Here is a 57,671-nt window from a genome sequence, read left to right as displayed (position 1 = left end):
ACAATGTCTTCAATTTCTTCCGCAACACGTTCTGGCTCTGCTGCTGGCAGATCAATTTTGTTTAAAATTGGCACAACTTCAAGATCCATTTCAATCGCAGTATAACAGTTTGCTAGGGTTTGAGCTTCAACGCCCTGCCCCGCATCGACAACTAACAAAGCCCCTTCACAAGCGGCAAGAGAGCGAGAAACTTCATAAGAGAAATCCACGTGTCCTGGTGTATCGATAAAGTTTAATTGATATGTTTCACCATCTTGTGCTTTATAGTTCAATGTAACACTTTGGGCTTTAATCGTAATACCACGCTCACGCTCAAGATCCATTGAGTCTAATACTTGAGCCTCCATTTCTCGATCAGATAAACCACCACAGGTTTGAATTAAACGGTCTGACAGCGTTGATTTACCGTGGTCAATGTGTGCAATAATTGAAAAGTTACGAATATTCTGCATTTTCATAAGGGCAGCGAATGTCCTATTTGTTGTAAGTTAAAAGAAAAATAATCGGCAGATTGTACCTGAAATTAGCAAAAAATGTAAAAGGAAAGCGGTGAGTTAGTGTGAAAATTTTGTAATTTGAATCTATTTAATCGCAAAGTATTTATATATCAACCATAATCTGAATATATCCCATTCATAATCCACATTGTTTTGTAAATTTTCTTCTATGGCAAGATATTGATTAGGTACAATTTATCTAGTTCTGATGATAATGAGGATTCTATGGGATTTTTTGATTACAAAAACTTTGATAAAAAAACAGCTACTACCCTAGCAAGCGAAAGCTCTAAATTAGCCATTTATACCAATGCTGCCTATTTTATGGGACTACCAGGTGCCAAACTATTAAATTTTTTAGGTTCAATCAGCGGTAGCTACCATTCAAATAAAGTTAATATCGCCCCACCTAAAAATTGGCGAGAAATTGAACCTCACGAGCTAGGATTACCGCAGTCTAGTAAAGATAAGTTCGGTTATTATACTTTTGAAAGCCCCGTTTGGGGAAAACCGCTTATTACTGGAGGCCCTCAAGCCAAAATTTTTGGTAAAACTGACGCTAATGGCAAAATCACACAAGTGTCTATGGTATGGTGTGGTACTAATGATTTATTAGATATTGCTGATTATTTCCATCTCAATTCGGGTAAAGTCGTTCCACCAATGGAACCTCTGCTCAATACATTAAAAGAGTATGCCATTTCACAAGGGTTAAATGGAGAAGACGTTCTTGTGACCGGTTATAGCTTAGGCGGTGGCTTAACTAACCTAATGGCAAAATATAGAGAAATACTCGCTGACGGTTTCTATAAAGATTCGAACTATTTTGGCTATGCTTCGCCATATATCTATGATAATCCCGATGTTATTTTTAATATGGGATTTGAAAATGATGCAGTGTACCGAATTTTAGGTAATAAAAATACATTCAAAGAGTCTATTCAAGATCTACAAGGCTTTTTTGTCAATCCGGATAAAGCGTTTTCAAGTGGTGCAGATAATGTCGTTTCTTTTAACAATAATTATGCCTCTTTTATCTGGTCTCAAAAACTAGTCTCTATTCTTAATAGAACATTAGGTGGCTGGTCTGCTCACGCAGATGGAGTTAGAAGCGATATGATTGATCGTATCATTAATTCTGAGTTTTACGATTATATGCATAAAGATAGTGCTATTATTATCGACCATCTTTCAGCCTTAAATCGTTGGTACACTTGGGTTAAAGATAAACCACAACAAAAGATGAACGAAGGTCGTTCTACATTCATTATTGGGAATGAATACAATAATTTGCTTGAAGGTGGCAAAGGACACGACTATCTTGAAGCTAGAGGCGGAAATGATAAAATCAAAACAGGCGAAGGATTTGATCGAGTCGATGGCGGAACAGGTATTGACACTATCATTTTAAATGGTTCTAGACTGAATTGGAATTTCTATCGTTTAAAAGATGGAACTCTCTTTGCTAATGCAAATGAAAGAACAGGATTAAAACAGCTTGATAACGTAGAAAAAATTTCATTTTCAAAGGAATTACGCAGTTTAATTAGTGCTTACGACATTAAAGAAGATCATCTACAAGATAATCGTTATCTTATTAAGTCACGCAATCAAAAAATTGGCTATAAATCTCATATAGAAGGAACGGAGAACGATGATTCGTTAACAGGAAGAGTGGTTTTTGGTAAAGCAGGTGACGATCAATTATCTGCTCATCATAAATATGGTAGCTTACTTCACGGTGGTGAAGGAAATGATATTCTTATCGGAAAAAATGGTAGCGATGAAATTTACGGCGCTGAAGGTGGTGATTATATCTTTGCAGGTGCTGGACAAAATCTTGTTTACGGCGGTGTAGGAAATGATATTTTTGCGTTTAGTAGCCAATCTAAAGGAAGAACCATTATCCGAGATTTTAACTCTCATTCGGGAGATAATGATAAACTACTGTTTTCTAAAGAATTATTCTCATCCGCTGATGATGCACTAAGTTCAATGAAACAAACAGGCAAAGATGTTACTTTCACAAGTAAAGGCGTTTCTGTTCTTATTCAGAATACTCTTATCAGTGAGTTAGATTATTCTAACATTGGAATTATATAATTTTAGAAGATAGGTAAAATACCTATCTTCAGACTGATGACAAACCCTAATTTGTTGTATTCAATAAACGGACACACGCAGTGTGTCCCTACACAACAAAATAAAATTTGTTATTTTTCAATCAGTTATAATTTTTCTTGTAGGGACGCACTGAGTGCGTCCGAATGAAAAAAGACTTTGTCAATAATCTGAAGATAGGTAAAATACCTATCTTTTGACATTAAACTCCTAAAAAATTAATCTTTCTTTGCGAAAAATCAGCTTTCGTATAAAGATTATCATTGATGATATTTTAAAACAGGCAAATTTTTGCTATAAAGAGCGGGTTTCAAATTCAATTTACATTCTTAATAGGAGAACTTATGGAATTAGTATTTATTCGTCACGGTTTTAGTGAATGGAATGCTAAAAATTTATTTACAGGCTGGCGTGATGTGAATTTAACGGAACGTGGTGTTGAAGAAGCTAAAGCAGCAGGGAAGAAATTACTTGAAGCAGGCTATGAGTTTGATATCGCTTTCACTTCTGTTTTAACTCGTGCAATCAAAACTTGTAATATTGTGTTAGAAGAATCTAATCAACTATGGATTCCACAAGTAAAAAACTGGCGTTTAAATGAGCGTCACTACGGTGCATTACAAGGCTTAGACAAAAAAGCAACCGCTGAACAATATGGTGATGAGCAAGTTCATATTTGGCGTCGTTCTTATGATATTTCACCACCAGATTTAGATCCACAAGATCCGAATTCAGCACATAACGACCGCCGTTATGCACACTTACCGAAAGATGTTGTTCCAAATGCGGAAAACTTAAAAATTACACTTGAGCGTGTATTACCATTCTGGGAAGATCAAATTGCTCCTGCTCTACTTTCAGGTAAACGTGTTCTTGTGACTGCTCACGGTAACTCACTTCGTGCATTAGCAAAACATATTATCGGTATTTCTGATGAAGAAATTATGGATTTCGAAATCCCAACAGGTCAGCCATTAGTGTTAAAACTAGACGATCAGTTGAATTTTGTTGAGAAGTTCTATTTATAATAAAATGTTTAAGGCTGACGGTATTTCAGCCTTTATTTTTAAATATCGAAAAAAGAAAGATCTATGAAAAAAATTAAGCTACTCCCATTATTTTTCACCCTATCTTTAACCTCCTGTATTGCTCCAACAACAAACTATTATTTTGATTCTACTACACTGTCCTCTAGAATTTACAATAAGTTTTGGGCTATGGAACCTAAAGACGATATTGCTAATATTATGCAAATTAAACCGGACGGTTCAGCGACTTTATATCGCTATAGCTGTGATAAATTCAACAATTATAAAACTAAGAATAAAGGAAACTTAGGACAACTAGTTGAATATATAGCAAATCAGGCAGAGCAAAAACAAAAAGGTTCTGGAGATTTAATTAGAGAGTTTGTCAAAATTGAACGCTATAAATTAGAAACAATAGGAGCAAATGAAATTAAATTACATGCTATTATTGTAGGTGGATTTTCTAGTATAAAATTTAATACAGTGAGTCACAAGCACTTAACTGCCACACAGAATATATTAGGAATAACAAAAAACTTTAAATATACAGCTGTACCAACCGCATACACTCCTAAATGTTCATAACAACTGTAGAAGATCGAACTGGTAGTTTGATCTTCTACAATTTAAGTTCAAATCTTATTCGGTGTAATGGACAAAAACGTGGGATTTTGTCCATTTTCTTTTCAAGTGGACAAAAGTGTGGGATCTCCATTATATTTTTGATCGTTAATTGCTTTTCTTATTCAAAAAATCCTTTATAAACATAATCTTACGCTCTTTGCTTAATCCATTGTGATTATTTAATTTTCGCTTAAGTTCACTAAATAATCCCTCAAGCCTATTTGTCGTTTTTTCTATATTTAATTCAGGGTACTTTTCGAAGGTAAATAAATATTTTTCATCATATCTAAGGCTAGATAAAGCACTTCTTAATCCTTTATGTTTATAAGGAAAATACACTCGAGCTATCCATTATGACCAAAACGCCAAACTCTCGCGCAAAGAAAGTGGTATCCATAATAATATTTAAATGTGTTGAAATAGGCGTTTTTAATGCAGTTTTAGGGGCTTTATCAATATATCGCTGAATAGTTTTAACTGAGCATTTATATTTAATTGAAAGTTCTTTGAATGTCTGTTTTCCTTGCGAATAATCTTGCCAAATATCAGCAGGATTTATTTATGTTGAAAGGTGAATGTTTTATTACAGCAATGACATTTATAACGTTGAGCGTTATTTTGTGTACCGTGCTTCTTTATATTCTGATTTTGGCAAAAAGGACAAGTTTTTTGTTCATTTTCAAAAAAGTGCGTTAAAGCCTTGTACTATAAGGTTTTAGCGATCTCTTTTTCATACTTTTGTACATTGCTCTAGATTTTTTTTGAATAGAAAGAGCTGGTAGTCATTGTCAAATCATAACACCAGCTCTTTTACTTAATAGATGTATAGTCTAAAAAAATCAACTTTTTTATCTACTATACCCTAATTAGCTACATTTACTTAACGTTTCTTCGCTTTTGGATTTGGAAGGTCGGTAATTGAGCCTTCAAATACTTCAGCTGCTAAACCAACTGATTCGTGTAATGTTGGGTGAGCGTGAATGGTTAGTGCAATATCTTCTGCATCACAACCCATTTCGATTGCTAGACCGATTTCACCTAATAATTCACCACCATTTGAACCTACAATAGCACCACCAAGTAAACGATGTGTGTCTTTATCAAAGATAAGTTTGGTCATACCTTCTGAACATTCAGATGCAATTGCACGTCCTGAAGCAGCCCAAGGGAATTTAGCGACTTCATAGTTTAAGCCTTCTTGCTTACACTCTTTCTCTGTTTTACCTACCCAAGCAACTTCTGGCTCAGTATAAGCAATTGATGGGATCACTTTTGGATCAAAATAGTGTTTTTGTCCTGCAATAACTTCCGCTGCAACGTGTCCTTCGTGAACACCTTTGTGTGCTAACATTGGTTGTCCAACAATATCGCCGATAGCAAAAATATGTGGTACGTTGGTACGCATTTGTTTATCAACGTGAATGAAACCACGCTCATCAACTTCAACACCTGCTTTACCTGCATCAAGTAATTTACCATTTGGCACACGACCGATAGCAACTAATACCGCATCATAGCGTTTAGTATCGTTACACGCTTTACCTTCCATTGAAACATAGATACCATCATCTTTAGCTTCTACCGCAGTTACTTTAGTTTCTAGCATTAGTTTGAATTTTTTCTCAATCTGTTTGGTATAAATTGCTACAACATCTTTATCTGCCGCAGGAATTACTTGGTCAAACATTTCAACAACTTCAACTTCTGAACCTAACGCATTGTAAACCGTACCCATTTCTAAACCGATGATACCACCACCCATAATGAGTAATCTTTTTGGTACTTCTTTTAATTTAAGTGCATCTGTTGAATCCCATACACGAGGGTCATCGTGTGGAATAAATGGTAATTGAATTGGACGAGAACCTGCTGCGATGATCGCATTATCAAATTTGATTGTTGTTGGATTACCATCACGATCACGAGCCACTAAAGTATTTGGATCTGCAAATGTTGCTTGACCTTCTACCACTGTTACTTTACGAGCTTTAGCCATACCTGCTAAGCCACCTGTTAATTTAGATACAACGGCTTCTTTACCCGCACGAACTTTATCTAAATCAATAGTTGGTTCACCAAAAGTAATACCGTTATGCTCTGCGTGTTTCGCTTCTTCAATCACTTTTGCTACGTGAAGTAATGCTTTAGAAGGAATACAACCTACGTTTAAACATACCCCACCTAATGTTGAATAACGTTCAACTAATACTGTTTCTAAGCCTAAGTCTGCACAACGGAATGCTGCTGAATAACCAGCAGGACCAGCACCAAGTACTACCACTTGAGTTTTAATTTCTTTGCTCATTTTTACCTCTGAAGTAAATTGTTTCTCTTAACCATACCGCTATTCTAACGGTTTTAACAATTTTGTAACGAGAACAAGATCACAGAATAGAAAATAAGCGGTCAGTTTTTAAAAAATCTTTGCAAATTTTTTTATCAATCTAACCGCTTTCCCTCTATTACATTACTAAACGGCGAATATCCGCTAATACACCATTGATATAACTTAAGAATCTCGCACCATCTGCACCATCAATCACTCGGTGATCGAATGAAAGTGATAATGGGAGCATTAAGCGTGGCGTAAATTCTTTACCATTCCAAACTGGTGCCATTTCAGATTTAGATACACCTAAAATTGCAACTTCTGGTGCATTAACAATCGGTGTGAAGTGAGTTGTACCGATACCACCTAAACTTGAAATAGTGAAACAGCCACCTTGCATATCAGAACCTGACAATTTACCATCACGAGCTTTTTTCGATACTTCCATTAACTCACGAGAAAGCTCGATGATGCCTTTTTTGTTCACGTTTTTAAATACTGGAACAACTAAGCCATTTGGTGTATCTACTGCCACACCAATATTGATATATTTCTTGATTGTTAGTTTTTGACCATCTTCAGAAATTGAGCTATTGAAACGTGGATAGGCTTCTAATGCTTTCGCTACTGCTTTCATAATGAATACCACTGGGGTGATCTTCACATCAAGTTTTTGTTTTTCTGCCAGTTTGTTTTGCTCTTTACGGAAGTTCTCAAGCTCGGTGATGTCTGTACGATCAAAGTGTGTAACGTGTGGAATCATTACCCAGTTACGGTGTAAGTTCGCACCAGAGATCTTATTGATACGGCTTAATTCAACTTCTTCTACTTCACCAAATTTGCTGAAATCAACTTTCGGCCAAGGTAATAGACCTAAACCTGCACCATTTGCAACGCCTGTACCTGCTGGTGCTTTACCTGATTTCACTTCTTCAAATACTTTCACCGCCGTTTTCACATAGGCTTCAATATCTTCTTTAACAATACGACCTTTACGACCTGTACCTTTCACGTTATCTAAATTCACACCAAATTCACGAGCTAAACGGCGAATAACTGGTGTTGCGTGAGCGTAGCCTGCACTTGCAACCACTTGCTCTTGGCTTAAACCTGATACATTACCTGATTGTGCTGGTGCTGCTTGAGGAGCTACCGCTTGTGGTTGAGCTGCTGGTGCTGGAGCTACTTGAACTTGAGCTGGCGCTGCACCTGCCACTTCAAATTTCATAATTAAAGTGCCAGTTGATACTTTATCGCCAACTTTAATTAAGATTTCTTTAACCGTTCCTGCGATTGGTGCTGGCACTTCCATTGATGCTTTGTCGCCTTCTACGTTGATAATTGATTGATCAACGCTTACTACATCGCCTACTTTAACCATAATTTCGGTTACGTTTACTTCATCACCACCGATGTCTGGTACATTTACATCTTGTACTGCTGATGTTACCGCTTGTGGCGCTGGGGCTTCTGCTGATGCAGATGCAACTGGGGCTGCACCTGCAACTTCAAAACGCATTACTAATGAACCTGTTGATACTTTATCGCCAACGTTAATTAAAATTTCTTTAACCGTTCCTGCGATTGGTGCTGGCACTTCCATTGATGCTTTGTCGCCTTCCACGTTGATAATTGATTGATCAACAGTTACAACATCACCCACTTTAACCATAATTTCGGTTACGTTTACTTCATCGCCACCAATATCTGGCACATTTACATCAACAACTGCACTTGCCGTAGGTGCTGATGCAACAGGTGCTGCCGCCGCTTCTGCTGTTTTTGGCTCAGCAGCTGCACCCGCTTCTAATACAAGCATAGGCGAACCTGTTGAGACTTTATCACCTACTTTTACTAATACTTCTTTCACCACGCCTGCTTCTGGTGCTGGAACTTCCATTGATGCTTTATCACCCTCAACGTTGATAATGCTTTGATCAACAGCAATGGTATCCCCTACTTTTACCATTACTTCTGTAACGGTAACTTCATCGCTACCGATATCTGGTACATTGATTTGTTTTGACATTTTATCTTTCTCCAAAAATCAAATTATAGGGCGTTGTAAACGCCCTTAATGATTACGCATATAACGGGTTAATGCGATCCACATTTAGACCGAACTTAGTAATTGCATCAGCAACAACTTTCGCTTCTACCGTACCTTCTTTCGCTAATTGTGATAACGCTGCAACAACAACATAACGTGCATCTACTTCAAAATGTTCACGTAAGTTTTCACGGCTATCTGAACGACCAAAACCATCAGTACCTAACACGTGGTAGTGTTTGCTTGGAACGTATGCACGAATTTGTTCTGCATATAGTTTCATATAGTCTGTTGATGCAACCGTTGGTAAGTCTGCTAAGACTTGAGCAACATACGGTACTCGTGGGGTTTCTGTTGGGTGTAATAAGTTCCAGCGTGCTGCATCTGCACCTTCACGACCTAGCTCATTAAATGATGGAGCACTAAATACGTCTGCAGTTACACCATAATCATTCGCTAAGATTTGAGCCGCTTCACGAACGTGGCGTAAAATTGCACCAGAACCTAATAATTGAACGTGTCCTTTACCTTTACCTTCAACGGTTTCAAATTTATATAGACCTTTACGGATACCTTCTTCTGCACCTGCTGGCATTGCTGGTTGATCATAAATTTCATTTAAGGTTGTGATGTAATAGAACACATCTTCTTGTTTCTCACCATACATACGGTTAATACCATCTTGTACGATAACTGCAACTTCAAATGCAAATGCTGGATCGTATGTTACACAGTTAGGAATAACACCAGCCTGAATATGACTATGACCATCTTCGTGTTGTAAACCTTCACCATTTAAAGTTGTACGACCTGAAGTACCACCGATCATAAAGCCACGTGCTAATTGGTCACCTGCTAACCACATCATATCGCCTACACGTTGGAAACCAAACATTGAGTAGTAGATAAAGAATGGGATCATCGGTAAGTTATTCACTGAGTAAGATGTTGCTGCTGCAACCCAAGATGCTGTTGCACCTAACTCATTGATACCTTCTTGTAATACTTGACCATCTTTTGCTTCACGATAGTAAGCAACTAAATCACGGTCTGATGGTACATAGTTTTGACCAAATGGGTTGTAAATACCGATTTGACGGAATAAACCTTCCATACCGAAAGTACGAGCTTCATCGGCAATAATTGGAACGATTTGCTGACCGATATTTTTATCTTTTAATAAGGTATTTAACACACGAGAGAATGCCATTGTGGTTGAAATACCACGAGGTTGAGCATCAAGTAATGCTTGGAATTCTTCTAGTGCAGGTACTTTGAAATCTACGGTAAATTTCGGCGTACGTTTAGGTGTATAACCATTTAATGCTTGACGTCTTTCGTGTAAGTATTTGTATTCTGGTGAACCTTCTGCAAATTTGATGTATTCTAAATTTTCAACCTGTTCATCAGTTAATGGTAGGTGGAAGTAGTCACGGAAACCTTTAAGGCTTTCGTATGACATTTTTTTCGATTGGTGTGCAGTATTTTTACTTTCTGCTTCAGGAATTTTATAGCCCTTAACCATATGTGATAAAATAACCACTGGTTTATCTGATTTCTGTGCTTTAGCAAATGCTGCAAACATTTTTTCTGAATCGTGGCCACCACGGCGTAAATGCCAAATTTCATCATCGGTCATATCTGCTACTAATGCCGCAGTTTCTGGGTAACGACCGAAGAAGTGTTCACGAACGTAAGCACCATTTTTAGATTTGAAAGTTAAGTAATCGCCATCAACCACTTCCATCATTAACTGTGCAAGTTTACCTGATGTATCTTTAGCGAAGAGTTTATCCCAACCACTTCCCCATAATACTTTGATCACTTCCCAACCTGCACCGCTGAATAAGCCTTCTAATTCTTGAACGATTTTACCGTTACCGTTTACAGGGCCGTCTAAGCGTTGTAAGTTACAGCTAATCACGAAAATTAAGTTGTTTAATTTTTCACGACCTGCAACCGTTAATGCACCTTTAGATTCGATTTCGTCCATCTCACCATCACCAAGGAATGCATATACTTTTTGATCTGATGTATCTTTTAAGCCACGATTTTCTAAGTATTTTAAGAAACGAGCTTGATAAATTGCATTAACAGGACCTAACCCCATAGATACTGTTGAGAATTGCCAAAATTCTGGCATCAATTTCGGGTGTGGATAAGAAGATAAACCATCTACGAAGGCTTCTTGACGGAAATTATCTAATTGTTCTTCTGTTAAACGACCTTCAATAAATGCACGAGCATAAATACCAGGTGCTGCGTGACCTTGAGAGAAAATTAAATCGCCACCGTTTTTATCTGTTGCGGCTTTAAAGAAATGGTTATAACCCACTTCATACATTGTTGCTGCTGATTGGAAAGTTGAGATATGTCCGCCTAAATCCAAATCTTTTTTCTGGCTACGTAACACCATCGCAATCGCATTCCAACGTACTGCTGAACGAATACGGCGTTCAATTTCTTTATCACCTGGATAAGCAGGTTGTTCGTCCACAGAAATTGTATTTACATAATCAGTGGTTGTTCCTGTTGGTAATGAAACGCCTTTTAAACGTGCTTTATCAATAAGTTGCTCAACGATATATTGTGCACGTTCAATTCCTTCTTCACGAACTAATGAATCAAGTGCTTGTAACCAATCTTGTGTTTCGATTGGATCTACGTCATTACGTAAAATTTCTGACATAGTCTTTTCCTTTTATGTGAGTTAAATAATAAAACATAAGCCAATAATGACTTATTCGTTTGCTAAAATATTAAACAAAAACCAACAATGATATTTGCTTTAGATCAAACAAACTCTCAATATCATCTGTTTCATCTTAAGCAAACACCATCACTAGCTAATGCTATCTACTTGATTTCTAACAACTTTTAAAATTTGTTGAAAAAATGTAGATAAATTTGCAATCAAGATAACAAAATATACCTATTTTGTCTATTTTTACCTATCCACAAATAGTGATGAAGGGTTTAAGCATAAGCACTTTTTTAAAGCAACCGTTTGCCTTTTGTGATATGCTAATCACATTATTTTGACTTAAAGGTTTAGAAAAATGAAAAAAGCTGAAATTGCAATTGTAATGGGTTCAAAAAGTGATTGGGCAACAATGTCGGAAGCGGTGCAAATCTTAGAAAATTTTGCAATTCCCTACCACGTTGAAGTGGTTTCCGCACACAGAACACCCGATAAACTTTTCACATTTGCAGAAAATGCTGAAAAAAATGGCTATAAAGTGATTATTGCAGGTGCAGGTGGTGCAGCTCATTTACCGGGAATGATTGCGGCTAAAACTATTGTACCAGTATTAGGTGTGCCAGTAAAAAGCTCAATGTTAAGTGGTGTAGATAGTCTTTATTCTATCGTCCAGATGCCAAAAGGTATTCCAGTCGGCACATTAGCGATCGGCCCAGCAGGTGCAGCTAATGCAGGATTACTAGCGGCTCAAATTCTTGCTACTTTTGACACTGAACTTGCACAAAAACTTCATCAATTCCGCCAACAGCAAACACAAAGCGTGTTGGATAATCCAGATCCTAGAGTTGAATAGGTTATAAGAAATGGCAAAGAAATTACTGATTCTTCATACAGGCGGTACGATTTCTATGAGTGAAGGGGAAGATGGAAAAGTTTCCCCTTCCGCTAAAAATCCATTACTTGCCGCATTGGATAAACTTAATCACCCAGCAAAACTTTACCAAGAATCATTGCTGAACGTCCCCTCTCCTCATATCACATTGGATCACTGGCAGATACTAAAAGAACGTATTGAACACGCAGTCCAAGAGGAACAATTCGATGGAATTGTGATCACGCACGGTACTGACACACTTGAAGAAACCGCTTACTTTCTTGATTTAGCCTTAAATACCAAAGTTCCTGTTGCGATCACAGGAGCTATGCGTTCAAGTAATGAACTAGGTGCAGATGGTTTAATCAACTTGCAAAGTGCTATTTTAGTTGCCCTGTCTGACGAAAGCCAAAATAAAGGCGTTCTCGTGGTAATGAATGATGAAATTCACCACGCTAAATTTGTAACAAAAACACACACAACCAATGTTGCTACATTCCAAACACCGACATTTGGACCTTGTGGTTTAGTCACCAAAAACCAAGTGATTTACTTTCAACATCTTTCACAATATGAACATTTCCCAATTGAACGCTTAACAAAACGTAATGTTCAGCTTGTCAAAGCCTATGTTGAAATGGATAGTTTTTTACTCGAACAACTGGCACAACATCAATGCGATGGCGTTGTGATTGAAGCACTGGGTGCCGGCAATTTACCACCGTCCTGCTTATCAGGGGTGCAAAAACTCTTAGACGCCAAAATTCCTGTGGTTCTCGTTTCTCGTGCATTTAACGGCATTACTCAAGATGTCTATGATTATCTTGGCGGTGGCAAACAGCTCAAACAACAAGGTATTATTTTTACCAAAGGGTTAAGCGGACAAAAAGCTAGAATTAAGCTATTAGTGCTACTCAATCAATCATTAGATCAACCTTTGGCTAACTATTTTTAACTTGAAACATATTGAAACTTCTACAAGCGGTTAGATTTATTCAAATTTTTGCAAAAAAACTGAATAAACCTACCGCTTGACACAATGAGAAATAACAATGCAAAAAAGTATTACTTACCCAACTGTATATGTATTAGGAAATGGACAACTAGGCAGAATGCTCCGCTACGCTGGAGCACCTTTAGATATTGACGTACGTCCATTAGCCTTTGATGCCCCTGTTTTCGACATTGAACCTAATAGTTTAATTACCGCAGAAATTGAACGCTGGGCTGATACTCCACTTACACAATTACTCGGCAACCATCAGAATTTTGTGAATTTATCGGTATTCGGGCGTTTAGCTGACCGATTAACGCAAAAATCACTACTCGATCAATTGCAGCTCTCCACTTCGCCTTGGCAATTACTAGAATCACCAGAACAATGGCAACAAGTCTTTACTAATATAGGTGAAAAAGTGGTAGTAAAACGCCGTACTGGTGGCTATGACGGACGTGGACAATGGATTGTTACCCCTGAAAACGTAGAACAAATTACTTCAGATTTATTCGGCGAAGTAATTGCAGAAAAATTTATCCCGTTTGATGGTGAAGTTTCTCTAGTAGGTGCACGTTTCCGTAATGGTGAAACCCGTTTTTATCCTGTTACACATAACTTACAACAGAATGGCATTTTGCGTTACAGTGTAATGAATTTAACTTTACCAAACCAACAAATTTTCCAACAACAAGCAGAGAAAATGTTATCTGCAATTATGAATGAACTTGACTATGTTGGGGTAATGGCGATGGAATGTTTTGTGGTAGGCGATAAATTGCTTATCAATGAACTTGCCCCTCGCGTACACAATAGCGGACACTGGACACAACTAGGCTGTTCAATTAGCCAATTTGAATTACATCTTCGTGCCTTGTTAGATTTGCCTACGCCAGTTTTAACACCTATCGCACCAAGTGTGATGATAAACCTAATCGGCATTGAACATAACAATGAGTGGTTAAACGTACCATTTAGCCAACTTCATTGGTATGGAAAAGAAGTTCGAGCAGGCAGAAAGGTTGGGCATATCAACCTATGCCATACAGACAAAACAGAACTTGCTCACTACCTGAAAGAATTTAAACCGCTTTTAACCGATGATTTCCAATCAGGATTAGAATGGGCTTTGGGGAAATTGGCTTAGACTATTGAGCGGTAAAAATAAAATAACCTTGTCTATTTTTATGATAGATAAGGTTATATTTTAAAATAAGTAGATAATCTTATTTTTCTATCCATAACATAAAATCAGCAACAGTATGGAAAGAGCCAAAGACTAAAATAATATCTTGGCTACTGGCTTGCAAAAATGCACTCTCACTCGCTTGAGCAACGCTATCAAAACTCACTGTATTTGCATCAAACAATACACCATTTAGTTTTTCAAGTACCTGTTCACCACGCTGACCACGATAGCCATCTAATCCTGCACAATACCATTTATCCACTAAAGTCGATAACGGCTCCACAATACCAGATAAATCTTTATCAACTAATACGCTAAATACGGCATATAGTTTCGATTGTGGTTGTTTTAACGCTTGTAAGCGGTCTGCTAAATAGCGTGCAGCGTGTGGATTATGCCCTACATCAACAATCACTTGTGCAAGCGGTGGTTTCTGTGAAAATTTTGCAAAATCTTGCTGTGTTAGCATTTGGAAACGCCCTGCCATTTGAGTTTCCTCAATACTTTGTTGCAAAATCTCGTTAGTTATCGCAAAAGGTAACTGGGTAAGTACGGCAATTGCAGTTGCACAATTTGGCACTGGGATTTTAGGCAATGGTAAATCTAAATTAACATTTGCAGACTGCCAATATAAGCGGTTGGTTTCGATAGAAAATTTCCAATCAACATCTCGGCGAGAAATTGGGCAATTTAAACTATTTGCATATTGTAAGATACTTGCTGGGCAATCAGGTTCGCCAATCACCACTAGGATATTTTGACGGAAGATTCCTGCTTTTTCTCTCCCTATCACTTCTCTATCGTTGCCTAGAAATTCAATATGGTCAATATCAATGGACGTAATCACCGCAAAATTAGGATCAACAATATTTGTTGCATCTAAACGCCCACCTAACCCCACTTCCAAAATCACAACATCTAGTTTAGCTCGGCGAAATAGATCAAATGCAGCCAAAGTTCCAAACTCAAAATAAGTTAAAGACTGTGATTTATGTTGCTCAATATAATCAAAGGTTTGAATAAAATCAGCATCACTTACTGGTTGTCCTTGAATTCTTACACGCTCATTGTAGTGAATTAAATGTGGTGAAGAATACACGCCAACACGCAAGCCTGCTTTTAAGAGTGCTGTTTCGAGTAATTTACAAGTTGAACCTTTACCATTCGTACCTGCAACGGTAATGACATAAGGTGCTGGATTAAGTAAATTTAGCTTTAACGCAACATCACGAATACGCTCAAGCCCCATATCAATCGGTTTGAAATGGCTTTTTTCTAAATAGGAAAGCCACGTTTCCAATGAATCCGTGGCTTTTGGTGAAATCAACGTTGTCATTTATGCTTCTTCTGACTGTACTAATTCTTCTGACTGAATCTCTTCAGCTTCAACTAAGTCGCCCGTTTTAAATGGCGTTGGTTGATTCGTTAATTTAGCAACTAAACGAGTTAGCGTATCACGCATTTCTTTACGATGAACGATCATATCAATCGCCCCTTTCTCAAGGAGAAACTCGCTACGCTGGAAACCTTCTGGTAATTTCTCACGCACTGTTTGTTCAATAACACGCGGCCCAGCAAAACCAATCAAGGCTTTTGGCTCTGCAATGTTAATATCGCCTAGCATAGCCAAACTTGCTGATACACCGCCTAAGGTTGGGTCTGTCAATACCGAAATAAAAGGCACACCCTTTTCACGCATTTTTGCTAATACTGCACTGGTTTTTGCCATTTGCATTAACGAGAAAAGTGCTTCTTGCATACGAGCACCACCTGATGCAGAAAAACAGATGAAAGGCACATTATGTTCTAAGGCATATTCTGCTGCACGCACAAATTTTGCTCCAACCACTGATCCCATTGATCCGCCCATAAATTCAAAATTAAATGACGCCGTTACCACTGGCATATCATATAACTTACCTGTGATGACAATGAAAGAGTCTTTCTCGCCAGTTTGTTTTTGGGCTGCTGTTAAACGATCTTTATATTTTTTGAGATCTTTAAATTTTAAAATATCTTGCGGTTCAAGATCTGCTGCAAGTTCTTCTGTCGAACCTCCATCTAATAACGAGATTAGACGAGTACGTGCATCAATACGCATATGATGCTCACATTTCGGGCAAACTTGCATATTGCGTTTTAATTCTTCGGTATATAACACCTGTTCACAACTTGTGCATTTTGTCCAAACCCCTTCTGGAATTTTTGACTTACTCGTTGAAGATGAAGAGGTTCTCCCTAAGATTTTTTCAATCCAACTCATTTTTACACCTTATTTTGTGTTGAGAAAATTGCTTGTATTAAAGCATAAAATTGCTTTTTTGGGTATGGAAAAAAGAGAAAATATAACTACTCCGACAAGAATAATGAAATTTGTAAATTTTCTTCAAGAATAGACCGCTTGATACTTGCTAAAAAGTCAAATTAGTCGTATAAAACAACAATTTTGCAACACAACATAATGAGGAAATCCAATGTCTATGTTTAGTCATATCCAAGCAGCACCTGCTGATCCAATTTTAGGTTTAGGCGAAGCCTTCAAAGCTGAAACTCGTGCTGAAAAAATCAATTTAGGTATCGGTGTTTATAAAGACGCAAAAGGTCAAACCCCGATTGTTAAAGCAGTAAAAGAGGCAGAAACTCGTTTGCTTGCTAATGAAAATACCAAAAACTATTTAACCATTGACGGTATTGCTGATTTTAATAAACAGACACAAGCTTTACTTTTTGGTGAAAATGCTGAAGTGATCACATCTGGTCGTGCTAAAACAGCACAAAGTTTAGGCGGAACGGGAGCATTACGTATTGCCGCCGAATTTATTAAACGCCAAACTAGTGCAAAAAATGTGTGGATTTCAACCCCTACTTGGCCAAACCACAATGCTATTTTTAATGCAGTGGGTATCAATATTAAAGAATACCGTTACTATAACAAAGAAACAAAAGCGTTAGATTGGGATAATCTCCTTGCTGATCTTAGCCAAGCTGAAGCAGGTGATGTAGTTTTACTACACGGTTGCTGCCATAACCCAACGGGAATTGACCCAACGCCTGAGCAGTGGAAAACTCTTGCGGATCTATCCGCTAAAAAAGGTTGGTTACCATTATTTGACTTTGCTTATCAAGGTTTCGCCAACGGTTTAGAAGAAGATGCCTTTGGCTTACGCACTTTTGCACAAAATAACCCAGAGCTTTTAGTGGCAAGCTCATTCTCAAAAAACTTTGGTTTATATAATGAGCGTGTTGGAGCATTTACGCTTGTTGCAGCTAATGCTGAAACAGCAAATAACGCATTCAGCCAAGTTAAATCAATTATTCGTGTACTTTACTCTAACCCGTCATCTCACGGTGCAAGTGCAGTCGCAACAGTATTAGCCGATCCAGAGTTAAAAGCAAATTGGATTGCTGAATTAGCAGAAATGCGTAACCGTATTAAAGAAATGCGTGCTAAATTTGTTCAGCTTTTAAAAGAGAAAGGTGCAACTCAAAACTTTGATTTTATTATTGCTCAAAATGGTATGTTCTCTTTTAGTGGTTTAAGCCCAGAACAAGTCGATCGTTTGCGTGATGAATTTGCTATTTATGCGGTTCGTTCAGGTCGAATCAATGTCGCAGGTATTACTGAAGATAATATCGATCGCTTATGTGAATCTATTGTTAAAGTGTTATAACACAATAATAAGCGGTAGGATCTGTAAAATTTCTCACCAATCCTACCGCTATTATCCATCAAGTGTAGTGAATATCTAGCCTAGATATTCTTATTATCCCCTTAAATCATTCGCTTGTTGTAATAAATTTCGGCTCTCTTTTAGGAATTGTTCTGAATATTCCCCAAACCATTGGTGTACTTTTTCAAAGGTTTTGATAAAACCCTGTTTATTTTGCTGTTGGAAGAATGCTAGGCTTTCTGCAAAACTTTGCTGAAGTGATTCAATAACTGCTAAGTTTTCTGGCTTATCTGAAATAATATCGGCATATAATGCTCCATCTTGAGCAAATAAACGTCCAATCATCGCTAATTCTAAACGGTAAATTGGTGAAGATAATGCCAATAATTGCGAGAGTTTAATAGGTTGCTGTGAAAGATGTAAACCATACGCAAAGGTTGAAAAATGGCGTAATGCTTGAATATAGGTCATTGCATTATCGTGTTCTTTCGCATCAATATATTCGATTTTCCCGCCCCAAATCTGAATCTGTTCTAATAGCCATTGATATTGCTCGGAAGATCGCCCGTGACAACAAGCGGTCACTTGTTTTGCAAAACTTGCAATATCAGGCCCAAACATTGGGTGAAGACCAACCACCGCCCCTTGATGAATTTCAAGCATTTTTGCTAATGGTTGAGCTTTAACCGACGTGAGATCAGCCAAAATCATATTTTCTGTAAGATAAGGCTTTAATGCTTCAAGTGTTGATAAAGTGTGATCAATAGGTACAGAAACTAACACTAAATCAGCCCTATGTAAAATCTCTGCAGCATTGTTCCAATCATCTTTATCTAAAACAGCAACGGGATAGCCTGAATTTACAAAATAGCGAGCAAATAGACTACCAAGTTTCCCCTTTCCGCCTACTACAACTATTTTTTGGATTGATGGATTAACGGTTTTAAAACCATGTTTATTTTCGCTTGCATAAGACTCTCGCATTATGCGGCGTAAAATATCCTCAATTAGATCTGCAGGAATACCAGATTTTTCCGCCTCTTCTCTGCGAGCATTGATCATAAAGGCTTCTCGTTCTGGTGCATAAATCGGTAAACCATACTGATGTTTAATTTTTCCCACTTCTGCTACTAATGCTAAACGCTGTGCAAGTAATTCGATAAGCTGTTGATCTAATCTATCTATTTGTTCTCTAATCGGTTCTAATGGATTCATACTCATTTTCTTAACTGCTCTGCAAAATGGGTTAGTAATGTTTCTGTTGTTTGCCAATCAATACACGCATCTGTTATAGATACGCCATATTGCATCTGTTCGAAAGGTTGTTCCGATGATTGATTTCCTGCAAAGAGATGGCTCTCTAACATTAAGCCTATAATTGATTTATTACCATTGAGTAATTGTTGTAAGACATCTTCAGCTACTATTGCTTGTCGGCGGTAATCTTTATTAGAATTTCCGTGGCTACAATCAATCATTATTGCTTCTGGCAAATCTGCTTTACGCAGAGCTTGCTCACATTCTTGCACATACTGACTTTCAAAATTCGGTGTTTTGCCACCTCGTAAAATAACGTGCCCATCAGGATTCCCTTTTGTGTGTAAGATAGTAACCTGCCCTGTTTGGCTAATACCAAGAAAACTATGCCCTTGTGCCGATGCTTGCATCGCATTGATGGCAACCGCTAAATTTCCATCTGTGCCATTTTTAAAACCAACCGCCATTGATAGCCCTGACGCCATTTCCCTATGTGTTTGTGATTCTGTTGTTCTTGCTCCAATAGCCGACCAGCTAAATAAATCCGCAAGATATTGTGGTGTAATAGGATCAAGTGCTTCTGTGGCAAGTGGTAAGCCGAGTTCAGCAATTTCTAACAATAATTTGCGAGCAACACGCAGTCCTTTTTCAATATCAAAAGTACCATTCAGATTAGGATCGTTGATTAAACCTTTCCAACCTACTGTTGTTCTAGGTTTTTCAAAATAAACTCTCATTACAATGTAAATTTTATCTGACACTTTATCAGATAAATTTTTAAGTTTTTTAGCATATTCTAAGGCAGACATAGGATCGTGAATAGAACAAGGACCTATCACAATAAGCTGGCGAGTATCACGTTTATGAATAATATCTGAAACTATTTTTCTTGATTTTTCAATCTGTTGTTTTAATTTTTCTGAAAGCGGAAACTCTTCTTTTAACATTTTGGGAGTTAAAAGCAATTTCTCATCAATAATGTTTACATTATGTACACTATCTTGATTAAATACAGTGTTCATTTTTATTTCCTTTTGTAAATTTTAAATTACACAATAATTTACAAGGTTATATTTAAAGTTTCAACTATTTTTTGTTTAACTTGTTCTACGGTAATGCGGTTCATTAAATCTTTTCCCTTCGCTCTTGTCGCCCAAGGGAGATCTTGCCAAGGTTTTGCATATTCTTGCAAAATAGCCTCATCGTAAACAGAAACGACTTTATCTAAATCGTTGTAAGGCCCTGTTCTTAGCGGATTATGAATAGCATAAAGACCAATAATTGGTGTATGTTGTGTTGTCGCAATATGTGCTGGTCCAGAGTCAGATGAAATGACTAGATCTGCTTGTTGAATAAGTGCGGCTAACTGCTTTAACGAGGTTTTTCCTGCTATATTGCGTGTTTTAGGGGCAAGTTGATGAATTTTCGTGGCAGATTCCATTTCATAAGCAGAAGGTGAGCCACAAATAATCACGTTAATACTGTGTTTTAACAAAAAATTGGCAATCTCAGCATAGCGTTCAGGTAACCAATCTTTCTCTTTTTTACTAGAACAAGGTGCAATAACCACATTTTTCGTATGTGGATCAATAAATTGTTGGCTGTATTGTCTATCCTGTTCACTTATCGGCAAGTACCATTGTGTACTTAAATCTGTGACGCCAATCGCTTTTGCAAACATCATTTGTCCATCTAAAACGTGTGGCGATGCGGTCTGTTCCACCTTAAAATTGGTAAAAAGCCACTGACCTTCCCTTGCTCTATCACGATTAAAACCGACTTTAACTTTCGCTTTAATTCCCACAGAGAGCATTGATGCTCTAAATGCCGTTTGCAAATTTAATAGATAATCAAACCGCTTGTGACGTAATTGCCGCCACAACGCCCAAATACCTTTCCAACCCGTTTTTTTATCATAAGGTACTAAGGTTACATTTGGAATACCAGCCATTAGGGAAGCTTCTGCTTTACCCAAAATCCAAGTAATTTCTGCCATTGGATATTGACGTTGAATAGCTTGCACAACAGCGAGTGTATGGCATACATCACCAATTGCCGATAAACGTAAAACACAGATTGATTGAGCTGATTGCATTAAAATTTTCGTTCCTTAAAGTAATAGATTTGATCTTGTTCGTTGAGTGTTCTTAGCACTTTACAAGGATTACCCACCGCAACACAATTATCGGGAATGTTTTTAGTGACTACGCTACCAGCACCAATTACTACGTTATTCCCAATAGTAACGTTCGGCATTATGACACTATTTCCCCCAATCCATACATTGTCACCAATGGTTATTGGTAATGCAAATTCAACGCCACTATTACGTTTATTAGGATCAATCGGATGTGCTGCGGTAAATAGGGATACATTTGGGGCGAACATTACATTTTTGCCAATTTTGATCTCTGCACAGTCTAACATCGTGCAATTATAATTTGCGTAAAAATTATCCCCCAAATAGATATTTGAGCCATAATCGCAACGAAAAGGAGGTTCTATATGAAAGCGGTCATTTTCTGCAAATAATTTGCAAAATAAGAAATTACGTTCAGCTATTTTTGATGGTGGTAGTTGGTTAATCTCAAAAATAATCTCTTTCGCCCGTAAGCGAGCTTGAACTAGCGTTTTCTCACTTGCATCATACAGCTTACCTGATAGCATTTTCTGTTTTTCTATATTCATTTAATGTCCTACAAACACTTTGCTGGCTTTGGTAAACCTGCAATTTTAGTCGCTTGTTTAGCAGGACCTTCAGGAAATAAACGTTGTAAATAACGGCTATTTCCTTTTTCTTCACCAAATTTCTGAGAAAGTGCCTTAACTAACATTCTAATTGCGGGAGAGGTTTTATATTCTTGATAAAACTCTCTGACAAAAAAGATAATTTCCCAATGGTCTTCGGTTAATTCAAGATGATCTTTTTTAGCAATCTCTACCGCTAGTAATTCAGACCAATCCTCTAAATGTTTTAAATAGCCAAAGGCATCGGTTTCAAATTGCTGCTGATTTAATTCAATAAAATAAGTCATAATCAATGTTATAGAAATAAAAAATGCCACATTACTGTGGCATATTATTTGAGAGTTAATTAGTCGTCGTTACCTAATACACCAAAAATATTTAAGAAACTAACAAATAAATTATAAAGTGAAACATAAAGATCAACTGTTGCACGAATATAGTTGGTTTCACCACCATGAATAATATTGCTTGTTGCAAGTAAAATCGCACCGCTTGAGAACACAATAAATAATGCACTAATTGCTAAATTTAATGCTGGAATTGATAAGAAAATATTTGCAACTACACCAACAAGTAGAACAACAAATAATGCAATCATCATTCCTGATAAGAAAGACATATCTTTCTTAGTCGTTAGTACATAAGCTGAACAAGCGAAGAAAACTAAAGCTGTTGCACCAAATGCTAATGCAACCACATCACCTAAACCATTACTTAAATACGCATTTAAAATCGGCCCTAAGCTGTAGCCTAAGAAACCAGTTAATGCAAACACACTAGCAATACCCGCTGCACTATTTGCTGTTGCGTGAGTTAAAAAGAGTAAACCATAAAAACCAACCAACATTCCCCACCAAGGTAAACGAGGTAGATTTAATACCATTGCAGCCACCGCGACAACTGATGAAAATGCGAGTGTCAGTGCTAATAAAAAGTAGGTATTACGTAACACTTTATGAGTGCTAACTAATGATTCACTTCTGGCATTTGTGACTAAACGTTCTTGCATAAAAACTCCTGTAAATTTAAAGTGATTACTTGGTTAAAAATAGGCTTTAAAGTAGCGATTATTAAAGAGAATGTCAATTTTTATTCACAAACTTCTTCCACCTGCATTGGTTTTGTAGCCTCTCCAATAAGTTCTTTTAATTGCTCCTCAGTGCTAACTAATGTGTTAAAAATTTGCCCACCGCTGATGTGAGCTAAACAGTCCGTTATAATCTAAAAACCAAGACATTTGATTAGATTGATGAGCCAACCCAAATACAACACCTGAACGAATATCTTCTTCCGTTGGCGCAAGATAAGCTACATCAGCACGATTTGGAAAAACTTTCGTATCAAAAGCAATCGTAATACGATGTGTATTACCTTCTTCATCTGGCGTTGCTAATTTGACAATTCTAGCACGAGCCCAGTTATATGGACCATCATCAAAACGATCTGGCGGCACTGTTCGTAATACTGGAATAGGTAACCAAACTCCATCAAACAATTTAAACGAATCCTCTACACTAATTTCAAGATCAACTTGAATAATACGCGTCAGATCCGTACTATCACAAAATCCTTCACCACTTTTATGTTCAATTAGTCTACGTAGTGGAGAGTTTTCTGATTTACCAAAGCTCCCCATACTCTTAGCCCGCCAATCTTTATCTTTCCAATCAATTTTTAATCCAAAGTCTAAAAACTGTACCCCGCTATTCATTATCAGCGATAGTTCTTTTCCATAGTTATGTAATTCTGGCAACATAATCTTGTCTCTCTTGTGTTTTAATTTGATTTAATAATCATTGGGAAACGCTGCCCCTTCTCATATTGGCCTTGACAGTCCGCCGAACTCTTAGCATTAGCTTTGCAGCTTACACTTGGTAATTGATAAGTTGAACCATCACTACATTTTGCTATGCCGGTATTATCAATGTTCAACTTACCGCTATTCATACTAGCAACAACATTACCTGTACATTTTACACCATCACCACGCTGCAACTCGACCTGTCCTTTACCATCATTAAATTTGTAATTTAATCGTAATGGTTTTCCTGTCGTTTTATCTTGAATCCCAGCACCTGCATTCCACTCTCCATTTAAGAAATTCAATTGACTATCCTGTTGACTATCTGAAGGAATAGTTAATTTTTTATCATCCTGCTGATTTGGAACTTGGTTATTTTCATTGCCTATTGGTAACTCCGGAAGACTTTGATTGCCACTATTCACAGGGGTATCTTTGGGATTGTCTTGATTTTCAGCCTTATTAGCTTGATTTGTATCTTCATTAGCCTGATCATCCGTTGCGTTGGTTTGATTTTCAGCGGCATTAGTTTGATCTTCAGCTATATTGGTTTTAGCTAAATCATCTGCTACTGGAGTATCAGGAAGAGTTGGTAATTCGCCATTCTGACCAATAGCTTGATTCGCCTGAGCGTTAGTATCCAAAACAGTTGCAGGAACAGTTGTATCACCAACATAATTTACAACATCTTTATTTCTAGGGATTGGTGTTTGAACATCTATACATTTCTTTTCTAATTCAGGTGCAGTTTGCTCTAATGTATTTAGTAATACGGAATCAGAGATAACAACACCAGATTCATTCATCCAACGATTATTGACAAAATAGTAAAAACTTCCTGAAACTTTTCTAATTTCACATTCTTTAGGTACAATTTTAGTTTCATCTGTAACATTACTCTCAATTGTCACTGTTGGTGTTCCAAACCAATTGATATAAGGAAATAAAAAGTTTCTAAATAACCAGCATAACAACACGCCTAATAACAATAGCAATGGTAGTATCCACCAAAAACGGCGACACCAATGTTTATTAGTAGGAGCTGGTTCTGCTGTTCTTTCTTGAAATAGTTCAGAAGTAGAATGTGGTATTTCTGGGTTTATAGGAGGAGTAAGAGAACTTGGTCTTAAGTTTAAAAAAGGACTTCCATAAATTGAAGCATTTTTTTCTGTAAATCCCCAAAAAGTGATCACAGGGCGATCATTAACTAAATAAACATGTTCTGGATTTGGAAAGCGTAAAGCCTTTAAATTATCAGTATCTTCAATATTTTTTGATTGTCCACTACATAACAATCTAGCAAAAAGCAATTGATCTCCCTTTGTTGAAGGAGAAGATATCATTTCACTCCCTAGCTCTAACATAGTACGCTCAAAAATCTGCAATTCTCCCCACGCTTTATCTCTTTCTTCTTGCGTAGCTGATGTCCAGGGTATAATCATATATTGACCATTAGGTTTATCTGACTCAAATGGAATATACCAATCAATCTGACTTCCCTGATCATTACGCTGAGGAATTGCAAGATAATCAGCAAACGTTCGTCCTCTTTTAAATTTGATAGAGTCTCTCAACTGAGATGCTACCGAATAAACCGCAACGCCATCTTGTCCTAACGCAGTATAGTTTTTTATATCTCCGCTTCGTAATAATGCACTTAACATAACATTTACCTTTTCAAAGTACCTTGTTCAATAAATCGAAATATTCTATAAGATCTTCTTATAAAATGTAAATATCATTAAATTAATATAATTTTTGTGTAAGAATTAGTTGATATACCCATCTTAATGAGTATCAAGTTCTAAGAAATTAGAATAACGTTTAGTCACTAAATATCCTGGTTAATACGGCTTGAAACGGCATTTTGTTGATTTTTATATTTAGCATCTTTACGGGCATTATAAGGACGTTTCGCCTCGCCACTTAGTATTTCAAAACTTAACGCACCAATTGCCATATTAGGTCTTAGTGCCAAAGGTAGCTTACCTGCATTAAAAAATTCTAATACAATTTTTCCTTCCCAACCTGGATCAATACGGTGAGCGGTAACGTGTACCATTAAGCCTAAACGGGCTAAAGAAGAACGTCCATCTAACCACCCTACAATATTTGCAGGTAGTTTAACTGACTCTAACGTGGTCGCCAGTGCTAATTCCCCAGGGTGTAGGAAAAATGCTTCATTATCAGCAATAATAATTTCATCACTCATTACTCGCTCTAACTGTGCGGTCATTTCTTCCTTTGGTCCACTAAGATCGATATAAGGTGTTGAATGTTCACGAAACACACGAAATGAATTACCTAAACGAACATCAATAGTCGCACCGTTAATTTTGTCATTTGATGGACGTGGCGTTAGACTAATAATCTCATCATCTAAATAACGTTCAATATCGCTATCGCAAAGACGCATAATTTACCCCTATTTTTGTTTTAATAACTGCTTAATTTGTGCTTTTAAAATGTTGATCGCAATACGGTTTTTCCCACCTTTTGGGATAATCACATCGGCATATTGCTTGGAAGGTTCAACAAATTGCAAGAACATCGGGCGAACAGTTTTACGGTATTGGCTTACCACCGATTCCATTGTTCGTCCACGTTCTTGCATATCACGTTGTAAACGGCGGATAAAACAGATATCAAGTGGAGCATCCACAAAGATAGAAACATCAATTTCGCTACGAATATTCTCATCCGTAAGCAGTAAGATCCCTTCCAAAATAATAATACGCTTAGGAGAAAATTGAGTTACGGTAGTCTTACGGTTATGTTCGGTATAATCATATTCAGGAATTTCAACAGATTCCCCTTGTTTTAAAGCTTGTAGGTGAGCAACTAATAAGTCGTGATCCATTGAATTTGGGTGGTCATAATTGGTTTTTACTCGTTCTTCCATTACCAAATGGCTTTGGTCTTTATAATAAGCATCTTCTGAAATAATACCAATATCATCTTGTCCCAATTCATCTTTAAGCTCTTTATAAATAGTTGAAGCAATTAGACTTTTACCTGAAGCTGATGCCCCAGCAATCGCAATCACAATACAAGACTTATTTTCAGTTAAAATCGACATAAAACACCTTAATGAATGAGAATTTTTTCTATTATACTCTATTTACCCTGCGTAATCCTATAGAAGATCTAATCTCACCGCTTATTAGATTAAATCACTAATTCACCGACAATAGAGCGAGTTTCAATACGGACTTCTTTAAGTTTAACTTTAACCTTTTGTCCGATTTGATAGCTTTTTTCACCTTTAATATAAAGAGCAATTTCTTCAGGGTTATAAAGCACTTCTTCTTTATTTGGGTGGATAGTCGAAAATGGTACAAAGATTGAAGCTCCATTTTCGATAACTTTTACACGCAATCCACCTCGAGAAACATCGTGGATTTCTCCCTCAAATTCAATATTTTTTTCAACCATCGGGGCAAGATAACGAGCATATAACCAATCAGCAATATCTCGTTCAACCATTCGGTTTTGTTTACGGGCTTCTTGCAAACGAACTAGAATGCTTTCATCAACTGCTGTTGCACTTTGTTGTGCTAATACTTGTTTGATCAAGCGGTGATTAACCATATCACCATATTTACGGATAGGCGATGTCCAAGTCGCATAGTGGCTAATTCCTAAGCCTAAATGTGGGGCACATTCTGTTTTAAATTCCGCAAAGGTGAGATAGCGGCGTAAACGCATTTCTAAGAAATTCTCAGGGAATTGTTCAATATCACGACGCATCTCACAATAGCCTTCCAAAGTAGCAAGACGCTCAGGGGCATAGCGTTGAGATAGTTCTTCATAATTTTGCTCATTACCAAGAGTATCTAGTAAGAATTTCTTCGCTAATTCAAGGTTTTTACTATCAAATCCAGAATGTGTATTGAATACGCCAGTGTGGGCATATTTGTCTAAATACTGTGCAGCACAAATGTTGGCTAAAATCATTGATTCTTCAATCATTTGATTTGCGATACGGCGATATTCAACGTGAATATCACGCACAGAGCCATCTTCATTGAGTTCAAAAGAGTAATCTCCTTGCTCTTTAAATAAAAGAGCATTTTTACTACGCCATTCAATTCGGGCTAGAGTAAACTGATGTAACCAGTTAATTTGTTGTTCAATTTGCTCATTTTCAGGTAGCCAGTGGTTATCTACTTTCTCAATAAAATCAGAAACGTCGTTGTACGCTAATTTGGCTTTTGATTCTACCCAAGCAGATGTAAAGCGAGTTTCACCTAAGATATTTCCTTGTAAATCGACTTCAATATAAGCCACTAATGCAGGGCGTTTCTCATTTGGAACTAATGAACAAAGTTCGTCAGAAAGCTCTCTAGGCAACATTGGGATATTAAATCCAGGTAAATAGTTAGTAAAACAACGTTGGCGAGCCGCTTTTTCAATATTGGAATCAAGGGGAATGTAAGCGGTTGGATCAGCAATTGCTACTACTAAACGCCAACCTGTTTGTTCTCCGTTCTTTTCAATAGGCTCGATATAAAGAGCATCATCCATATCTTGCGTGCTTGGCGAGTCAATTGTGGTAAAGTAAAGATTAGAGAGATCTTCACGCACTAAGGAATCATCTAAAGTATAAGATTTCTCACCTGCAACGGACTCTCTAGGTTGCTCGTGGCGAGCTAAAGTTACCCACCAAGGTGCGAAATTGTCATCTGCTTTACAAATAAATTGAGTAACTTGAGCAAAGAAGAAACGATCATCACGCAATGGGTGTGTTTTTAATTGTGCAACAACCCAATCATTTTCAGCTAATTTTTCTTCAACTTTTTTGTGTGTATTGGCAGGAATAAGGGATTTAATGTTTGGGTGATCGACTGCAAGTTGTAATTTGCCATCTTTATTAAATTTTACTTGAGCGATAAATCTATCCAGCATTGGTTCAAGGAGAGAATCAACTTCAACTTGTTCTTTATCGCCATCACGTTTTACTACTGCACGAATTTTATCACCGTGCATAATTTTTTTCATTTCTTGAGGAGGAATGAAATAGCTGTTTTTATCACATTCTAAAAAACCGTAGCTTTTATCTGAGGTTTTAACGACACCTTCAACATATTCTTTATTTGCTTCGATCTGTTGCTTTAATTGAGCTAAAAGGGGGTTATTTTGAAACATTTTATATTTATCCAGAAAATAATAAACCACGGAAACTCTAACGTACTTTTACAAAAAAATCGCTCAATCGGACCGCTTGCAAAGGTTAAATTTTCCGTGGTAAAAAATGGCAGATTATTCTGCGTCTAAATCGCCCATTGCGACAATGCTGAAACCTGCATCAACGTGAACCACTTCACCTGTAATACCGCCAGCCAAATCAGAACATAAGAATGCCGCAGAATTACCTACATCTTCAATGGTTACTGTACGGCGTAATGGTGCAGTTTTTTCAAAGTTAGATAACATTTTTTTGAAATCTTTAATGCCCGATGCTGCAAGTGTACGGATTGGGCCAGCAGAAATCGCATTTACACGAATACCATCTTTACCTAAGGTTGCTGCCATTACACGAGTACTTGCTTCAAGTGATGCTTTAGCTAAACACATTACGTTGTAGTTAGGAATAGCACGTTCAGCCCCTAAATAAGAAAGAGTTAAAAGTGCAGAATTTGGGTTTAACATTGCACGAGCTTCTTTTGCCATTGCCACAAAGCTATAAGCACTGATATCGTGAGCAATTTGGAAACCTTCACGAGTTGCGGCATTCACATAATCACCATCTAATTGATCTGCTGGAGCAAAGCCAATTGAGTGAACAAAACCATCAAATTTTTCCCAGTGTTTGCTTAATTGATTAAAACATTCTTTAATGTTTTCATCGGTTGCAACATCCATTGGCAATACAATATCCGAACCAAATTCTTTCGCAAATTCTTCAACTCGACCTTTTAATTTATCATTTAAGTAGGTAAAAGCTAATTCCGCACCTTCACGTTTCATTGCACTTGCAATACCGTAAGCGATAGAACGATTACTTGCTAATCCTGTAATTAAAATGCGTTTGCCTGCTAAAAAGCCCATAAATAATTCCTCTATAATAGTGATAAGATATGCTCAAAATGAGCAAAACGGGCGGATTATAACGAAATTTTACCTTTTCGGGAAATATAAGCGGTCAGATCGGAGTAGTTTTTTGCAAAGTGAGTAATTTATTCCACCACTTATTTACAAAAATTTCACTTTTCCCTTGAAATCAGGGATTTCGGTCTTATTATACTCAGCTCAAATCAATGGTAGAGAAGAAAAATGGGAAAAAAACGGAGTGCAAGTTCATCACGTTGGCTTGCAGAGCACTTTAAAGATCAATTTGTGCAAAAAGCACATAAACAAAAATTACGCTCAAGAGCGTATTTTAAGCTAGATGAAATTCAACAAACCGACCGTTTATTTAAACACGGAATGACGGTTGTTGATTTAGGGGCAGCCCCTGGTGGTTGGTCGCAATATGTGGTTACACAAATTGGCAGTAAAGGGCGTGTTATTGCTTGTGATATTTTAGATATGAACCCGATTGCTGGGGTTGATTTCTTACAAGGCGACTTTCGAGAAGAGAGCGTATTAAATGCCTTGTTAGAGCGAGTAGGGGAAGATAAAGTTGATGTGGTAATGTCAGATATGGCTCCAAATTTTAGTGGTATGCCATCGGTTGATATTCCTAGAGCAATGTATTTGGTTGAACTTGCGTTAGATATGTGTCGCCAAGTATTAGCACCTAAAGGCAGTTTTGTGGTCAAAGTATTCCAAGGCGAAGGATTTGATGACTATTTGCGTGAAATTCGTGCGTTATTTAGTGTGGTGAAAGTGCGTAAACCTGAAGCATCTCGTGATCGCTCGCGTGAAGTATATATTGTCGCCACAGGATATAAAGGATAGGTGGAATATCCTTTCATTTTATAGTAATCTTTACAGAATTTTTTAGTCCTAAAAAGAGGTAAAACCTTGAACGATATGTTTAAAAATATTCTACTTTGGGTAGTCATTGGCTTAACGTTGATGACTGCATTCCAAGGTTTTAATACGAATTTTGGCAGTACAAACACTGTGGAATATTCGAAATTTATCAATGATTTAAAAGATAACCGTTTAAAATCGGTCAATTTTAAGAATAATGATGAAGTCATTACCGTAACTAAATCAGACGGTTCGGAATATCAAACCGTAATGCCGATTTATGACAGAGATTTATTAAACGATCTTCTAAATAAAAATATTACCGTTGTAGGTGAGCCAGCAGAACGTCGTGGGTTATTATCTCAAATCTTGATTTCTTGGTTCCCGATGTTATTACTTATCGGTTTTTGGGTTTTCTATATGCGTCAAATGCAAGGTGGCGGTAGAGGCGGTGCAATGAGCTTTGGTAAGAGCAAAGCAAAAATGATCGCACCTGATCAAATTAAAACAACCTTTGCTGATGTAGCAGGCTGTGATGAAGCCAAAGAAGAAGTTGCAGAAGTTGTTGATTTCTTGCGTGATCCAAGTAAATTCCAAAAGCTAGGTGGACGTATTCCGAAAGGCATTTTAATGGTTGGTCCACCAGGAACTGGTAAAACTCTATTAGCAAAAGCTATCGCAGGAGAAGCAAAAGTACCATTCTTCACAATGGCAGGTTCAGATTTCGTTGAAATGTTTGTGGGTGTTGGAGCATCTCGTGTACGCGATCTTTTCGACCAAGCAAAGAAAAATGCACCTTGTATTATCTTCATTGATGAAATTGATGCCGTAGGACGTAAACGTGGTGGTGCTGGTTTTAGTGGTGGACACGATGAGCGTGAACAAACATTAAACCAAATGCTTGTAGAAATGGACGGTTTTGAAGGCTCTGAAGGGATCATTATTATCGCGGCAACTAACCGAGCAGATGTATTGGATAATGCATTAACTCGTCCAGGGCGTTTTGACCGTCAAGTAATGGTTGGATTACCTGATGTGAAAGGGCGTGAACAGATCTTAAAAGTGCATATGAAAAAAGTTCCCCTTGCTCCTGATGTTGATCCGATGATTATTGCTCGTGGTACACCGGGGTATTCTGGTGCGGAGTTAGCAAATTTGGTGAATGAAGCCGCTTTATTCTCTGCTCGTGCTAACCAACGGGTTGTTACAATGAATGACTTTGAAAAGGCTAAAGATAAAATCAATATGGGGCCAGAACGCCGTTCAATGATTATGACTGACGAGCAAAAAATCTCAACGGCATATCACGAGGCAGGACACGCCATTGTGGGTTATTTAATGCCAGAACACGATCCAGTGCATAAAGTAACAATTATTCCACGTGGACGTGCATTAGGGGTTACGTTCTTCTTACCTGAAGGCGACAAAGTGAGTATTAGTCAAAAACAGCTAGAAGGTAAATTAGCTAGTACCTATGGTGGACGTTTAGCTGAAGAGCTTATCTATGGTAAAGAGAATATTTCAACAGGAGCATCAAGTGATATTCAAGTTGCATCAAATATTGCTCGAAGAATGGTAACTGAATGGGGCTTTTCTGAAAATCTTGGTCCTATCTTATATAAAGAAGAAGAGGGTTTTGGTGCACCAAAAGTTGTATCAGAGGCTACCGCACAGCTTATTGATGAAGAAGTGCGTAAGATTATTGAACGTAACTATGAGCGTGCAAGACAAGTATTGATCGACAATATGGATATTTTACACGCAATGAAAGATGCGTTAATGAAATATGAAACAATCGATATGCCACAGATCAAAAACCTAATGGAACGTAAACCAGTTGGCGAACCTGCAGGTTGGAATGATAGTGGTGATAACACGCCGCCATCATCTTCAGATGAAAAACCGTCAGAAACTAAAGTTGATGACACTTTCTCTGAAACAGAGCCTACTGATAGAAATGTCGGTACTGTTTCAGACAATGAAGCTGATGTAAAATAATCAAATGAAGGTAAAACCGAGCAGATAAATTGCTCGGTTTTTTATCTGCTAAGAATAAAATCTAATCTAAAATCAGTTCTTCATATTTAACTGTAGAAGATCAGACTTGATCTTCTACATATCAGTATCGTTTTACATTCTTTTTTGATATTCTTAATCATTATTACGCTTTATTCATTTTTAACTTGTTGGGAAATATTATGTTTCGGAAAGCATATAAAAAAATCGCATTAACTGGAATTACACTCTTCATCACTAGCTGTTCGGTTGATGTAGCAAAGAAAACTGAAGTGAGTATATCTGATGGTTCAAGATGGGGAGCTATTACAAAAGGTCGTCAGTTTGTCCCTGAACAGATGCCTCATTTTGCCACTGCAACGGTGTCAGCGAATGGAAAAATTGTAAACCCTAGAGAGTTTTTACAACAACTAAATAATGTGTATCAATACTCTAGTAATATTTCAGCCACATTTGGAAATACTTACCGTAAAATCACCGCTTGGGTAAATGCAGGGGGAAATATCAATGATCTCGCACGTTTCGGTTTGCACTCTCGTCAAATGCGTGGTGAAGATGGCTATCAAAATGTATTGATGACTGGGTATTATATCCCTGTTATCCAAGCACGCTTAACTCCACAAGGCGAATTCCGCCACCCGATTTATGCTATTCCGAAAGGAAATAAAAAATATGCTCGAGCAGAAATCTACAGAGGAGCATTATACGGTAAAGGTCTAGAGTTAGCTTATACTAATTCATATTTAGAGAATTTTCTAATGGAAGTCCAAGGTAGTGGATTTGTTGATCTAGGTGGAGGAAATTTACGCCATTTTGCCTATGGAGATAAAAATGGATATGGCTACACTAGTGTTGGACGTTTATTAGTGGAAGATGGAGAAATTCCTAAAGAGAAAATGTCTGTTCAAGCAATTCGAGAATGGGGAGCAAGAAACCCACATCGTTTACAAGCCCTACTTGAACGTAATCGCTCATTTGTGTATTTCCGCCACGACCCAACTCTAGATGTAAAAGGTTCAGCAGGTGTTCCACTTGTTGCATTAGCATCTGTGGCATCAGATAAACGTATTGTACCGACAGGCAGTGTGCTATTAGTAGAAATGCCATTGGTTGATCATTCAGGTAATTGGACAGGTAAACACGAATTACGCTTGATGGTAGCACTTGATGTTGGCGGTGCAGTTAAAAATCAACATTTTGATTTATACCAAGGTATTGGCGATCAGGCAGGACATAAGGCTGGCCTAATGAAGCATTACGGACGTGTTTGGTTGCTTAACTAATCTCTAATACATAGGAATGTTGGATTTATGAGCAATCGTAAATCCAACATTTTGTTATTCTCACCCTTCTATTGATACTACTTCACTAACAACGCTACCCTGCTCTAGCCTTGTATATAGAATGTCTCCCACATTAATCTTTTGAGTAGAAATTAAAGCAATACCTTGCTGATTTTGTGTAACAGAATAGCCCCTAGCTAATACTTTTAATGGACTTAGGCTTTCGAGTTTGACACATAATTGTTGAAAATTCTGTTGTGATAAACTTGCTTTTCGCTGAATTGCAAAAACCAAGCGTTGCTCTAATTTTCCCCATTGATGTTGTTGCTGGCGAATGGAATGCGGCAAAGGATTATGTTTTAAGCGTTGGGTAACATTTTCAAATTTCTGCTGTTTAGCTAAAAAATGTTGTTCTATATTTTGTACAAGCTGTTTATGTAACAAATTCAGTTGCTGTTGCTGACGTTCTAGCTGTTTTTGCGGGTGCTGAAGATAAACACGCTGTACAAACTGTTTTAAGATTTGCTGTTGGTGAAATAGCCGTACTCGCATTATCTGCTCTATGCGATGTTGAACCCCTAATAAATGCTGTTGGCGAAGCTGAAGTTGTTTCTTAGGATGTTGAGCCATTAGTCGAGAGCGTAAATAAGCAAATTTGCGTAAATTATCAGACCATAAACGATCAAATGCTAAATTTGCACGATCTTGGTAGTGTTGTAATTGTCGTTTACGTTCTTGTTGATCTCGACTGACTAATTCAGCAGCGGCTGAAGGCGTTGGGGCTCGTATATCCGCAACAAAATCAGCGATCGTTACATCGGTTTCGTGTCCAACCGCACTGATAATCGGAATATCCGAATGATAAATTGCCCAAGCCACGCTTTCTTCATTAAAACACCATAAGTCTTCTAAAGATCCACCACCACGCCCAACAATCAGCACATCACATTCTTTGCGTAAATTCGCCAGTTTGATCATTTGTACAATATCTGCAGTCGCCTCTTTACCTTGCACCATTGTTGGATAAATTACAATCTGTAAACTTGGATCTCGGCGTCCCAAAATATTAAGAATATCTTGCAAAGCTGCTCCACTTGATGAAGTGATAATTCCTACTGTTTTTACATAGTTTGGCAAAGGCTTTTTATGTTCTTGGGCAAAAAGTCCTTCTGCTGCTAATTTCATTTTAAGCTGTTCAAACTGTTGTTGTAATAAACCATCTCCCGCAGGTTGCATAGTTTCAATCAGCACTTGATAATCACCTCTCGGCTCATATAAGCTCACATTCGCTCTTACAAGCACTTGCATTCCATTTTTAGGCTGAAAATTCACTCTCTGATTTTTCATTCTGAACATTGCACACCGAACTTGTGCCTGCTCATCTTTAAGGGTTAAATACCAATGCCCTGAAACAGGTTGGCTAAAGTTAGAGATTTCCCCCACTAACCAGATGTAACTAAATTCAGTTTCTAATGTATGGCGAACAGCATAATTCAGCTGAGTAACGGTAAGAACATTATTTTGCATTATGTAGCCCTAAAAATGGAAATTGGTAAATTCTATCACGCATTTTTAACAAGTAGTAAATTAACAAGCAGTGGATTTGTGATCTGACCTCTAGTATTTCTTGTAATAACATCTAACTAAAAAGCCCATTCAAAAATAATGTTACTTTTGAATGGGCTTTCTGATTTGCCATAAGCGGTGAGTTTGTGTCTGTGTTTTGCATTTCGTTGATAACTACCTTTTCCTTTACGATTACGCTCAACTCGAGTTCTAAACAGCTTATCTGTAACAAGTGCTTTTACTGCACTCTCTTTAATCTCGCCTCGTTGCAAAGCATATTCGATATTCTGAGCATTTTGCTTTAGGTGTTTTTGTGAATTTTTCATTCTTTTTCCTTCTTTTTAATGTGTAAAAATCAAGCGTCTATAATTGTGTCAAATTTCCGTAGTTTTGTATATAAGAACAGGTAAAAAAACGCTATAATTGCTTTATTCTATATTGATGAACTTTTAGGTTCTCAAATAATCAGATCTTATTATTTTTACTATTGAGGTGGCAGATATGAAGAAAGAAGAAGTAGGACACCATTTTTTAGCTCGCTTAGGTAAAACACGTTTACGCCCAGGTGGTAAAATCGCAACAGATTGGTTAATTGCCAACGGTGATTTTAGAAAAGATAAAAAAGTTTTAGAAGTCGCCTGTAATATGGGAACAACAGCAATTGAAATAGCCAAACAGTTTGGTTGCCAAGTTATTGGTATTGATTTAGACGAAGAAGCATTAGCTAAGGCAGAACAGAATATCAAAGAGAATGAAGTGATTGATTTAGTGCGTGTACAGCGAGCCAATGCTACTAAATTACCTTTTGAAGATAATAGTTTTGATATTGTTATCAATGAAGCAATGCTAACGATGTTACCTTCAGAAGCAAAAGAAAAAGCAATTCGCGAATATTTACGCGTACTTAAACCAAATGGTTTTTTACTTACTCACGATGTGTTACTCAATGGGGACAACGCTGAAAGTGTAATTGCCAAACTAAGAGACGCGATTCATTTAACAGTCAGCCCACTCTCTAAAGATGGCTGGAAAGAAACCTTTTTAAACTGCGGTTTCCGCAATGTAGAAACCTTTACAGGGGAAATGAGCTTACTTTCCCCTAAAGGCTTAATTCACGATGAAGGCGTAATTGGGGCAATGAAAATTGTCGGTAATGCGTTAAAACCTGAAAATCGTGATACTTTCAAGAAAATGTTCCAAACCTTTAATGATCCTGAAAACCAATTAGGATTTATTGCGGTTTGTAGCCAAAAATAAATAATACTTGCTAATATAAGGAAATAGATATGTTGGATATGTTTCTCCAGTGGTACAAACAAAAATTTAATGACCCACAAACAGTAGTGCTACTTGGTATCTTACTGATTGGGTTTGGTACTATCTATTTCTTTAGCGATTTATTAATGCCGCTTTTGGTTGCTATCGTTTTCGCTTATTTACTCGAATGGCCAATTCGTTTTTTAACCACCTCATTGAAATTACCTCGCTCTCTCTCATTAATTCTTGTACTCGGCGGATTTATTTCTATTTCGGTATTCTTATTCGTAGTATTACTTCCAACACTTTGGAACCAAGCGGTAACTTTTTTGAAAGATCTACCCGCTATGTTTAATCTACTTAATGAATGGTTACAAGCCTTGCCTGAGCATTATCCTGAATTGATTGATTATGCGATGTTAGATTCGCTAATGGCAGGTCTAAAAACCAAAATTTTGGGATTTGGCGATTCGTTACTTGCCTTCTCTGTCAATTCCATTGTGAGTATTGTAGGGCTGGGTATTTATGCTTTCCTTGTTCCTTTAATGGTGTTCTTTCTTTTAAAAGATAAAACCTTATTCCTAAACGATGTTGGGCGTTTTTTACCTAAAAACCGCCGTTTAGCAAATCGTGTTTGGAGAGAAATGCAACAGCAGATTGCAAACTATATTCGTGGAAAATTTCTAGAAATTATGATTGTGGGTGTGGTAACTTACATCATTTTTCTCTTTTTTGACCTACGCTATCCCCTATTACTCTCTGTGGCAGTGGGTTTATCGGTATTAGTCCCTTATATCGGTGCGGTATTAGTTGCGATTCCTGTTGCATTAGTTGCACTGTTTCAGTTTGGCTTATCACCTGAGTTTTACTATGTGTTACTCGCTTTTGTCATTAGCCAATTGCTCGATGGTAACATTGTTGTACCTTTTCTCTTTTCAGAAGCGGTCAATCTACACCCATTAACCATCATTGTTGCAGTGCTGATTTTTGGTGGTCTTTGGGGATTCTGGGGGGTATTTTTCGCGATACCACTTGCCACTCTTGTTAAAGCAGTGGTTAATGCATTGCCAACGACGGATTAAAACACAAGCGGTTAGATTGAGTGAAACTTTTACTTTCATTTTAATGTTTTTACATACAGGTTTGCTATGACAGAAATGACAATTCCACCACGCCACCCTAAACTCGCTCAACTGAATAAAGTTGTAGCATTAGGTGGTGGGCACGGTTTAGGACGTGTGCTGTCTTCACTCTCATTTTTAAAAGAACGTTTAACAGGTGTGGTAGCAACGACCGATAATGGCGGTTCAACAGGGCGTATTCGCTACCAACACGGCGGTATCGCGTGGGGTGATCTCCGTAACTGTCTAACTCAAATCACGATAAAACCGACCATTGCATCTGCTCTCTTTGAATACCGTTTTGCTGGGCAAGGGGAATTAGCTGGGCATAATTTAGGCAACCTTATTCTTAAAGCTCTCGAAGATATGAAAATCCGTCCCCTTGATGGATTAAATTTAGTGAGAGATCTGCTACACGTTCGAGTGGGTTTAATGCCAATGTCTGAATCACCTGTGCATTTATCCAGCCATCTTGCAAATGGGGAAACCATTGTTGGTGAGGTGTCGATTGATGCTTTAGACGTTGTGCCACAGTCGCTTTCTCTAACGCCTAATGTAAACGCCACGCCTGAAATACTGGAAGAATTAAATCAAGCGGAATTGATTATTCTTGGGCCGGGGAGCTTTTTTACTAGTATTATGCCGAATTTACTCCTTGATGAAGTCGCTCAAGCCATTCAGACAAGCCACGCTAAAGTTATTTTTATTGATAATATCGGCAAAGAGCACGGTATTGCAGGCTCACTTTCACTGACTGATCGTATTCAGTGGATTGAAAACCGTATCGGCTTAATGCGTTTAAATGGCATTATTACCCATTTAGATGAAACCAGTGAAACACCTTATTATATAACGACTCTTCGCCAAGACTTACAAGCTGAAGATATATATTACCGCCACGATCGCTACAAACTGAGTAAAGCTATCAATGATATTTATGCATTACTCTAAGCATAAGCGGTTAGATTTTTCCATTTTTTTGCAATTTATTAAGGAATACCTTTGTTAGTTACCGATTTCCATTTTGATCTTCCTGATGAACTGATTGCTCGTTACCCGACCAAAGAGCGTAGTGCTAGCCGATTACTCTATCTCAACGGTACAACGGGGGAATATCAAGACCAACAATTCACCGATCTTCTATCCCATATTGAAACAGGCGATTTATTGATTTTTAATAATACTCGTGTAATTCCTGCTCGTCTTTACGGACGTAAATCAAGCAGTGGAAAGCTAGAAGTATTGGTTGAGCGAGTATTAGATGAACATCGTTGCCTTGCTCATATTCGCTCATCAAAAGCACCCAAAGAAGGTACGGAGATTATTTTAGGCGAAGATAAATTAGGCGAAGGAAATGGTTTTCACGCCATAATGGTTGCTCGCCACGAAGCATTATTTGAGCTGGAATTTAAAGCAAGCCAACCGTTGTTTGACCTACTACAACAAGCAGGACATATGCCCCTTCCGCCTTATATTGATCGCCCTGATGAAGATGCCGATCAAGAGCGTTATCAAACTGTTTATAGCAAAGTATTAGGGGCTGTCGCAGCACCAACTGCGGGGTTACACTTTGATCAGGAAATGTTGGGTAAATTACAAGCAAAAGGTGTAGATACAGCTTTTGTTACCCTGCACGTTGGGGCAGGTACATTCCAACCCGTTAGAGTGGAAACCTTAGAAGCACATAAAATGCACGCTGAATATGCCGAAGTAAGCCAAGAAGTTGTGGATAAAATTCTTGCTACTAAAGCAAAAGGTAAAAGGGTGATCTGTGTTGGTACAACATCCGTTCGCTCTATCGAAAGTGCTGCACAAGCAGCAGAGAAAGCAGGACAACTAATTGCCCCTTTTTATGCGGATACCAACATTTTTCTCTACCCAGGAAAAACGTTTAAAGTTGTCGATGCTCTCGTAACTAATTTCCATTTACCTGAATCCACTCTAATTATGCTAGTTTCCGCTTTTGCAGGTTATCGTAACTGTATGCAAGCCTATCAACACGCAGTTACTTCTCACTATCGCTTTTTCAGCTATGGTGATGCAATGTTTATTACGAAAAACCCGAATGCGTTATCGGATTTGCCTTAAATATAAAAAATCTAAAACAAAAAGATGGGCGAATACCCATCTTTTGTCCATTACACCTACAATTTGTGTACAAATAACGTTATACCATCAACCTTATTTACTTGAACACTATCTCCCACTTGTAAATTCTCCCCAATCACTCGCCAAGTTGTATCTCCAAATTTTCCACGAGCAATACCATTTTCAAGTAGCTCGACAATAGCCCCCTGTACACCAAGCATATTATGTTCTCGGGCATTTAGAGTGCTATTTTCATCATCTCTAATATCCTTACTATGCTGATATTTCCACCATATTAGACTAAAAATAATAGCAAGAATCGCAAAGATGGAGAGTTGCCAACTGAGTGGAATAGGATACAGAGCAACAGCAATAGCAACAACAATTGCGGCTCCACCCCACCATATAATGAAAACACCAGAAATAATAATTTCTAAAATACATAGCAAAAAGCCTAAAATAAGCCATATAGACCAATCAGGAAACCATTCCATCATCATATTTCCTCCTATTTCTCAGATATGTATAGAAAGAGATTACTGGCTTTTATTATTTTTCAATAATTCAGCAATACCTGCAACAGAACCAATCAGATTCGTTGCTTCTAAAGGCATTAGGACAACTTTACTATTATCAGATGCCCCAATTTGCTGCAATGCTTCGGTATATTTTTGAGCAATAAAATAGTTGATTGCTTTTGTATCGCCCGTTGCGATTGCTTCTGATACCATTTTAGTGGCTTTCGCTTCCGCTTCGGCTGCACGTTCACGAGCTTCCGCTTGTAAGAATGCTTCTTGACGCTCACCTTCCGCTTTTAAAATGCGAGCCTGTTTTTCACCTTCTGCCCGCAAAATTTCTGCTTGGCGGATACCTTCTGCTTCTAAAATATCGGCTCGTTTATTACGCTCTGCTTTCATCTGAGCATTCATTGCTTCTACCAGTTCTTTTGGTGGGCGGACATCTCTGATTTCAATACGAGTAACTTTAACGCCCCATAAATTTGTTGCTTCATCAACAATGGATAACAAACGTCCGTTAATTAAATCACGCTGTGAGAGAATATCATCAAGATCCATCGAACCTAATACCGTACGCATATTGGTCATTGTTAAATTGACAATTGCTTGCTCTAAATGATTAACTTCATAAGCAGCACGACGTGCATCAATGACTTGAATAAAGCAGACAGCATCAATTGCCACACTGGCATTATCTTTGGAAATAACTTCTTGTGATGGAATATCAAGCACTTGTTCCATCATATTGATTTTTCGTCCTACTCTTTCAATAAAAGGAACAATCAGATTTAAACCCGGTGTTAATGTTTTGGTATAGCGACCAAAACGCTCAATGGTCCAATGATAACCTTGCGGTACTGTTTTAATTATTGAAAAGAGTACAACAACCACAAGTAATATAAAAATTGCAGATAGACTGAATTCGATATACATAGAGAACTCCTTTGATTTAGGTGAGTAAAAACGGTGCTTATTCTAGCACCAAGAGAAGATTTTCATCTACTCCTTATCACAACCTTTACAAGTTTAGGCTCGAACAATCAGACAACATTAAGCAAACTTTTGGTTAAAAATTTCTAGTTGCTGCCAGATCTCTTCGCTAAATTCTTGTTTTACTTGCTTTTCTAGATCGGCAAGTGTTTGAATAAGCTGATAGAGCTTAGTGTAGGTAAAGCGATTTATCGCCTGTTGATAGAAAGGTCGGCGATTTTGCCACACTTTTAAGCGGTCAAATTCTTGGCGTAAATTACCTTTAAATAGAAACTGATTGAGTTTAATGGGGCTTGGGGAACGTGTCATCTCAAGAATTAACATTAACTCTTTTTGAATAATACGCAGTAAAACAACCGCTTGTACTTCTTCATTGCGTAAATGGTTTAAAATTCTTGTGGCACGTTTAATTTTCCCTGCAAGTAGCGAATCAACCCATTGGAAAGGGGTAAATTGAGCCGATTGTTCAATAATTTCTTGTGCTTTGGCAGGTGTGATTTTTTCGTGACTAAAACGAAGTTGTAACATCCATAAGGTCTGTTTCAGGGCAAGTAAATTCCCTTCATAACTATAAGCGAGCAGTTTTATTGTTTCATCTTCGAGATCTAACGCCATTTTTTTTGCACGATGTTGTAACCAAATTGGCATTTTATTGATATCTGGCGTTTGGCAATTTATCAGTAATCCGTTAGTTTCTAACAGATTGAACCAAGCCTGTTTTTCCATTGCTTTGGATAATTTAGGCAAGTGCAAAATAAAAATGAGATCGGAATGGCTGAAACTTAATAATTCCGACAACTGTTTCTGCTGCGGAGCAGTGAGATTATCGGGACAATTTAAAAGCACAATCTGCCGACTGGAAAATAAACCTGTCGATTGTAGCTGATGAAATAAATCGTCCCATTTGGTTTCATTGTTGATTGCAACATCTATTTTCTCATCAAAACCTTGCTTACGAGCTAAAGCAATAATTTGATCTTTAGACTCATCAACTAAGAGCAAATCTTGCCCACTTAATAAGTAAAAGGCTTTTAATCCTTTTGCAAGATTTGCTTCAAGTTGTTCTGAAAAAATACGCTCAATCATTTTATAAGGTTATTTATTTCGTATTAGAAAGTGTTTTATGCAGTCCCACCATTTTGATGAGTAGTTGGCGAGATGCTTGTTCATACATCTGTTTCATAATAGACTCTTGTTCTTCGGATTTTGCAAGAGCTGCACGAGAGTCATCAAAGAATGTACGGAATACAGAAACCTCTAGTGGATAATCACCTTTTTCTGGCACAGAAACCGTTGCTTTAACGGTTAAACTAAGAATTTTTTCCGCTTCACGAGCCTGTTTAAATACAGACGCAACTCGAGAAGTGCTTTCTGCACTGTTTAAACGTAATGTGGCAATATGGTTATTATTTTCTTGTGGTACAAGTGTAATATCGTTTAATAGCAACTGGTTGCGTAAGATACGCGACATATCGCTATATTGATCAGCACTCTCATAGCGTAAAGTACGCAATTCTTCTGGAAAACGTTCACTATTTTTAAATTGCCAACCACAAGCGGTCAGTAAAGCTGTTAATAGCACAGCGAAAAGAGTAAAAGGTTTTTTCATAAATTTCCTAGTTTATTAATAGATTAGGGTGGGTTTTAGCCCACCATATTTAAAATCAATAAATTACGAAGTGGTGGACTGAAGTCCACCCTACAGTAAATAGCGTTGCCAATAATTTGATTTTGCAAAAAATCTGCAAAATCCTACCGCTTGTGCGTTTATTTTGCGACAAAACTTAACATTTTAAATGGAATATAGATAACTTTAATTACATTTAAGCCGTCTAAATGTTTTGCGACATTTTCATCACCTAGAGCTAAGGATTTGACTTCATCTTCTGTTGCATTTGCAGGCACAGTTACTTTACCACGAACTTTACCATTCACTTGTACAACAACTAATTTCTCATCTTCCACCATTGCTGTTTCATCAGCTTGAACCCAAGGAGCAAAATCAATACTACTTTCATTACCGATTGCGTGCCAAAGTTCAAAACAGATGTGTGGCGTAATTGGGTAAAGCATACGAATAACGGCACTTAAAGCTTCTGCCATTACCGCTTTATCTTGAGCATCGTTTAATGGTGCTTTGGTTAATTTATTCATTAACTCCATTATCGCTGCGATTGCAGTGTTGAACGTTTGGCGGCGACCAATGTCATCGCTCACTTTCGCAATGGTTTTATGCACATCTCGGCGAAGAGCTTTTTGCTCACTAGATAATGCTGCAGGGTTTAATGCTTCGGTTGCTGGGCTTTGTTGGTATTCAAATACTAAGTTCCATAAACGACCAAGGAAACGTTTTGCCCCTTCAACACCTGACTCTTGCCATTCAAGTGTCATTTCTGCAGGCGAGGCAAACATCATAAATAGACGTACGGTATCTGCACCATATTTATCTACCATCTCTTGTGGGTCAATACCGTTATTTTTCGATTTCGACATTTTGGTCATACCGCTATGGACTAATTCACGACCTTCTTTATCAAAGGCTTTGAGAATACGACCTTTTTCATCTTTCTCTAACGTTACTTCTGTTGGTGAAACCCAAATACGCTCATTAGTTGGTGATGTGTAGTAGAACGCATCAGCTAATACCATTCCTTGACATAATAATTTTTCCGCTGGTTCATCGCTGACGACAAAACCCGCATCACGCAATAATTTGTGGAAGAAGCGGAAGTAGAGCAAGTGCATTGTGGCGTGTTCAATACCACCGATATATTGATCCACTGGTAGCCAATAATTTGCTTCATCGCTATCTAACATTCCTTGTTGATATTGTGGCGAGGTATAACGTGCATAATACCAAGATGACTCCATAAAGGTATCAAAGGTATCCGTTTCTTTTAATGCAGGTTGTCCGTTATAAGTGGTTTTTGCCCACTCAGGATCAGCTTTGATCGGGCTTTTCACGCCGTCCATTACCACATCTTCAGGTAGAATAATCGGTAAATCTTGCATTGGCACTGGCACAACATCACCATTTTCAAGGGTAAGCATTGGGATTGGTGCTCCCCAATAGCGTTGGCGAGAAACGCCCCAGTCACGCAAACGATAATTTACTTGACGTTTGCCTACACCCAAACTTTCTAATTTATCCGCAATACCATTAAATGCACCATCAAAATCTAAACCATTAAATTCTGCAGAGTTAATCAATTTACCGTGTTCAGTGAAAGCGGCTTGTGTGAAATCCCAATCTGAGCCATCAAGCGGTGCGATAACCTGTTTAATTTGCAAATCGTATTTTTGAGCAAATTCAAAGTCGCGTTGGTCGTGTGCTGGAACAGCCATTACCGCCCCTGTGCCGTAGTGCATTAATACAAAGTTAGCTACCCAAACTGGTACTTCTTCGCCTGTTAATGGGTGAATAGCAAATAATCCTGTTGCCATTCCTTTTTTCTCCATTGTGGCAAGTTCAGCTTCTGCCACTTTGGTATTTTTTGCTTCTTGAATAAATTGTGCGAGTTCAGGATTATTTTCTGCCGCTAAAGTCGCTAATGGGTGAGCTGCTGCCACAGCAACATAACTTACGCCATAGAATGTATCAGGGCGAGTTGTATATACTGCTAATTTTTCGGTAGTGTCTTTAATATCAAAGGTAATTTCTACCCCTTCAGAACGCCCGATCCAGTTACGTTGCATTGTTTTTACTTGATCAGGCCATTGTGGCAAACTGTCTAACCCATTGATTAGCTGTTCGGCATAATCGGTAATTTTAATAAACCATTGTGGAATTTCACGCTGTTCCACAGGGGTATCACAACGCCAGCAACAACCTTCGTGAACCTGCTCATTCGCTAATACAGTTTCATCGTTCGGACACCAGTTTACCGTTGATGTTTTACGGTAAATTAAGCCTTTTTTGTACAATTCAGTAAAGAACCACTGTTCCCATTTATAGTATTCTGGTTTACAAGTCGTAACTTCACGATCCCAATCAAAACCAAAGCCCAAAATTTTGAGCTGATTTTTCATATATTCAATGTTCTCGTAAGTCCATTTGGCTGGTGCGGTTTTATTTTTTACCGCAGCCCCTTCCGCAGGTAAGCCAAAAGCGTCCCAACCCATTGGTTGTAAAACATTTTTACCATTCATTCGTTGATAACGAGAAACCACATCGCCAATGGTATAGTTACGAACGTGTCCCATATGCAAACGCCCTGAAGGATAAGGAAACATTGAAAGGCAGTAGTATTTTGGCTTGCTTGTATCTTTAATTGCTTTGAAAACTTTATTTTCCGCCCAGTATTGTTGAACTTTAGGCTCAATCGCACTTGGATTATACTGTTGTTGCATAATTTATAACCTATAAAATTGAATCAAAAAAATTGTTGTATAGGATAGCTCAAATTCAACTTTTTTTATAGGTGCATTTGTGCATAAGTGATAGTTTTATTTGAAATAGAAAAGTTGCAAAAATTTACCCAAAAGTAACCGCTTGTTCTTTGTTTAATAAGAGAAATGGTCTAAAAGTAGAGAGAATTTAGTTTGTAGAGACGCCACGCTTGGCGTCTGAATTCTGAATAGATATATGTTGCCAATAATATTGAACCAAGTAATTAGCCTTTGAATGATTTAATGAATTTTCTGATATTCTACATTTCTTACTCAATCAAATTTAAATCCGCACATAAATAATGACAAAAAGCGGTAACTTCCATTTAAAATTTTGCAAAAAATTTCAGGGAAGTTACCGCTTATTTGAGAGAGCTTAATTAAGCGGAATGTTCAAGTTGTTCGATTTTATTCTGCTCGTGTTTACTTGGCTGGTTTTCATCAAACTCCATTAATGGTTTATGTTCGCTTGCCAAGAAAGTGTAAATCACTGGTAGCACAAATAAAGTAAAGAGTGTACCAATTGCTAATCCTGCCACAATTACAATCCCGATACTAAAACGCATAACCGCACCTGCACCCGCAGCATAAAGTAGAGGGATAAGCCCTGCAATCATTGCTGCGGTAGTCATTAAAATTGGGCGTAAACGAATTTTAGCCGCATAGAAAATCGCTTCTGCACGAGATTTCCCGTGGTGTAACTGCTCTTCTTTCGCCACTTCACACATTAAGATACCGTGTTTAGTAATTAAACCTACTAGGGTAATTAAACCAACCTGTGAATAGATATTTAAGGTTGCTCCTTTTACGCCAATAAACGGTAAACCTAATATATTCAGCACTAATAATGCCCCACTAATCGCTAATGGTACAGAAACCAAAATAACTAGCGGATCACGCCAAGATTCAAACTGAATAGCTAATACTAAGTAGATCATCACCACCGCTAAGGCGAACGTGAGTACTAACGCATTACCCTCTTGTTTATACTGACGAGCTTCACTCATAAAGTCATACTGATAGCCACTTGGTAAAATTTCGGCAGCTTTCGCTTCAGCCCATTGCACAGCATCACCGATAGAACTTGCCACAACACCGTTAATCGTTGCTGAATTTAGCTGGTTTAACTTCGGTAAACTTGCTGGTTGTGAAACCAATTCCATTGAAATAAAGGTGCTTAATGGAACAGATGCACCATTGCTGGTGGTAACAAAGAATTTACCAAGATCTTCTGGGTTTAAACGGTTTTTACGTTCTACTTGTGCCACAATGTTGTATGGACGGCTATCAATATCCACACGAGAAAGTGTCGCACCTGATAAATAACTTCCTAATGTCGCACTAATTTGCTGTGCGGTTACACCATAAGTCCCCAATTTTTCACGATCTAAACTAATTCTCATTGAAGCGGTATCAAATTTCAAGTCTAGTTGATTGAAGAAAAACTTACCTGATTTTTGTGCTTCAATTAAAAATTGCTGTGCCACTTGTGCTAAATTTTGGTAACTATCTGCCGTTGTAATCACAAATGAAAACGGTAAACCGCTCTCCCCTGTTGAAATTTCTGCCATTTGGAAAGCTGTAATCGAAACTTCAGGAACAGTACTTGCAATTTTACTCACTTCCGCCAACACTTCAGACTGCGAACGAGTACGCTCATTCCAATCCACTAATGGTACTAAAGCAAATGCACCGTTACTTGATGGAAAGCCTGGCATAATTTGTGTTGCACTAACTTCAGGGATCTTTTGTGTCTCAAGAGCAAAAGGAGTCATTACTTCTTGAATGTAGTCCAAGTTAGTATTTGAAGGCCCTGTTCCCATTGCCATAATAATACCGCGATCTTCCGATGGGGCTAACTCACTTGCCAATGAACCAAATAAGAATGGCAACGAAGCAAAAATCAATACTGCAAAAGCCAATACCGATTTACGCATAGCCATTACTAGCTCAAGCATATTGGTATAACATTGCGTAATACGATGTAAGAAACCTTCTACACAACGCTCTAAGCGGCTTGGTTTAGCTGATGCTTTTAAAATACGGCTCGACATCATCGGTGAAAGCGTTAATGCCGCAATACCTGAAATAAATACAGCTCCAGCAAGAGTTAAAGCAAATTCTTTGAAAAGTGTCCCTGTAATGCCTGACATCAATGCCATTGGCGAATATACCGCAATAAGCGTTACTGTCATTGCAATAACAGGTACTGCGATTTCTCTTGTACCAATAATTGCTGCTCTAAATGGCGTTTCCCCCTCTTTAATGTGGCGATCCACGTTTTCGAGTACCACAATCGCATCATCAACCACTAAACCGATAGCAAGGATTAAGCCCAATAAAGTTAATAAGTTAATTGAGAAACCAAATCCTTGTAATACCATTAACACTCCAATCAATGAAATTGGAATTGTTACAATAGGGATAATCATTGCTCTAAATGAGCCTAAGAACATTGTAATCACCACTAATACGATTAAGGTTGCTTCACCAATGGTTTTTACTACTTCATTGATTGAGCTATTGATCGCAATAGTTTTGTCATACATTATCTCCGCATCCATTGAAGCGGGTAGATCGTTCTTAATTTTTTCAAATGCAGGATAAATATTCTCTGCAACAACAAGCGAGTTAGCTGTACTTGCGGCTTCAATCGCTAAAACCACTGCATCTGCACCATTAACAATGGCTCGGCTTGTATCGCTATTTTTGTCTAATTCAATACGAGCAATATCTTTTAATTTGATTTGTTGCCCGCTTTCTGTGGTTTTAATTACTAAATTTTCAAGTTGTTCAACATCACGAGTAGTCGATTCAACCTTGTTACGATAAGCCGTATAGTAACCATTTGCATTGCCTGCTGCAGTTTGAACGTTATTTGCAGATAATGCAGCTACTGCTTGTGGCACAGATAGCTCAAGACTTGCCATTTTTTCAGGATCAAACCAAATGCGTAAACCGAAATTGGTTCCACCAAACACATTGATCTTAGATACTCCACTCACCGTAAAGAATTGTGGTTTAACAATACGCTCTACATAATCGGTAATCTGTGGTGATGAGAGTTCCTCTGATGAAAAACGAATAAAAATAATCGCTTCCATTGCACCCGATGAAGCAGAAATTGAAGGGTCATCAATTTCTGATGGTAATTGCGAACGCACAGCATTCACTTTAGCGGATACATCAGCAACAGCAATACCAGGATCAGTATTTAATTTCATTTTTACCGTAATCGTGCTGTTACTTGGTGCACTAGATGATTTTATATAATCAATATTATCTGCCTGAGCGATTGATTCTTCTAATTTTGATGTAACAAACGCCTGCATTGTTTCAGCATCTGCCCCTGCATAAGTGGTTGAAACCGTAATAATGGTATTTACCATTTTCGGATATTCTCGCACCTGCAATTTAAACATTGCTTGCAAGCCCATAATGACGATTACAATACTAAGACTGATCGCCAAAACAGGGCGTTTAATAAAAATATCAGTAAATCTCATTATTTACCCCAATTATAAGCGGCTATTTTTAGCTGGTTGGGTTGTACCCGCACCTTGTTTTTCAGATACAGTAACATAAGCGTTATTACTCAAACGTTGGAAACCACCTGTAACTAATTTGTCTCCAACTTTTACGCCTGATTTTAATTGTGCATAAATACCACGACGATCTGTCGTTTTCACTTCAACTTGTTTTGCAATAAGCACTGTATCTAAATTATTTAGCAGGTGTTTTGCTCGTTCGCCATTCATTGGGCTTTCCGTATGAGTTTCAAGAGTTGCTTTGAAGGTTGCTTTTTCTTCTTCAGAAAGTGGTTGTAATACATAAGCACTTTCACCATACATTGTGTAAGTTACGGCAATTTGCGGCACAACCACTTGATTTGTTTCTGTTGGTAATGCAATATTTAAACGAGCAAACATTCCTGAATAAAGTAGCCCTTTTCCATTTACTGTTGCTTCTAACTCCACTAAACCTGTTGAGCGATTTACAGCAGGATCAATCGCTGAAATCGCAGCTTCAAAAGTTTGACCTAATACCGCATCAGCTGTTACGGTAACTTTTTGTCCTACGCTGATAAGTTCTAAATCTGTTTGTGGTAAAGTAAAACTTACTTTCATTTGGCTACGATCTTCAACACGTACAATTTCTGTACCTACATTGATATATTGCCCTTCATTGATTTTTACGATACCCGCTTCACCATCAAAAGGAGCATAAATCTGGCGACGTTTAATACTCGCTTTTAAAGATTCGATATTGGCTACTAATTGATTATAAGTGGCTTGGGCATTATCTAACTCCGCTTTTGACGCACTATTCGATGCTACTAAGTTACGGTAGCGTTGATAATTTGCCTGTACCGCAGTAAGTTGAGCCTCAGACGCACGCAAACTGGCTTGCTCCACAGAACTATCTAATTCAACTAAAAGCTGCCCTTTTTTCACATTATCACCAGCTTTGACTAACACACGACTCACTGAGCCTGATACTTGGGCACTCAGCATCGCACCTTGATTTGGTCGCACATAACCAACGGCATCAATAACAGGAGTCCACTCTCGTGATGCTACGTCCATTGCTGTAACCATTGTAATGGCAGGGAAAGGATTAGCGGCAGCATCGGCTTTTGCTTGTGCAATTTTTTGGTTGATCGCAATAACTGCACCAAAAACCAATAACACCAGCAGTAACACAAGCCAAACACCAAATCTTTTTAAGGAAGAAGGTTTTTTTGTTTCTGTTGTCATATTTTCTCCATAAAACCTAAAAATAAATAATTCAAAATTAAACAATAATTGCTTTCCAAGTGCGTAAAATCACATCTTCAATCAACTGTTGAGAATAGATCTTATCCAAGGATAATTGCTGATAAATTAAATCTTGTGGCACTTTCATACTCATTGCATACAAGATTTGTGGTGGTAAATCTACTATTACCCCTGTTTGTAAACCTCGTTTAATAAAGCGATTCCAAGGCAAATGTTCTGATTCAAAACAATGACGTAGAAGTTCTCGAAACTGAGGTAAAGACTCATACTGGTACATATTCTTTACGATATTGAGGTTATTCGACATAAACTCAAACTTTGCTAACCATAATGCTCGATACTGTTCAAAAAGCGGTAGAGTTTCATCGTACTGTTTTTCAATAGCCTGATTAAACTGACTGAATAAATACAGAATAAGTTGATTAAGTAGATCATCTTTATCTTTAAAATAGAGATAAATAGTCCCAACCGATACTCCAGCCTGTTTAGCAATTTTATGAGTAGAAAGATATTGCACCCCATTTTCTGCCATTAACGTATCTGCGGCATTTAAAATACGAAGTGCCACGTCATTGTGTGGCACATTATTGATAATCATAAAAATTCTAATATCATTAAACTGAACGTTCGTTCATTTTACTCTTTTTTTAATTTTTAGCAAAAGCTAAAAGTTCAGTTTTGTAAAGGAAAATACTTTTACAAAAATAACTTGCAAAAAATTAGTGAAATCTCACCGCTTGTTTTCAGCTAAATAGATTTTGTAATGCTTTTAGCAAACGTTTGCGTTATAATTCATACCGTTTTTTATTACCAATTTTAAGGAATTAGAATGACTTATCGTCCAATTAAACAAGCCTTACTTAGTGTTTCAGATAAAAATGGTATCGTGGAATTTGCAAAAGGCTTATCTCAACGTGGGGTAAAATTATTATCAACAGGCGGAACAGCTAAATTATTAGCCGATGCAGGTTTAGCAGTTACCGAAGTGTCTGACTACACTGGCTTTCCTGAAATGATGGACGGGCGTGTAAAAACCCTTCACCCAAAAGTACATGGTGGTATTTTAGGTCGCCGTGGTGTTGATGATGCAATTATGCAACAACACAATATTGAGCAAATTGATATGGTAGTTGTCAATCTCTACCCTTTTGCGGCAACAGTGGCAAAAGAAAATTGCACATTAGAAGATGCTGTTGAAAACATTGATATCGGTGGGCCAACCATGGTTCGTTCTGCGGCTAAGAATCATAAAGATGTGGCGATTGTCGTCAATAACAATGATTTTGACGCGATTTTAGCAGAAATGGATAACAACCAAAACGGTTTAACCCTTGAAACTCGTTTTAACTTAGCGATTAAAGCCTTTGAACACACCGCTCAATACGATTCAATGATCGCAAACTACTTCGGGCAAAAAGTACCACCTTATCAAGGAGCGGAAGAAGAAGATTTAAGCCAAGTTTGCGGACAATTCCCACGTACGCTAAACCTTAACTTTACTCGCAAACAAACAATGCGTTATGGTGAAAATAGCCACCAAAATGCCGCATTCTATGTTGAAAACGAATTGAAAGAAGCCAGCGTGGCAACAGCCGTTCAACTGCAAGGTAAAGCCCTTTCTTACAATAATATCGCAGATACTGATGCGGCTCTTGAATGTGTGAAAGAGTTCGATGAGCCTGCTTGTGTTATCGTAAAACACGCAAACCCTTGTGGCGTTGCATTAGGGAAAAATATTTTAGAAGCCTATGACAGAGCCTATCAAACTGATCCAACTTCTGCTTTCGGCGGAATTATTGCGTTCAACCGTGAATTAGATGGTGAAACCGCACAAACTATCGCAGAACGTCAATTTGTTGAAGTCATTATTGCCCCAACCATTTCTGAAGAAGCCAAAACTGTACTTGCGAAAAAGAAAAATGTGCGTGTTCTTGAATGTGGTGAATTTTCTGAGCCAACCCACCGCTTAGACTTTAAACGTGTAAATGGTGGATTATTAGTTCAAGATGCCGATCAAGGCCACGTTGATATTGAAGATCTACAATTTGTTAGCGAACGCAAACCAACCAAAGAAGAAATGGAAGATCTATTATTCTGTTGGAAAGTGGCAAAATACGTTAAATCAAATGCGATCGTATATGCTAAAAATAAACAAACTATCGGTATCGGTGCAGGGCAAATGAGCCGCGTTTATTCGGCTAAAATTGCAGGCATTAAAGCTGAAGATGAAGGCTTACAAGTTGCAGGCTGTGTAATGGCATCAGATGCGTTCTTCCCATTCAGAGATGGTATTGATGCAGCAGCTAAAGTTGGCATTACTTGTGTTATCCACCCAGGTGGATCAATGCGAGATCAGGAAGTGATTGATGCCGCAAATGAACACGGAATGGCAATGGTATTGACAGGAATGCGTCATTTCCGCCACTAAAATTTAGCTACTATAATAAAGAGGGAGCGATGAACTTCGCTCCCATATGCCCTAAAAAATTTCCAATCTCAACAATCATAAAAGACCGTTTATAAAGCATTCTTAAATTGAAACAGACTTAATCTGTACATAAACTTGTTGCCCTTCTGTTAATTGCATTTCATCAAACGCCCACAAGCTGATACTTGCCCAAATCTGCTGTTGTTCGATCTGGATTGCAATATCAAAGCGGTTGGATTGTGGCTCAATTTTGCAAACTGTTCCTTGTAATACATTTCGGATAGATGTTTGTTGCGGTTTTTGTAATGCTAAAGAAACATCTCGACTTGAGATCGTTATTCGTAACTTTTCACCAATCTGATAACGGGGTTGCTGATTAAACCATATTCTCTGCTCTCCAATAGCCAATCCTTGCATTTGATAAGTAGGTTGTAATTCAGCAATCGGTAATTCAAGCAAGCTCATTTTTTGTGTTTCAGGTTGCCAAGCGGAAAAAGCATCACTATGCCAAACCGTTGCAGTATCTGCATAAGCTGTTACTTTTCCTTGTTCTAACAGGAGAAGATGATCGGCTAAACGTACAACTTCATCTAGGCTATGGCTGACATATAGAATTGGAGTGTCGAGCTGTTTGGCTAATTGACTAAGATAATCCAGTAGCTCTTTTTTGCGTGGTAAATCTAATGCAGAAAGTGGTTCGTCCATCAATAAAATATCTGGATCGGATAACAAAGCACGCCCAATAGCCACTCTCTGCTTTTCTCCGCCAGATAAGCTATTAGGGAAACGTTGCAATAGATGTTCAATACCTAATAATTTTACAATTTGTAAAAATTTTGTAGGATCTACCCGCTTACAGCCATACTTCAAATTGCCTTCTACACGATAATGCGGAAATAGTCTAGGTTCTTGGAAAACATAACCCACTTTACGCTGCTCTGGGGGCAAGTTTATTCGCTGCTGACGATCAAACAAAATACGATTGTTTAATACAATACTCCCACTGTCTGCTTTAGATAGACCTGCAACTAAGTTAATTAGGCTTGATTTTCCAGCTCCTGAACGCCCAAATATAGCTGTTACCCCCTTTGCTGCAATAGTTACATTGACGTTTAGTGTTAATTCTCCTAGTTGCTGTGCAATGTCGATCTTTAGCATTTTTCCACCTATTTATATCGCTGTTGTCGCTGTGCCAACCATTCTGAACAAAATAGTGCAACTAATGAGATAACGATTGCCACTAAACATAAACGTGCGGCTGCAAATTCGCCGTCAGGGGTTTCAATAAAAGTATAAAGTGCGGCAGGTATGGTTTGGGTTTCATTCGGGATATTTGAAACAAAGGTGATGGTTGCCCCAAATTCGCCAAGAGAACGGGCAAAACCTAATACCGCACCTGCAATAATCCCTGATAATGAAAGGGGTAAATTTAATGTAAAAAAGACTTTTATCGGGCTTGCACCTAAAGTTCGAGCGGCTTGCTCTAATTTAGGATCAATACCTTCAAATGCTAATCGAATAGAACGAACCATTAGCGGAAACGCCATTACCATTGAGGCAAGTACAGCACCCCGCCAAGAAAAACTAAACGAAAAATTAAACCATTCCCATAAATACTGCCCAATTGCCCCTTTTTTTGCCATTAGCACCAGCAGCAAATAGCCTATTACAACAGGAGGTAACACTAACGGTAAATGAATAATACCGTTCAATAAGTTCTTTCCCCAAAAATCTTTACGAGCAAGTAACCACGCAAATGCAATAGCAAGAGGTAATGCTAATAAAATAGCGATTGAGGCAATTCTTAAACTAAGGACAATCGCATTTAGTTCTTGTGGGGAAAAGTCAAACACAGGAAATTCTCAATAAATAAGCGGTTGGATTGCTGAAAACTTTTGCAAATTCCCCTTTCTAAGAAAGGGGGAAATAAGTTTTATTGTACCGCTTTAAAGCCTGCTTTTTCAAATGCTGATTTTGCGCTTGAGCTAGAAAGGAAATCTAAGAAACGTTTAGCTTCTACCTTTTCACTTAGTGTTGCTGCTGGATAAACCACTTTACCATAGCTCTCTTGTGGGAACACCGCAACCACTTTGACCTTATCACTCACTTTAGCATCGGTTGAATAAACAATCCCAAGTGGTAATTCGCCACGCTCAATATAAGCTAGTACCGCACGCACATCTTTTGCTTTAGATAAGCGATTTTCTACATCAGCCCATAGATTAAAATGTTCAAGGGCTTTTTTGGCATAACGTCCAACAGGGACATTATCATCTCCCACTGCCAAATAGCTCTCACCAATTACCTTTTTAAAATCGATATCTTTAACCGTTGTCTCTTTAAGCTCGCTGTCCTTAGGTGCAATCAAAACTAATTCATTTTCCGCTAAGGTTTTTATATTTTTTGTTTTATTTGGCTGTTTTTCTGCAACATAGTCCATCCATTTTTGATCGGCAGAAACAAAAATATCCGCAGGAGCGTCTTGTTCAATCTGTTTTGCTAAGGTTGAAGAACCAGCAAAAGAAAACGTAATACTATCTTCAGGATACTGTTTTTTATATTCATCGCCAATTTGTTGTAGCACGTTTGTCATTGAAGCTGCCGCAAATACAGTAATATTTTCTGCTAATACTGATGTAGCACTCATACTAAAAGCACTGACTAAAGCTAATTTCAGTAATGTTTTTTTCATATCATCTCCTGTAATTTAAATAAAAAACCATTATATAAATCATTATATAATGATTTATAAAAGATGACAAATTAGCTTATATTTATTTTGCTAGTTCAGATTAAATCGATACTGAATATGATGTTGATAAACTTCATTCGCTTTCAAGATTCCACCGAAATGCCACCACTCTGGGTGGTTTGGTGTATCAGGGAAAAATTCAGGTTCCAGGGCAACACCAGCATAATCAGCGTAAACACCACCCATTTTATTAGGTTGTCCACCTAACCAATTCCCTGTATAAAGCTGTAATGCTGGCTTAGTTGTACGAAGTTCCAGTGTTAAATCTGCCACAGAAAGTACTGCATCTGGCTCACAAGCGGTGAGATCTTCTGATTTTTTCGTAAGTAAGAAGGCGTGATCATAACCTTTAACCTTTCTCTGATCTTCGTCAGTCAGCAAATATTGACCAATAAGTTTTCCTTGTCGGAAATCAAAGCTCGTATTCTCAACGGCTTTTAACGCTTGATTTGGAATACCATTTTCTGCCACAGGCAAATAATAATCTGCATTAAGCTGTAATTTATGCTGATGAATCGTCTCTTGATTCGATAGATTAAAGTAAGCGTGGTTAGTTAAACAAAATGGAGTGTCTTGATTACTTATCGCATCAAAGCTAATTTCAAGTTGGTTATCTCTCAAACGATATTCCACATAGCTTTCCACTTCTCCGCCGAAACCCTCTTCGCCATCAGCAAAAATTTTCTGAAATCTAACCGCTTGTGCTGTGGCAAATTCAACTTGCCAAATTTGTTTATCCGCCCCTAAAATACCACCGTGTAAGCTGTTTTCACCGTTATTTTGAGCAAGTTGATAGCATTTGCCATTGAGTTGGTAACATCCATTCGCAATACGATTTGCATAACGCCCGACTGTTGCCCCAAAATAAGCAGTCTGTTTTTGCCAATTTTCTGCTGAAGTCGTAACTAGCACTTCTCTCTCTTCATTGGGTAATTTCACTAAACAAGATAGCCAACTGGCACCTAGATCTGACAGGGTAATTTTGAGATATTCGTTTTCAAGAAAATAAAGGTTCATATTTTGTTCTCTTTATTTATAGGGGCTAATGTAATTAGCCCCTACATTTCGGACATTTGGTTCATACGTAGGGGCAAATTACATTTGCCCCAGATTATTGACAAAGTCTTTTTTCATTCGGACGCACTGAGTGTATCCATTTATTGAATACAACAAATTAGGGTTTGTCATCGGTCTGGGGCTAATGTAATTAGCCCCTACATTTCGGACATTTGGTTCATATGTAGGGGCAAATTACATTTGCCCCAGATTATTGACAAAGTCTTTTTTCATTCGGACGCACTGAGTGTATCCATTTATTGAATACAACAAATTAGGGTTTGTCATCAGTCTAGGGCTAATGTAATTAGCCCCTACATTTCGGACATTTGGTTCATACGTAGGGGAAAATTACATTTGCCCCAGATTATTGACAAAGTCTTTTTTCATTCGGACGCACTGAGTGCATCCATTTATTGAATACAACAAATTAGGGTTTGTCATCAGTCTAGGGCTAATGTAATTAGCCCCTACATTTCGGGCATTTGATTCATACGTAGGGGCAAATTACATTTGCCCCAGATTATTGACAAAGTCTTTTTTCATTCGGACGCACTGAGTGCATCCATTTATTGAATACAACAAATTAGGGTTTGTCATCAGTCTGGGGCTAATGTAATTAGC

Annotated in this window: 48 protein-coding genes (1 of these 48 running past the window's edge); 15 read left to right on the top strand and 33 right to left on the bottom strand. The window is 37.8% G+C overall.

The genetic code is table 11. The features are described 5' to 3' along the window. Positions 1-452, bottom strand: partial view of a translation elongation factor 4 gene (gene lepA, locus ACWIW0_RS06685; RefSeq protein WP_454446622.1) — the beginning only. Its footprint begins 1,342 nt before the window's first position; only the first 452 of its 1,794 coding nucleotides appear in the window; the start codon lies at positions 450-452; its stop codon lies off the left edge, out of view. 270 nt (positions 453-722) lie between these two features. On the opposite strand from lepA, the gene ACWIW0_RS06680 reads away from it, so the two are divergent. The 3 genes from ACWIW0_RS06680 (at position 723) to ACWIW0_RS06670 (ending at position 4,231) form a co-directional block, all read left to right on the top strand. Beyond that, positions 723-2,600, top strand: a complete 1,878-nt coding sequence (locus ACWIW0_RS06680) for a hypothetical protein (protein ID WP_454452704.1) — start codon at positions 723-725, stop codon at positions 2,598-2,600. A gap of 362 nt (positions 2,601-2,962) precedes the next feature. Then, positions 2,963-3,646, top strand: a complete 684-nt coding sequence (locus ACWIW0_RS06675) for a 2,3-diphosphoglycerate-dependent phosphoglycerate mutase (protein WP_157394725.1) — start codon at positions 2,963-2,965, stop codon at positions 3,644-3,646. A gap of 63 nt (positions 3,647-3,709) precedes the next feature. Then, entirely contained in the window at positions 3,710-4,231 is a 522-nt protein-coding gene (locus ACWIW0_RS06670; RefSeq protein WP_454452703.1) for a hypothetical protein, read from the top strand. Between the two features lie 594 nt (positions 4,232-4,825). Here the strand turns inward: ACWIW0_RS06670 and ACWIW0_RS06665 are convergent. From ACWIW0_RS06665 to aceE, 4 genes are all read right to left on the bottom strand, one after another. Beyond that, the gene (locus tag ACWIW0_RS06665; RefSeq protein ID WP_454452710.1) at positions 4,826-4,909 is read right to left on the bottom strand and encodes an IS1/IS1595 family N-terminal zinc-binding domain-containing protein; all 84 of its coding nucleotides are present in this window, start codon (positions 4,907-4,909) and stop codon (positions 4,826-4,828) included. 241 nt (positions 4,910-5,150) lie between these two features. Beyond that, the gene (gene lpdA / locus ACWIW0_RS06660; protein WP_157394457.1) at positions 5,151-6,575 is read right to left on the bottom strand and encodes a dihydrolipoyl dehydrogenase; all 1,425 of its coding nucleotides are present in this window, start codon (positions 6,573-6,575) and stop codon (positions 5,151-5,153) included. A 157-nt stretch (positions 6,576-6,732) separates the two neighbouring features. Further along, positions 6,733-8,628 (bottom strand): pyruvate dehydrogenase complex dihydrolipoyllysine-residue acetyltransferase, encoded by a 1,896-nt coding sequence (aceF, locus tag ACWIW0_RS06655; RefSeq protein WP_454452702.1) that lies wholly within the window; start codon positions 8,626-8,628, stop codon positions 6,733-6,735. 52 nt (positions 8,629-8,680) lie between these two features. Continuing rightward, entirely contained in the window at positions 8,681-11,338 is a 2,658-nt protein-coding gene (aceE, locus tag ACWIW0_RS06650; RefSeq protein ID WP_454446339.1) for a pyruvate dehydrogenase (acetyl-transferring), homodimeric type, read from the bottom strand. A 370-nt stretch (positions 11,339-11,708) separates the two neighbouring features. Between aceE and purE the strand changes: the two genes are divergently transcribed. The 3 genes from purE (at position 11,709) to purK (ending at position 14,365) form a co-directional block, all read left to right on the top strand. Then, positions 11,709-12,203, top strand: coding sequence for a 5-(carboxyamino)imidazole ribonucleotide mutase (gene purE, locus ACWIW0_RS06645; protein WP_454452701.1), 495 nt, complete (start codon positions 11,709-11,711; stop codon positions 12,201-12,203). 10 nt (positions 12,204-12,213) lie between these two features. After that, positions 12,214-13,179 (top strand): asparaginase, encoded by a 966-nt coding sequence (locus ACWIW0_RS06640; protein WP_454452700.1) that lies wholly within the window; start codon positions 12,214-12,216, stop codon positions 13,177-13,179. 97 nt (positions 13,180-13,276) lie between these two features. After that, on the top strand, positions 13,277-14,365 hold the full coding sequence (gene purK, locus ACWIW0_RS06635; RefSeq protein ID WP_454452699.1) for a 5-(carboxyamino)imidazole ribonucleotide synthase: 1,089 nt from the start codon (positions 13,277-13,279) through the stop codon (positions 14,363-14,365). A 79-nt stretch (positions 14,366-14,444) separates the two neighbouring features. On the opposite strand, the gene folC is transcribed toward purK, so the two are convergent. Both folC and accD read right to left on the bottom strand, forming a co-directional pair. Then, positions 14,445-15,743: a bifunctional tetrahydrofolate synthase/dihydrofolate synthase gene (folC, locus tag ACWIW0_RS06630; RefSeq protein ID WP_454452698.1), complete on the bottom strand. Its 1,299-nt coding sequence runs from the start codon at positions 15,741-15,743 to the stop codon at positions 14,445-14,447. Further along, positions 15,744-16,670: an acetyl-CoA carboxylase, carboxyltransferase subunit beta gene (gene accD, locus ACWIW0_RS06625; protein WP_454452697.1), complete on the bottom strand. Its 927-nt coding sequence runs from the start codon at positions 16,668-16,670 to the stop codon at positions 15,744-15,746. It abuts the gene before it with no gap. Between the two features lie 217 nt (positions 16,671-16,887). Here accD and ACWIW0_RS06620 point away from each other — a divergent pair, with 217 nt between their 5' ends. After that, a complete protein-coding gene (locus ACWIW0_RS06620) occupies positions 16,888-18,078 on the top strand; it encodes an amino acid aminotransferase (protein WP_454446087.1) in 1,191 nt (396 codons plus the stop codon). A gap of 93 nt (positions 18,079-18,171) precedes the next feature. On the opposite strand, the gene tyrA is transcribed toward ACWIW0_RS06620, so the two are convergent. The 12 genes from tyrA to fabI all read right to left on the bottom strand — a co-directional run bounded on the left by tyrA (position 18,172) and on the right by fabI (position 29,935). Beyond that, on the bottom strand, positions 18,172-19,293 hold the full coding sequence (tyrA, locus tag ACWIW0_RS06615) for a bifunctional chorismate mutase/prephenate dehydrogenase (protein WP_454452709.1): 1,122 nt from the start codon (positions 19,291-19,293) through the stop codon (positions 18,172-18,174). 2 nt (positions 19,294-19,295) lie between these two features. Beyond that, positions 19,296-20,357: a 3-deoxy-7-phosphoheptulonate synthase gene (locus tag ACWIW0_RS06610; RefSeq protein WP_454446504.1), complete on the bottom strand. Its 1,062-nt coding sequence runs from the start codon at positions 20,355-20,357 to the stop codon at positions 19,296-19,298. Between the two features lie 38 nt (positions 20,358-20,395). After that, positions 20,396-21,430 carry a glycosyltransferase family 9 protein gene (locus tag ACWIW0_RS06605; protein ID WP_454452696.1) on the bottom strand — a complete coding sequence of 345 codons (1,035 nt, stop codon included), beginning with the start codon at positions 21,428-21,430 and terminating at the stop codon, positions 20,396-20,398. Further along, on the bottom strand, positions 21,430-22,023 hold the full coding sequence (locus ACWIW0_RS06600; RefSeq protein WP_454446502.1) for a sugar O-acetyltransferase: 594 nt from the start codon (positions 22,021-22,023) through the stop codon (positions 21,430-21,432). Before ACWIW0_RS06600 ends, ACWIW0_RS06605 begins: the two co-directional genes overlap by 1 nt. 8 nt (positions 22,024-22,031) lie before the next feature. Further along, positions 22,032-22,370, bottom strand: coding sequence for a TusE/DsrC/DsvC family sulfur relay protein (locus tag ACWIW0_RS06595; protein WP_454446501.1), 339 nt, complete (start codon positions 22,368-22,370; stop codon positions 22,032-22,034). A gap of 59 nt (positions 22,371-22,429) precedes the next feature. Continuing rightward, positions 22,430-23,092 (bottom strand): Bax inhibitor-1 family protein, encoded by a 663-nt coding sequence (locus tag ACWIW0_RS06590; RefSeq protein WP_454452695.1) that lies wholly within the window; start codon positions 23,090-23,092, stop codon positions 22,430-22,432. A 165-nt stretch (positions 23,093-23,257) separates the two neighbouring features. After that, positions 23,258-23,839: a virulence factor SrfB gene (locus ACWIW0_RS06585; protein ID WP_454452694.1), complete on the bottom strand. Its 582-nt coding sequence runs from the start codon at positions 23,837-23,839 to the stop codon at positions 23,258-23,260. A gap of 20 nt (positions 23,840-23,859) precedes the next feature. Further along, on the bottom strand, positions 23,860-25,548 hold the full coding sequence (locus ACWIW0_RS06580; RefSeq protein WP_454452693.1) for an SrfA family protein: 1,689 nt from the start codon (positions 25,546-25,548) through the stop codon (positions 23,860-23,862). Between the two features lie 167 nt (positions 25,549-25,715). Beyond that, on the bottom strand, positions 25,716-26,300 hold the full coding sequence (gene dcd / locus ACWIW0_RS06575; protein ID WP_454452692.1) for a dCTP deaminase: 585 nt from the start codon (positions 26,298-26,300) through the stop codon (positions 25,716-25,718). Positions 26,301-26,309: 9 nt separating this feature from the next. After that, entirely contained in the window at positions 26,310-26,963 is a 654-nt protein-coding gene (gene udk / locus ACWIW0_RS06570; protein ID WP_454452691.1) for a uridine kinase, read from the bottom strand. Positions 26,964-27,052: 89 nt separating this feature from the next. After that, a complete protein-coding gene (locus tag ACWIW0_RS06565; protein WP_454452690.1) occupies positions 27,053-29,032 on the bottom strand; it encodes an exoribonuclease II in 1,980 nt (659 codons plus the stop codon). A gap of 114 nt (positions 29,033-29,146) precedes the next feature. Continuing rightward, positions 29,147-29,935, bottom strand: coding sequence for an enoyl-ACP reductase FabI (fabI, locus tag ACWIW0_RS06560; RefSeq protein WP_157394495.1), 789 nt, complete (start codon positions 29,933-29,935; stop codon positions 29,147-29,149). Between the two features lie 225 nt (positions 29,936-30,160). On the opposite strand from fabI, the gene rlmE reads away from it, so the two are divergent. From rlmE to mltA, 3 genes are all read left to right on the top strand, one after another. Then, a complete protein-coding gene (rlmE, locus tag ACWIW0_RS06555) occupies positions 30,161-30,787 on the top strand; it encodes a 23S rRNA (uridine(2552)-2'-O)-methyltransferase RlmE (RefSeq protein WP_157394496.1) in 627 nt (208 codons plus the stop codon). Positions 30,788-30,862: 75 nt separating this feature from the next. Then, on the top strand, positions 30,863-32,803 hold the full coding sequence (ftsH, locus tag ACWIW0_RS06550; RefSeq protein ID WP_454452689.1) for an ATP-dependent zinc metalloprotease FtsH: 1,941 nt from the start codon (positions 30,863-30,865) through the stop codon (positions 32,801-32,803). 200 nt (positions 32,804-33,003) lie between these two features. Continuing rightward, a complete protein-coding gene (gene mltA, locus ACWIW0_RS06545) occupies positions 33,004-34,104 on the top strand; it encodes a murein transglycosylase A (RefSeq protein WP_454452688.1) in 1,101 nt (366 codons plus the stop codon). A gap of 60 nt (positions 34,105-34,164) precedes the next feature. Here mltA and xseA read toward each other — a convergent pair whose 3' ends face one another. Together xseA and ACWIW0_RS06535 are read right to left on the bottom strand one after the other, a co-directional pair. Further along, positions 34,165-35,631, bottom strand: a complete 1,467-nt coding sequence (gene xseA, locus ACWIW0_RS06540; RefSeq protein WP_454452687.1) for an exodeoxyribonuclease VII large subunit — start codon at positions 35,629-35,631, stop codon at positions 34,165-34,167. A 116-nt stretch (positions 35,632-35,747) separates the two neighbouring features. Then, on the bottom strand, positions 35,748-35,996 hold the full coding sequence (locus ACWIW0_RS06535; protein ID WP_454446058.1) for an alternative ribosome-rescue factor A: 249 nt from the start codon (positions 35,994-35,996) through the stop codon (positions 35,748-35,750). 175 nt (positions 35,997-36,171) lie between these two features. On the opposite strand from ACWIW0_RS06535, the gene ACWIW0_RS06530 reads away from it, so the two are divergent. The 4 genes from ACWIW0_RS06530 (at position 36,172) to queA (ending at position 40,136) form a co-directional block, all read left to right on the top strand. Continuing rightward, entirely contained in the window at positions 36,172-36,927 is a 756-nt protein-coding gene (locus tag ACWIW0_RS06530; RefSeq protein ID WP_454452686.1) for a class I SAM-dependent methyltransferase, read from the top strand. Between the two features lie 29 nt (positions 36,928-36,956). Further along, complete coding sequence (locus tag ACWIW0_RS06525; protein ID WP_454452685.1) at positions 36,957-38,009, top strand: AI-2E family transporter; 1,053 nt, start codon at positions 36,957-36,959, stop codon at positions 38,007-38,009. A gap of 66 nt (positions 38,010-38,075) precedes the next feature. Then, positions 38,076-38,999: a gluconeogenesis factor YvcK family protein gene (locus ACWIW0_RS06520; RefSeq protein WP_454452684.1), complete on the top strand. Its 924-nt coding sequence runs from the start codon at positions 38,076-38,078 to the stop codon at positions 38,997-38,999. Positions 39,000-39,050: 51 nt separating this feature from the next. Next, positions 39,051-40,136, top strand: coding sequence for a tRNA preQ1(34) S-adenosylmethionine ribosyltransferase-isomerase QueA (gene queA / locus ACWIW0_RS06515; protein WP_454452683.1), 1,086 nt, complete (start codon positions 39,051-39,053; stop codon positions 40,134-40,136). Between the two features lie 56 nt (positions 40,137-40,192). Here the strand turns inward: queA and ACWIW0_RS06510 are convergent, their stop codons facing one another. From ACWIW0_RS06510 to ACWIW0_RS06475, 8 genes are all read right to left on the bottom strand, one after another. After that, complete coding sequence (locus ACWIW0_RS06510) at positions 40,193-40,630, bottom strand: NfeD family protein (protein ID WP_454452708.1); 438 nt, start codon at positions 40,628-40,630, stop codon at positions 40,193-40,195. Positions 40,631-40,672: 42 nt separating this feature from the next. Next, the gene (locus ACWIW0_RS06505; RefSeq protein ID WP_454452682.1) at positions 40,673-41,587 is read right to left on the bottom strand and encodes an SPFH domain-containing protein; all 915 of its coding nucleotides are present in this window, start codon (positions 41,585-41,587) and stop codon (positions 40,673-40,675) included. A 117-nt stretch (positions 41,588-41,704) separates the two neighbouring features. Next, a complete protein-coding gene (gene holA / locus ACWIW0_RS06500) occupies positions 41,705-42,727 on the bottom strand; it encodes a DNA polymerase III subunit delta (RefSeq protein WP_454452707.1) in 1,023 nt (340 codons plus the stop codon). A 16-nt stretch (positions 42,728-42,743) separates the two neighbouring features. After that, positions 42,744-43,253 (bottom strand): LPS-assembly lipoprotein LptE, encoded by a 510-nt coding sequence (locus tag ACWIW0_RS06495; protein WP_454446266.1) that lies wholly within the window; start codon positions 43,251-43,253, stop codon positions 42,744-42,746. 158 nt (positions 43,254-43,411) lie between these two features. Then, a complete protein-coding gene (gene leuS / locus ACWIW0_RS06490) occupies positions 43,412-45,994 on the bottom strand; it encodes a leucine--tRNA ligase (protein ID WP_454452681.1) in 2,583 nt (860 codons plus the stop codon). A 419-nt stretch (positions 45,995-46,413) separates the two neighbouring features. Further along, positions 46,414-49,539 carry an efflux RND transporter permease subunit gene (locus ACWIW0_RS06485; protein WP_454452680.1) on the bottom strand — a complete coding sequence of 1,042 codons (3,126 nt, stop codon included), beginning with the start codon at positions 49,537-49,539 and terminating at the stop codon, positions 46,414-46,416. 12 nt (positions 49,540-49,551) lie between these two features. Further along, positions 49,552-50,790 carry an efflux RND transporter periplasmic adaptor subunit gene (locus tag ACWIW0_RS06480; RefSeq protein WP_454452679.1) on the bottom strand — a complete coding sequence of 413 codons (1,239 nt, stop codon included), beginning with the start codon at positions 50,788-50,790 and terminating at the stop codon, positions 49,552-49,554. A 37-nt stretch (positions 50,791-50,827) separates the two neighbouring features. After that, complete coding sequence (locus ACWIW0_RS06475; RefSeq protein WP_454452678.1) at positions 50,828-51,409, bottom strand: TetR/AcrR family transcriptional regulator; 582 nt, start codon at positions 51,407-51,409, stop codon at positions 50,828-50,830. 231 nt (positions 51,410-51,640) lie between these two features. Between ACWIW0_RS06475 and purH the strand changes: the two genes are divergently transcribed. Beyond that, the gene (purH, locus tag ACWIW0_RS06470) at positions 51,641-53,239 is read left to right on the top strand and encodes a bifunctional phosphoribosylaminoimidazolecarboxamide formyltransferase/IMP cyclohydrolase (protein ID WP_454452677.1); all 1,599 of its coding nucleotides are present in this window, start codon (positions 51,641-51,643) and stop codon (positions 53,237-53,239) included. Positions 53,240-53,341: 102 nt separating this feature from the next. Here the strand turns inward: purH and modC are convergent, their stop codons facing one another. The 4 genes from modC to ACWIW0_RS06450 form a co-directional block, all read right to left on the bottom strand. Then, positions 53,342-54,397, bottom strand: a complete 1,056-nt coding sequence (gene modC / locus ACWIW0_RS06465) for a molybdenum ABC transporter ATP-binding protein ModC (RefSeq protein WP_454452676.1) — start codon at positions 54,395-54,397, stop codon at positions 53,342-53,344. An 8-nt stretch (positions 54,398-54,405) separates the two neighbouring features. After that, complete coding sequence (gene modB / locus ACWIW0_RS06460; protein ID WP_454452675.1) at positions 54,406-55,092, bottom strand: molybdate ABC transporter permease subunit; 687 nt, start codon at positions 55,090-55,092, stop codon at positions 54,406-54,408. Between the two features lie 80 nt (positions 55,093-55,172). Continuing rightward, positions 55,173-55,931: a molybdate ABC transporter substrate-binding protein gene (modA, locus tag ACWIW0_RS06455; protein ID WP_454452674.1), complete on the bottom strand. Its 759-nt coding sequence runs from the start codon at positions 55,929-55,931 to the stop codon at positions 55,173-55,175. Positions 55,932-56,021: 90 nt separating this feature from the next. Beyond that, a complete protein-coding gene (locus tag ACWIW0_RS06450; RefSeq protein ID WP_454452673.1) occupies positions 56,022-57,008 on the bottom strand; it encodes a galactose-1-epimerase in 987 nt (328 codons plus the stop codon). Positions 57,009-57,671: the final 663 nt, after the last annotated feature.

The sequence above is a fragment of the Ursidibacter sp. B-7004-1 genome, assembly GCF_053654055.1.
The sequence above is the reverse complement of the archived record's forward strand: the minus strand, read 5'-3'. Positions and strand labels throughout refer to the sequence as shown.

Bases quoted from the DNA above. Each gene is read 5' to 3' on its own strand.
- rlmE (WP_157394496.1), top strand. From the start codon at position 30,161: ATGGGAAAAAAACGGAGTGCAAGTTCATCACGTTGGCTTGCAGAGCAC.
- ACWIW0_RS06590 (WP_454452695.1), bottom strand. From the start codon at position 23,092: ATGCAAGAACGTTTAGTCACAAATGCCAGAAGTGAATCATTAGTTAGC.
- ACWIW0_RS06510 (WP_454452708.1), bottom strand. From the start codon at position 40,630: ATGGAATGGTTTCCTGATTGGTCTATATGGCTTATTTTAGGCTTTTTG.
- ftsH (WP_454452689.1), top strand. From the start codon at position 30,863: ATGTTTAAAAATATTCTACTTTGGGTAGTCATTGGCTTAACGTTGATG.
- modA (WP_454452674.1), bottom strand. From the start codon at position 55,931: ATGAAAAAAACATTACTGAAATTAGCTTTAGTCAGTGCTTTTAGTATG.
- ACWIW0_RS06535 (WP_454446058.1), bottom strand. From the start codon at position 35,996: ATGAAAAATTCACAAAAACACCTAAAGCAAAATGCTCAGAATATCGAA.
- ACWIW0_RS06520 (WP_454452684.1), top strand. From the start codon at position 38,076: ATGACAGAAATGACAATTCCACCACGCCACCCTAAACTCGCTCAACTG.
- folC (WP_454452698.1), bottom strand. From the start codon at position 15,743: ATGACAACGTTGATTTCACCAAAAGCCACGGATTCATTGGAAACGTGG.
- ACWIW0_RS06480 (WP_454452679.1), bottom strand. From the start codon at position 50,790: ATGACAACAGAAACAAAAAAACCTTCTTCCTTAAAAAGATTTGGTGTT.
- ACWIW0_RS06680 (WP_454452704.1), top strand. From the start codon at position 723: ATGGGATTTTTTGATTACAAAAACTTTGATAAAAAAACAGCTACTACC.
- ACWIW0_RS06610 (WP_454446504.1), bottom strand. From the start codon at position 20,357: ATGAACACTGTATTTAATCAAGATAGTGTACATAATGTAAACATTATT.
- ACWIW0_RS06580 (WP_454452693.1), bottom strand. From the start codon at position 25,548: ATGTTAAGTGCATTATTACGAAGCGGAGATATAAAAAACTATACTGCG.
- purE (WP_454452701.1), top strand. From the start codon at position 11,709: ATGAAAAAAGCTGAAATTGCAATTGTAATGGGTTCAAAAAGTGATTGG.
- ACWIW0_RS06565 (WP_454452690.1), bottom strand. From the start codon at position 29,032: ATGTTTCAAAATAACCCCCTTTTAGCTCAATTAAAGCAACAGATCGAA.
- aceF (WP_454452702.1), bottom strand. From the start codon at position 8,628: ATGTCAAAACAAATCAATGTACCAGATATCGGTAGCGATGAAGTTACC.
- modC (WP_454452676.1), bottom strand. From the start codon at position 54,397: ATGCTAAAGATCGACATTGCACAGCAACTAGGAGAATTAACACTAAAC.
- ACWIW0_RS06605 (WP_454452696.1), bottom strand. From the start codon at position 21,430: ATGCAATCAGCTCAATCAATCTGTGTTTTACGTTTATCGGCAATTGGT.
- ACWIW0_RS06670 (WP_454452703.1), top strand. From the start codon at position 3,710: ATGAAAAAAATTAAGCTACTCCCATTATTTTTCACCCTATCTTTAACC.
- ACWIW0_RS06620 (WP_454446087.1), top strand. From the start codon at position 16,888: ATGTTTAGTCATATCCAAGCAGCACCTGCTGATCCAATTTTAGGTTTA.
- tyrA (WP_454452709.1), bottom strand. From the start codon at position 19,293: ATGAATCCATTAGAACCGATTAGAGAACAAATAGATAGATTAGATCAA.
- lpdA (WP_157394457.1), bottom strand. From the start codon at position 6,575: ATGAGCAAAGAAATTAAAACTCAAGTGGTAGTACTTGGTGCTGGTCCT.
- ACWIW0_RS06495 (WP_454446266.1), bottom strand. From the start codon at position 43,253: ATGAAAAAACCTTTTACTCTTTTCGCTGTGCTATTAACAGCTTTACTG.
- ACWIW0_RS06640 (WP_454452700.1), top strand. From the start codon at position 12,214: ATGGCAAAGAAATTACTGATTCTTCATACAGGCGGTACGATTTCTATG.
- udk (WP_454452691.1), bottom strand. From the start codon at position 26,963: ATGTCGATTTTAACTGAAAATAAGTCTTGTATTGTGATTGCGATTGCT.
- aceE (WP_454446339.1), bottom strand. From the start codon at position 11,338: ATGTCAGAAATTTTACGTAATGACGTAGATCCAATCGAAACACAAGAT.
- accD (WP_454452697.1), bottom strand. From the start codon at position 16,670: ATGAGTTGGATTGAAAAAATCTTAGGGAGAACCTCTTCATCTTCAACG.
- ACWIW0_RS06585 (WP_454452694.1), bottom strand. From the start codon at position 23,839: ATGTTGCCAGAATTACATAACTATGGAAAAGAACTATCGCTGATAATG.
- ACWIW0_RS06595 (WP_454446501.1), bottom strand. From the start codon at position 22,370: ATGACTTATTTTATTGAATTAAATCAGCAGCAATTTGAAACCGATGCC.
- ACWIW0_RS06450 (WP_454452673.1), bottom strand. From the start codon at position 57,008: ATGAACCTTTATTTTCTTGAAAACGAATATCTCAAAATTACCCTGTCA.
- dcd (WP_454452692.1), bottom strand. From the start codon at position 26,300: ATGCGTCTTTGCGATAGCGATATTGAACGTTATTTAGATGATGAGATT.
- ACWIW0_RS06475 (WP_454452678.1), bottom strand. From the start codon at position 51,409: ATGATTATCAATAATGTGCCACACAATGACGTGGCACTTCGTATTTTA.
- ACWIW0_RS06530 (WP_454452686.1), top strand. From the start codon at position 36,172: ATGAAGAAAGAAGAAGTAGGACACCATTTTTTAGCTCGCTTAGGTAAA.
- fabI (WP_157394495.1), bottom strand. From the start codon at position 29,935: ATGGGCTTTTTAGCAGGCAAACGCATTTTAATTACAGGATTAGCAAGT.
- xseA (WP_454452687.1), bottom strand. From the start codon at position 35,631: ATGCAAAATAATGTTCTTACCGTTACTCAGCTGAATTATGCTGTTCGC.
- ACWIW0_RS06675 (WP_157394725.1), top strand. From the start codon at position 2,963: ATGGAATTAGTATTTATTCGTCACGGTTTTAGTGAATGGAATGCTAAA.
- ACWIW0_RS06600 (WP_454446502.1), bottom strand. From the start codon at position 22,023: ATGAATATAGAAAAACAGAAAATGCTATCAGGTAAGCTGTATGATGCA.
- purK (WP_454452699.1), top strand. From the start codon at position 13,277: ATGCAAAAAAGTATTACTTACCCAACTGTATATGTATTAGGAAATGGA.
- mltA (WP_454452688.1), top strand. From the start codon at position 33,004: ATGTTTCGGAAAGCATATAAAAAAATCGCATTAACTGGAATTACACTC.
- ACWIW0_RS06505 (WP_454452682.1), bottom strand. From the start codon at position 41,587: ATGTATATCGAATTCAGTCTATCTGCAATTTTTATATTACTTGTGGTT.
- purH (WP_454452677.1), top strand. From the start codon at position 51,641: ATGACTTATCGTCCAATTAAACAAGCCTTACTTAGTGTTTCAGATAAA.
- leuS (WP_454452681.1), bottom strand. From the start codon at position 45,994: ATGCAACAACAGTATAATCCAAGTGCGATTGAGCCTAAAGTTCAACAA.
- ACWIW0_RS06525 (WP_454452685.1), top strand. From the start codon at position 36,957: ATGTTGGATATGTTTCTCCAGTGGTACAAACAAAAATTTAATGACCCA.
- ACWIW0_RS06485 (WP_454452680.1), bottom strand. From the start codon at position 49,539: ATGAGATTTACTGATATTTTTATTAAACGCCCTGTTTTGGCGATCAGT.